The 55,259-nt window shown below is 64.2% G+C and carries 57 protein-coding genes, 1 tRNA gene, 1 other RNA gene and 1 pseudogene (1 of these 60 running past the window's edge); 18 read left to right on the top strand and 42 right to left on the bottom strand.

The window, feature by feature from the left end; all coding sequences use genetic code 11:
- Positions 1–627: the 5' end (the start) of an ABC transporter transmembrane domain-containing protein gene (locus EN853_RS00300; RefSeq protein ID WP_127857301.1), read on the bottom strand. The gene continues 1,176 nt to the left of window position 1, outside the view; only the first 627 of its 1,803 coding nucleotides appear in the window; its start codon is at positions 625–627; the stop codon falls past the left edge of the window.
- 206 nt (positions 628–833) lie between these two features.
- Between EN853_RS00300 and rpmE the strand changes: the two genes are divergently transcribed.
- A complete protein-coding gene (rpmE, locus tag EN853_RS00295) occupies positions 834–1,055 on the top strand; it encodes a 50S ribosomal protein L31 (protein WP_040974396.1) in 222 nt (73 codons plus the stop codon).
- 72 nt (positions 1,056–1,127) lie between these two features.
- Here rpmE and EN853_RS00290 read toward each other — a convergent pair whose 3' ends face one another.
- Positions 1,128–1,769 carry a TetR/AcrR family transcriptional regulator gene (locus EN853_RS00290; RefSeq protein WP_127857300.1) on the bottom strand — a complete coding sequence of 214 codons (642 nt, stop codon included), beginning with the start codon at positions 1,767–1,769 and terminating at the stop codon, positions 1,128–1,130.
- Between the two features lie 109 nt (positions 1,770–1,878).
- Between EN853_RS00290 and EN853_RS00285 the strand changes: the two genes are divergently transcribed.
- Positions 1,879–2,712, top strand: a complete 834-nt coding sequence (locus EN853_RS00285) for an NAD(P)H-binding protein (RefSeq protein ID WP_127857299.1) — start codon at positions 1,879–1,881, stop codon at positions 2,710–2,712.
- A gap of 1 nt (position 2,713) precedes the next feature.
- Positions 2,714–3,190 carry a DUF1772 domain-containing protein gene (locus EN853_RS00280; RefSeq protein ID WP_127857298.1) on the top strand — a complete coding sequence of 159 codons (477 nt, stop codon included), beginning with the start codon at positions 2,714–2,716 and terminating at the stop codon, positions 3,188–3,190.
- 32 nt (positions 3,191–3,222) lie between these two features.
- Here EN853_RS00280 and EN853_RS00275 read toward each other — a convergent pair whose 3' ends face one another.
- The 3 genes from EN853_RS00275 to EN853_RS00265 all read right to left on the bottom strand — a co-directional run bounded on the left by EN853_RS00275 (position 3,223) and on the right by EN853_RS00265 (position 4,848).
- Positions 3,223–3,534, bottom strand: coding sequence for a SelT/SelW/SelH family protein (locus EN853_RS00275; RefSeq protein ID WP_127857297.1), 312 nt, complete (start codon positions 3,532–3,534; stop codon positions 3,223–3,225).
- 17 nt (positions 3,535–3,551) lie between these two features.
- On the bottom strand, positions 3,552–4,301 hold the full coding sequence (locus EN853_RS00270) for a YebC/PmpR family DNA-binding transcriptional regulator (protein WP_127857296.1): 750 nt from the start codon (positions 4,299–4,301) through the stop codon (positions 3,552–3,554).
- Positions 4,302–4,524: 223 nt separating this feature from the next.
- Entirely contained in the window at positions 4,525–4,848 is a 324-nt protein-coding gene (locus tag EN853_RS00265) for a helix-turn-helix domain-containing protein (protein ID WP_127857295.1), read from the bottom strand.
- A 51-nt stretch (positions 4,849–4,899) separates the two neighbouring features.
- Here EN853_RS00265 and EN853_RS00260 point away from each other — a divergent pair, with 51 nt between their 5' ends.
- From EN853_RS00260 to EN853_RS00250, 3 genes are read left to right on the top strand one after another with little or no spacing between them, the layout of a single operon-like run.
- On the top strand, positions 4,900–5,382 hold the full coding sequence (locus EN853_RS00260) for an SRPBCC domain-containing protein (RefSeq protein ID WP_127857294.1): 483 nt from the start codon (positions 4,900–4,902) through the stop codon (positions 5,380–5,382).
- A gap of 44 nt (positions 5,383–5,426) precedes the next feature.
- Positions 5,427–5,816 (top strand): VOC family protein, encoded by a 390-nt coding sequence (locus EN853_RS00255; RefSeq protein WP_281061474.1) that lies wholly within the window; start codon positions 5,427–5,429, stop codon positions 5,814–5,816.
- Between the two features lie 19 nt (positions 5,817–5,835).
- Positions 5,836–6,297, top strand: a complete 462-nt coding sequence (locus tag EN853_RS00250) for an SRPBCC family protein (RefSeq protein ID WP_127857293.1) — start codon at positions 5,836–5,838, stop codon at positions 6,295–6,297.
- Between the two features lie 6 nt (positions 6,298–6,303).
- Here the strand turns inward: EN853_RS00250 and EN853_RS00245 are convergent, their stop codons facing one another.
- The 4 genes from EN853_RS00245 to ssrS all read right to left on the bottom strand — a co-directional run bounded on the left by EN853_RS00245 (position 6,304) and on the right by ssrS (position 8,859).
- Positions 6,304–7,068, bottom strand: a complete 765-nt coding sequence (locus tag EN853_RS00245; RefSeq protein ID WP_127428631.1) for a TerC family protein — start codon at positions 7,066–7,068, stop codon at positions 6,304–6,306.
- A 70-nt stretch (positions 7,069–7,138) separates the two neighbouring features.
- Positions 7,139–7,963, bottom strand: coding sequence for a YmdB family metallophosphoesterase (locus EN853_RS00240; protein WP_127857292.1), 825 nt, complete (start codon positions 7,961–7,963; stop codon positions 7,139–7,141).
- Between the two features lie 72 nt (positions 7,964–8,035).
- Positions 8,036–8,623: a 5-formyltetrahydrofolate cyclo-ligase gene (locus tag EN853_RS00235; RefSeq protein WP_127857291.1), complete on the bottom strand. Its 588-nt coding sequence runs from the start codon at positions 8,621–8,623 to the stop codon at positions 8,036–8,038.
- Positions 8,624–8,703: 80 nt separating this feature from the next.
- Positions 8,704–8,859: non-coding RNA, 6S RNA (gene ssrS, locus EN853_RS00230), on the bottom strand.
- Positions 8,860–9,024: 165 nt separating this feature from the next.
- Here ssrS and EN853_RS00225 point away from each other — a divergent pair.
- The 4 genes from EN853_RS00225 (at position 9,025) to msrB (ending at position 12,097) form a co-directional block, all read left to right on the top strand.
- A complete protein-coding gene (locus tag EN853_RS00225) occupies positions 9,025–9,864 on the top strand; it encodes a MoxR family ATPase (RefSeq protein ID WP_127857290.1) in 840 nt (279 codons plus the stop codon).
- Between the two features lie 89 nt (positions 9,865–9,953).
- Positions 9,954–10,400: a GNAT family N-acetyltransferase gene (locus EN853_RS00220; RefSeq protein WP_127857289.1), complete on the top strand. Its 447-nt coding sequence runs from the start codon at positions 9,954–9,956 to the stop codon at positions 10,398–10,400.
- Positions 10,401–10,406: 6 nt separating this feature from the next.
- Positions 10,407–11,597, top strand: a complete 1,191-nt coding sequence (locus EN853_RS00215; protein WP_127857288.1) for a VWA domain-containing protein — start codon at positions 10,407–10,409, stop codon at positions 11,595–11,597.
- 95 nt (positions 11,598–11,692) lie between these two features.
- Positions 11,693–12,097, top strand: a complete 405-nt coding sequence (gene msrB / locus EN853_RS00210; protein WP_127857287.1) for a peptide-methionine (R)-S-oxide reductase MsrB — start codon at positions 11,693–11,695, stop codon at positions 12,095–12,097.
- A 58-nt stretch (positions 12,098–12,155) separates the two neighbouring features.
- Here msrB and EN853_RS00205 read toward each other — a convergent pair whose 3' ends face one another.
- The 13 genes and pseudogenes from EN853_RS00205 to EN853_RS00145 form a co-directional block, all read right to left on the bottom strand.
- Positions 12,156–12,455, bottom strand: a complete 300-nt coding sequence (locus EN853_RS00205) for a hypothetical protein (RefSeq protein ID WP_127857286.1) — start codon at positions 12,453–12,455, stop codon at positions 12,156–12,158.
- A gap of 7 nt (positions 12,456–12,462) precedes the next feature.
- Entirely contained in the window at positions 12,463–12,903 is a 441-nt protein-coding gene (locus EN853_RS00200; RefSeq protein WP_127857285.1) for a hypothetical protein, read from the bottom strand.
- Between the two features lie 21 nt (positions 12,904–12,924).
- Entirely contained in the window at positions 12,925–13,185 is a 261-nt protein-coding gene (locus EN853_RS00195; RefSeq protein ID WP_040974416.1) for a DUF2312 domain-containing protein, read from the bottom strand.
- 152 nt (positions 13,186–13,337) lie between these two features.
- Positions 13,338–16,796: a pyruvate carboxylase gene (gene pyc / locus EN853_RS00190; RefSeq protein ID WP_127857284.1), complete on the bottom strand. Its 3,459-nt coding sequence runs from the start codon at positions 16,794–16,796 to the stop codon at positions 13,338–13,340.
- Between the two features lie 273 nt (positions 16,797–17,069).
- Positions 17,070–18,188, bottom strand: a complete 1,119-nt coding sequence (locus tag EN853_RS00185) for a branched-chain amino acid ABC transporter substrate-binding protein (RefSeq protein WP_127857283.1) — start codon at positions 18,186–18,188, stop codon at positions 17,070–17,072.
- A 137-nt stretch (positions 18,189–18,325) separates the two neighbouring features.
- Positions 18,326–18,673: a DUF6867 family protein gene (locus tag EN853_RS00180; protein WP_127857282.1), complete on the bottom strand. Its 348-nt coding sequence runs from the start codon at positions 18,671–18,673 to the stop codon at positions 18,326–18,328.
- An 18-nt stretch (positions 18,674–18,691) separates the two neighbouring features.
- Positions 18,692–19,420 (bottom strand): ABC transporter ATP-binding protein, encoded by a 729-nt coding sequence (locus EN853_RS00175; RefSeq protein WP_127857611.1) that lies wholly within the window; start codon positions 19,418–19,420, stop codon positions 18,692–18,694.
- Between the two features lie 68 nt (positions 19,421–19,488).
- Positions 19,489–20,598, bottom strand: a pseudogene (locus tag EN853_RS00170) (ABC transporter ATP-binding protein); the annotation flags it as partial.
- Positions 20,598–21,989 carry a high-affinity branched-chain amino acid ABC transporter permease LivM gene (livM, locus tag EN853_RS00165; protein ID WP_127857281.1) on the bottom strand — a complete coding sequence of 464 codons (1,392 nt, stop codon included), beginning with the start codon at positions 21,987–21,989 and terminating at the stop codon, positions 20,598–20,600. The gene livM and the pseudogene EN853_RS00170, both read right to left, overlap by 1 nt.
- Positions 21,990–21,994: 5 nt before the next feature.
- Entirely contained in the window at positions 21,995–22,897 is a 903-nt protein-coding gene (locus EN853_RS00160) for a branched-chain amino acid ABC transporter permease LivH (protein WP_127857280.1), read from the bottom strand.
- 339 nt (positions 22,898–23,236) lie between these two features.
- Positions 23,237–24,238: a 4-hydroxyproline epimerase gene (locus tag EN853_RS00155; RefSeq protein WP_127857279.1), complete on the bottom strand. Its 1,002-nt coding sequence runs from the start codon at positions 24,236–24,238 to the stop codon at positions 23,237–23,239.
- A gap of 15 nt (positions 24,239–24,253) precedes the next feature.
- Positions 24,254–25,564 carry an FAD-dependent oxidoreductase gene (locus EN853_RS00150; protein ID WP_167524335.1) on the bottom strand — a complete coding sequence of 437 codons (1,311 nt, stop codon included), beginning with the start codon at positions 25,562–25,564 and terminating at the stop codon, positions 24,254–24,256.
- A 14-nt stretch (positions 25,565–25,578) separates the two neighbouring features.
- Positions 25,579–26,514 (bottom strand): dihydrodipicolinate synthase family protein, encoded by a 936-nt coding sequence (locus EN853_RS00145; RefSeq protein ID WP_127857278.1) that lies wholly within the window; start codon positions 26,512–26,514, stop codon positions 25,579–25,581.
- 69 nt (positions 26,515–26,583) lie between these two features.
- Between EN853_RS00145 and EN853_RS00140 the strand changes: the two genes are divergently transcribed.
- Positions 26,584–27,288, top strand: a complete 705-nt coding sequence (locus EN853_RS00140; protein WP_245516783.1) for a GntR family transcriptional regulator — start codon at positions 26,584–26,586, stop codon at positions 27,286–27,288.
- 24 nt (positions 27,289–27,312) lie between these two features.
- Here the strand turns inward: EN853_RS00140 and EN853_RS00135 are convergent, their stop codons facing one another.
- The 3 genes from EN853_RS00135 to EN853_RS00125 all read right to left on the bottom strand — a co-directional run bounded on the left by EN853_RS00135 (position 27,313) and on the right by EN853_RS00125 (position 30,028).
- A complete protein-coding gene (locus tag EN853_RS00135; protein ID WP_167524334.1) occupies positions 27,313–27,630 on the bottom strand; it encodes a hypothetical protein in 318 nt (105 codons plus the stop codon).
- A 245-nt stretch (positions 27,631–27,875) separates the two neighbouring features.
- On the bottom strand, positions 27,876–28,178 hold the full coding sequence (locus EN853_RS00130; protein ID WP_127857277.1) for a hypothetical protein: 303 nt from the start codon (positions 28,176–28,178) through the stop codon (positions 27,876–27,878).
- Between the two features lie 353 nt (positions 28,179–28,531).
- A complete protein-coding gene (locus tag EN853_RS00125) occupies positions 28,532–30,028 on the bottom strand; it encodes a CoA-acylating methylmalonate-semialdehyde dehydrogenase (protein ID WP_127857276.1) in 1,497 nt (498 codons plus the stop codon).
- Between the two features lie 161 nt (positions 30,029–30,189).
- Here EN853_RS00125 and EN853_RS00120 point away from each other — a divergent pair, with 161 nt between their 5' ends.
- Complete coding sequence (locus tag EN853_RS00120) at positions 30,190–31,071, top strand: LysR family transcriptional regulator (RefSeq protein ID WP_127857275.1); 882 nt, start codon at positions 30,190–30,192, stop codon at positions 31,069–31,071.
- Positions 31,072–31,079: 8 nt separating this feature from the next.
- Here the strand turns inward: EN853_RS00120 and EN853_RS00115 are convergent, their stop codons facing one another.
- Positions 31,080–31,652, bottom strand: a complete 573-nt coding sequence (locus EN853_RS00115; protein ID WP_127857274.1) for a hypothetical protein — start codon at positions 31,650–31,652, stop codon at positions 31,080–31,082.
- Positions 31,653–31,794: 142 nt separating this feature from the next.
- Here EN853_RS00115 and EN853_RS00110 point away from each other — a divergent pair, with 142 nt between their 5' ends.
- Together EN853_RS00110 and EN853_RS00105 are read left to right on the top strand one after the other, a co-directional pair.
- Entirely contained in the window at positions 31,795–32,235 is a 441-nt protein-coding gene (locus EN853_RS00110; RefSeq protein ID WP_127857273.1) for a hypothetical protein, read from the top strand.
- A 68-nt stretch (positions 32,236–32,303) separates the two neighbouring features.
- A complete protein-coding gene (locus EN853_RS00105) occupies positions 32,304–34,394 on the top strand; it encodes a phosphatidylserine/phosphatidylglycerophosphate/cardiolipin synthase family protein (protein ID WP_127857607.1) in 2,091 nt (696 codons plus the stop codon).
- A 2-nt stretch (positions 34,395–34,396) separates the two neighbouring features.
- Here the strand turns inward: EN853_RS00105 and EN853_RS00100 are convergent, their stop codons facing one another.
- The 8 genes from EN853_RS00100 to rsfS form a co-directional block, all read right to left on the bottom strand.
- Positions 34,397–35,656, bottom strand: coding sequence for a D-amino acid dehydrogenase (locus tag EN853_RS00100; RefSeq protein ID WP_127857272.1), 1,260 nt, complete (start codon positions 35,654–35,656; stop codon positions 34,397–34,399).
- A gap of 93 nt (positions 35,657–35,749) precedes the next feature.
- Complete coding sequence (alr, locus tag EN853_RS00095) at positions 35,750–36,895, bottom strand: alanine racemase (RefSeq protein WP_127857271.1); 1,146 nt, start codon at positions 36,893–36,895, stop codon at positions 35,750–35,752.
- Between the two features lie 176 nt (positions 36,896–37,071).
- Positions 37,072–37,590, bottom strand: a complete 519-nt coding sequence (locus EN853_RS00090) for an RNA pyrophosphohydrolase (protein ID WP_127857270.1) — start codon at positions 37,588–37,590, stop codon at positions 37,072–37,074.
- A gap of 34 nt (positions 37,591–37,624) precedes the next feature.
- On the bottom strand, positions 37,625–38,818 hold the full coding sequence (locus EN853_RS00085) for a divergent polysaccharide deacetylase family protein (protein ID WP_127857269.1): 1,194 nt from the start codon (positions 38,816–38,818) through the stop codon (positions 37,625–37,627).
- Positions 38,819–39,009: 191 nt separating this feature from the next.
- Positions 39,010–40,341 (bottom strand): S41 family peptidase, encoded by a 1,332-nt coding sequence (locus EN853_RS00080; RefSeq protein ID WP_167524333.1) that lies wholly within the window; start codon positions 40,339–40,341, stop codon positions 39,010–39,012.
- A gap of 1 nt (position 40,342) precedes the next feature.
- Complete coding sequence (locus EN853_RS00075; RefSeq protein WP_127857268.1) at positions 40,343–41,677, bottom strand: murein hydrolase activator EnvC; 1,335 nt, start codon at positions 41,675–41,677, stop codon at positions 40,343–40,345.
- A gap of 243 nt (positions 41,678–41,920) precedes the next feature.
- The gene (gene rlmH, locus EN853_RS00070; RefSeq protein WP_127857267.1) at positions 41,921–42,403 is read right to left on the bottom strand and encodes a 23S rRNA (pseudouridine(1915)-N(3))-methyltransferase RlmH; all 483 of its coding nucleotides are present in this window, start codon (positions 42,401–42,403) and stop codon (positions 41,921–41,923) included.
- A 61-nt stretch (positions 42,404–42,464) separates the two neighbouring features.
- Positions 42,465–42,842, bottom strand: coding sequence for a ribosome silencing factor (gene rsfS, locus EN853_RS00065; protein ID WP_126087056.1), 378 nt, complete (start codon positions 42,840–42,842; stop codon positions 42,465–42,467).
- A gap of 240 nt (positions 42,843–43,082) precedes the next feature.
- Here rsfS and EN853_RS00060 point away from each other — a divergent pair, with 240 nt between their 5' ends.
- Positions 43,083–43,934, top strand: coding sequence for a mechanosensitive ion channel domain-containing protein (locus tag EN853_RS00060; protein ID WP_127857266.1), 852 nt, complete (start codon positions 43,083–43,085; stop codon positions 43,932–43,934).
- Between the two features lie 55 nt (positions 43,935–43,989).
- Here the strand turns inward: EN853_RS00060 and EN853_RS00055 are convergent, their stop codons facing one another.
- The 5 genes from EN853_RS00055 to obgE all read right to left on the bottom strand — a co-directional run bounded on the left by EN853_RS00055 (position 43,990) and on the right by obgE (position 49,553).
- Positions 43,990–45,285, bottom strand: coding sequence for an MFS transporter (locus EN853_RS00055; RefSeq protein ID WP_167524332.1), 1,296 nt, complete (start codon positions 45,283–45,285; stop codon positions 43,990–43,992).
- A 121-nt stretch (positions 45,286–45,406) separates the two neighbouring features.
- Positions 45,407–45,994, bottom strand: coding sequence for a nicotinate-nucleotide adenylyltransferase (locus EN853_RS00050; RefSeq protein ID WP_127857604.1), 588 nt, complete (start codon positions 45,992–45,994; stop codon positions 45,407–45,409).
- A gap of 81 nt (positions 45,995–46,075) precedes the next feature.
- Positions 46,076–47,362: a glutamate-5-semialdehyde dehydrogenase gene (locus EN853_RS00045; protein ID WP_127857265.1), complete on the bottom strand. Its 1,287-nt coding sequence runs from the start codon at positions 47,360–47,362 to the stop codon at positions 46,076–46,078.
- A 17-nt stretch (positions 47,363–47,379) separates the two neighbouring features.
- Complete coding sequence (proB, locus tag EN853_RS00040; protein WP_127857264.1) at positions 47,380–48,519, bottom strand: glutamate 5-kinase; 1,140 nt, start codon at positions 48,517–48,519, stop codon at positions 47,380–47,382.
- 5 nt (positions 48,520–48,524) lie between these two features.
- Positions 48,525–49,553 (bottom strand): GTPase ObgE, encoded by a 1,029-nt coding sequence (gene obgE / locus EN853_RS00035; RefSeq protein WP_127857263.1) that lies wholly within the window; start codon positions 49,551–49,553, stop codon positions 48,525–48,527.
- 149 nt (positions 49,554–49,702) lie between these two features.
- Between obgE and EN853_RS00030 the strand changes: the two genes are divergently transcribed.
- A complete protein-coding gene (locus EN853_RS00030) occupies positions 49,703–50,566 on the top strand; it encodes an endonuclease/exonuclease/phosphatase family protein (RefSeq protein ID WP_127857262.1) in 864 nt (287 codons plus the stop codon).
- On the opposite strand, the gene EN853_RS00025 is transcribed toward EN853_RS00030, so the two are convergent.
- From EN853_RS00025 to rplU, 3 genes are all read right to left on the bottom strand, one after another.
- Positions 50,563–51,150 carry a GNAT family protein gene (locus EN853_RS00025; RefSeq protein WP_126087049.1) on the bottom strand — a complete coding sequence of 196 codons (588 nt, stop codon included), beginning with the start codon at positions 51,148–51,150 and terminating at the stop codon, positions 50,563–50,565. The two genes, EN853_RS00030 and EN853_RS00025, sit on opposite strands and share 4 nt — an antisense overlap.
- Positions 51,151–51,275: 125 nt before the next feature.
- Positions 51,276–51,545 (bottom strand): 50S ribosomal protein L27, encoded by a 270-nt coding sequence (gene rpmA, locus EN853_RS00020; protein ID WP_059189273.1) that lies wholly within the window; start codon positions 51,543–51,545, stop codon positions 51,276–51,278.
- A 97-nt stretch (positions 51,546–51,642) separates the two neighbouring features.
- Positions 51,643–52,356, bottom strand: coding sequence for a 50S ribosomal protein L21 (gene rplU, locus EN853_RS00015; protein ID WP_127857261.1), 714 nt, complete (start codon positions 52,354–52,356; stop codon positions 51,643–51,645).
- 326 nt (positions 52,357–52,682) lie between these two features.
- Between rplU and EN853_RS00010 the strand changes: the two genes are divergently transcribed.
- Positions 52,683–52,772 (top strand) — tRNA-Ser (locus EN853_RS00010).
- A 114-nt stretch (positions 52,773–52,886) separates the two neighbouring features.
- Positions 52,887–54,209: an integrase gene (locus EN853_RS00005; RefSeq protein ID WP_126057794.1), complete on the top strand. Its 1,323-nt coding sequence runs from the start codon at positions 52,887–52,889 to the stop codon at positions 54,207–54,209.
- The last annotated feature ends 1,050 nt before the right edge of the window (positions 54,210–55,259 follow it).

The following is a 55,259-nucleotide window of genomic DNA, read 5'->3' as shown; positions in this document are numbered from 1 at the left end:
GGTGGCTTCGGCGAGCGTATCCTGCGCCAGCCGCGACTTGCGCCGCACCGAACGGCCGAAGGCGACCAGCGGCAGCACGATCAGCGGGATGGCGGCGATGACCAGGCCGGAGAGTTTCGGGCTGGTGAAGACCATCATCGCCACCGCGCCGAGGCCGAGGATAAGGTTGCGCAGCGCGACCGACGCCGTGGCGCCGACCGCCGATTTCACCTGCGTCGTGTCGGCGGCGAGCCGCGACACGATCTCTCCTGAATGCGCCTTGTCGAAAAAGGCCGGCGACAGGGTCGTGACATGGGCGAACACGTCGCGGCGGATATCGGCGACAATCCGCTCGCCGAGCGTGATGACGAAATAGTAGCGGCTGGCCGAGGCGGCGGCCAGCAGGGCCGCCATCGCCACGAGCGCCGCGAAATATTCCGCTATGAAGGTCGAGCCCGACGCCTGGAAGCCGTGATCGATCATGCGCCGCACGGCCATCGGCAGGGCCAGCGTCGTCGCCGCCGCCACTGTCAGCGAGATGATGGCGCCGACCGCCAGCTTCCGGTAGCGGGCGATATAAGGGAAAAGGCGCCTGAGTGGCCGGATCGAGCGCTTGCGCGCGTCTCCACTGACACCGATATCCGCCATGAGCGTTTCCTCTGGCCGCTTGCCGATCACGCGCTTCAATATGCGCTTGTCGCGGCCTTGTGATTCAATTCCGGCTGATGTATAGGCTCGCCGACCGTTTTTGAGGCCGTGGCTTTTCATTAGCTGCGGCTTCGAGTTTTAAAAAGGGGCGCATCGACGCAGGCCATAGGCCCGTCACCGGCGCCGGCAAGCCAGGAAATAAGACAATGAAGGCTGATATCCATCCCGACTACCACACCATTAAGGTCGTCATGACCGACGGCACCGAGTACCTGACCCGCTCCACCTGGGGCAAGGAAGGCGACACGATGAACCTCGACATCGACCCGACCACGCACCCGGCCTGGACCGGCGGCCAGCAGACCCTGCTCGACCGCGGCGGCCGCCTCTCCAAGTTCAAGAAGCGCTTCGAAGGTTTCGGCCTCTAAGCTCCTATCTTCTTTGTCTGAGATCAAAAACCCGCCTTCGAGGCGGGTTTTTTGTTGCCGGTATCAGACCGCTTATTCCGCCAACAGCTCCCTCAGCGCCATACGCTTGTAGGCCGCGACCAGCCTGTCGCCTTCCTCCCGGTCGACCGAGATCGCCAGCCGCACGGCGGCCTCGCCCATCTGCCAGACCAGAAACGCCGTCGTCTCCAGCGCAATCGGATCGGCGCCGGGGCGCAGGCGCTTCAACACCGCGACGAGGAATTCGGCATTGGCCCGGCTGTCGGCGAGTTCCAGTTCGCGCAGCGCCTTGTCGGCCTGCGTGCCCGACCAGATGTCGCGCATCACCGGCTCGGCCAGGAACAGCCGGTAATAGATGTCGACCAGCTCCGAAAACGCTTGCTTCAGAGCTTCGGCGTCGCTGACATCTTTCAGCGCTGAGGCGATGCAGGCCTGGCTTTCGGCGGTGTAGCGCTCGGCCAGCGCCCAGACGATCGCCCGCTTGTCCGGAAAGAACTGGTAGAGCGAGCCGATCGAAACCCCCGCCCTTTCCGCCACCTCTCCCATGCGCATGGCGTCGCTGCCCTGCTCGGCAATCAGTGACGAGGCGGCGGCAAGCATGCGCTCGACCCGCTCGCGGCTGCGCTGCTGCGTTGGCGCCCGGCGCGGCGAAGCGATGGCGGCCTGATCCGGCTTGGCGGCGACTTTTTCATCCATGGCTCTCTCCGGGCGATTTCTCGAAAACTAGCTTGACTCACAAAATACGAGGGTTTATCACGTTTTGCAAATGTGAGGATTTATCATGTTTGTAAACGAGGAGGTCGAGATGACTGACACGACACAGAAACCGATTTTGATCCTGGGCGGCACCGGCAAGACCGGGCGCCGGCTGGCCGAGCGGCTGACCGCAAAGAGCATTCCCGTACGGATCGGCTCCCGCGCAGGCACGCCGTCCTTCGACTGGCTGGACAAGGGAAGTTGGGACGCGGCGCTCGAAGGCGTCGGCGCCGTCTACATCAGCTACTATCCCGACATCGCCGTGCCGGGCGCCGCCGAAACCGTCGAGGCGCTAGCCCGGCTTGCCGTCGAGCGCGGCATCAAGCGGCTGGTGCTGCTTTCGGGCCGCGGTGAAACCGAGGCCCAACGCGCCGAGGAAATGCTGAAAGCCTCAGGCGCCGACTGGACGATCCTGCGCTGCTCCTGGTTCTCGCAGAACTTCAGCGAGGGCTTCCTCGTCGAAAACATTATCGAAGGCGAGGTCGGCTTGCCGGTCGGCGCTGTCGGCGAGCCCTTCGTCGATGCCGACGACATCGCCGATGTCGCCGAAACCGTGCTGACGGAGCCCGGCCATGTAGGCCAGCTCTATGAGCTCACCGGCCCGAGGCTGCTGAGCTTCGCTGAGGCCGTCGCCGAGATCGGCAAGGCCGCCGGCCGCGACATCCGCTTCCGGCAGATCTCACGTGCCGAATTCACCGAAGCGGTGGCAGCGCACAACTTGCCTCCGCAATTCGCTTGGCTGCTCGACGAGCTCTTTACGAAGGTGCTCGACGGCCGCAACGAGACGCTGACCGATGGCGTGCAGCGCGCGCTCGGCCGTCAGCCGAAAGACTTCTTCGCCTACGCAACCGAAACCGCCGCTAGCGGCATCTGGAGCAACTGAGATGATGAAACTTCTTCCCACCCTCACCTTCATCGCCGCGATCGGCGCGGGCGTCGTCGGCGGCGTGTTCTTCGCCTTTTCCAATTTCGTCATGGCAGCCCTTGCCCGGCTGCCCGTCCCAAGCGGTATCGTGGCGATGAATTCGATCAACATCACGGTGATCACCCCGACCTTCATGACGGCGCTGTTCGGCACAGGCCTCATCTGCCTCGTGCTCATTGCCGCCGTTCTCTTCGGCTGGAGCCAGTCTGGCTCATACTGGCTGCTTGCCGGCGCCGTGATCTATTTCATCGGCAATCCGATCGTGACCATGGTCTTCAACGTGCCGCTCAACGATACGCTCGCCGCCGTCGATCCGGACAGCGCCAACGGCGCCGCCGTGTGGGCGAACCATCTGAACCAGTGGGTGATGTGGAACCATGTCCGCACCGTCACCGCCATCGTGGCAATGGCCTGCTTCATCATGGCATTGATCTGAAGACCGCACTCCACAATGCAAAAGACCCCGCGTCAGGCGGGGTCTGTCTTCTTGTGCGTCGTGCGATCGACATGGCCAAGGTCGCGATCCGGGTCGATGACATCGCGGACCAATTGCTTGAGCTTCGCCGCATCCGGAAAGCCGCCGTCGCGCTTGCGCTCCCAGATAAGCTGGTCGTTGCAGGTGATGGTGAAAATGCCGCCGGTGCCCGGCACCAATGTCACCTCGCCGAGATCGGTGGCGAAGGTCGAGAGCAGCTCCTGCGCCATCCAGCCTGCACGCAAGAGCCAGTGGCATTGCGTGCAATAGGTGATGCGAACAGTCGGGAGCAGCTTGTCACTCATGCGGTTCGTCTCACTGATCAGGCCGCGCTGAGCTTGGCCATCGTCTCGTCGTCGACCTCGAAATTGGCGTAGACGCTCTGCACGTCGTCATCGTCCTCAAGGGTGGCGACCAGCTTCATCAGCGACTGCGCCCGCTCTTCGTCGACCGGGACATTGTTCTGCGGCCGCCAGATCGGCTTGACCGATTCCGCCTCGCCGAGCGCGGCTTCCAGCGACTTCGACACTTCGCCGAGATTTTCGAAGCCGCAATAGATGGTGTGGCCTTCCTCGTCCGACTCCACGTCGTCGGCGCCGGCCTCGATCGCGGCTTCCATCACCTTGTCGGCGCTGCCGGCAGAAGCCGGGTAGTAGATCTCGCCGATGCGGTCCCACATGAAGGACACCGAGCCGGTTTCGCCGAGCGCCCCGCCGGCCTTGGTGAAGGCGGCGCGCACATTGGAGGCCGAGCGGTTGCGGTTGTCAGTCAGCACCTCGACGATCAGCGCGACGCCGCCCGGGCCGTAGCCCTCATAGCGCACCGCCTCGTAGTTTTCGGCGTCACCGGCGGACGCCTTGTTGATGGCGCGCTGGATGTTGTCCTTCGGCATCGACACCGCCTTGGCGTTCTGCACCGCAAGGCGCAGGCGCGGGTTCATCGCCGGGTCCGGCGTGCCGGTCTTGGCGGCGACGGTGATTTCGCGCGCCAGCTTGGAAAACATTTTCGACCGCACTGCGTCCTGGCGGCCCTTGCGGTGCATGATGTTCTTAAATTGCGAATGGCCAGCCATGGCACCCCTGTCGTGTTCGGCTAGAGCATTTTTCGGCCGGAGCGATCGCCCGGCATCGGTTAAAATGCTCGAATTCAAAATTTCAGAACGCTGCAAGCATGCCTGCGAAGGCACACGGCGCTCTCTGTCGGAATGGCCGGCTTATAGATAAATCGGCTCAATTCGTCCAGACGCGCCGTCGAGCCGGCGCTGCGGCGCCGAGCACGGCCCGCATGGCAGGGCATCATCCCTCCAGGTCCGACTTGAGCCGATCGAGGATGCTGATGGCATGCCCCGCATACTGGCTGATCCAGCGGTCGTGGATCTGCCTGATCGGCAGCGCGTTGAGATGGTTCCAGCGCTCGCGCCCCTCGCGCCGCGCCACGACGAGGTCGGCTTCTTCGAGCACCTTGAGATGCATCATCACCGTGCAGCGGTCCATGTCCGGGAAAGCCACACAGAGCGCGCCGGTGGTCTGCGGCCGATCCTTCAGCCGGTCCAGCAACTCGCGTCGGCGCGGATGCGCCAAGGCTTTGAAAACATGGTCGTCCGCGGTTTGACTTGACATGTTATATTTCTATAACATATCGTTTGAAGCGGCAAGGAAGGAGCTGTGGATATGTCTCTTGGATTCAGGATTTCCGGACGCATCGGCAAACCGGTCGCCGAGGTCTTCGACGCCGTCGTCAATCCGACGAAGCTCAGCTCCTATTTCACCACCATTGGCGGCGCTTCCGCTCCGCTGGTCGCCGGCACCACCGTGACCTGGTGGAAGACCGTGCCTGTGGAGGTCGATGAAGTGACGAAGGACAGGCGCATCGTGCTGCGCTGGGACGCGACCGACGCCGAGCGCAGGCCGGCCTACAAGACCCGCATCGAGATGAATTTCGAGCCGCTTGACGACGGCGGCACCTTCGTCACCATCGCCGAGGAAGGATGGCTTGAAGGCGAGGCAGGCTTGAAGAAGTCCTATCTCAACTGCGAGGGCTGGTCGCAGATGCTGGCCTGCATGAAGGCCTATCTCGAATACGGCATCAATTTGCGCGACGGCTACTACCGCGCCGAGATGAAGGGCGAGCCCGCCAACGAAACCAACATCTGAGTCCCAACAACTGAGCCCCCAGCATCTGAGCCAAAGGCCCGGTCGTGAAGGTAACGCCGTTCCTGATGTTCGAAGGCCAGGCCGAAGAGGCCATGACCCTCTATTGCGAGACCATTCCGGAGAGCCGTGTCCTCGACGTCACGCGCTACGGTCCGGACGAGGACGGGCCCGAAGGGACGATCAAGCTCGCCCGCGCCTCCATCGGCGGCACGGAGATCATGATCTTCAACAGCCCGGTGCATCATGCTTTCACCTTCACGCCGGCGGCTTCGCTCTTCGTCGACTGTTCGTCCGACCAGGAACAGGAGCACATCATCAGCGTTCTTTCCAAGGACGGCGCGTTTCTGATGCCGGCCGGCAATTACGGCTTCAGCCGCCGCTTCGCCTGGTTCAACGACCGGTTCGGCGTCTCCTGGCAGATCAACCTGCCCTGAGCAATTCGAGGAGGATGTCGTGGAACTCAACCAAGCCCCGGTCGCCGAAGCCGGCATGCTGATCCGCCGGCCCGTCGCCGAAGTCTTCGAGGCGATCGTCGATCCGGCAATCACGACGAAGTTCTGGTTCACGCATTCCAGTGGCCGGCTCGACGAGGGCAAGCCGGTTCAATGGGAATGGCGCATGTACGGTGTCTCGACAAAGGTCGAGGTCAGCGAGATTGTTCCCAACGAAAAGATCGCCATGCGGTGGAGCGATCCGCCGACCACCGTCGTCTGGACTTTCACCCGGATGCCAGGCAACACGACCTTCCTCGAAGCCCGCAATTTCGGCTTCGCCGGCTCCGGCGACGAGCAGGTGAGCCAGGCAATCGGCTCGACCGGCGGCTTCACGCTGGTGCTCGCCGGCGCCAAGGCCTGGTTGGAGCAGGGCCTGACGCTCGGCCTGATCGGCGACCGTCATCCGAAGGGGCTATCGTGACGGGCTTCAATGCCCGTCGCCGGGCCTTTGCTCCTTCCGCCGCCGCGCCAGCATGTTGAGCCCCTCGACCAGGGCGGAAAAACCCATGGCGACGTAGATGTAGCCCTTGGGCACATGGTAGCCCATGCCGTCGGCGATCAGCGTCATGCCGATCATCAGTAGGAAGCCCAGCGCCAGCATGACGATGGTCGGGTTCTTGGCGATGAAATTGGCGAGCGGGGTCGCCGCCAGCATCATCACGCTCACCGCCACGATCACCGCGATGTACATGATGGCGATCTCGTCGGTCATGCCGACGGCGGTGATGATGGAATCGATCGAGAAGACGAGGTCGAGCAGCAGGATCTGGAAGATCGCGCCGGCCAGGCTCAACTGCAGCGTGCCCACCATCGTATCCTGATGGTCCTGCGGGTCGACCGTGTGGTGTATCTCCTTGGTCGCCTTCCAGACCAGGAACAGGCCGCCAGCGATCAGGATCAGGTCGCGCCAGGAAAAGCCGTGCCCGAGCGCCGTGAACACCGGCGTCGTCAGCTGAACGATGATCGAGATGGTGGCGAGCAGGATGAGGCGCATGACCAGCGCCGCCGAGATGCCAAGCCGGCGCGCGCGTGCACGCTGCGCTTCCGGCAGCTTGTTGGTGAGGATCGAGATGAAGATCAGGTTGTCGATGCCGAGCACCACCTCAAGCACCACCAGCGTCAGCAGGGCGATCCATGCGGTCGGATCGGAAACGAAGGCAAAGTGCGGCGCCAGGAATTCGACAAGCTGCATGAAGGTCGTCCCCTCTACGATCTGGAGCAGTTTCGTCGCCAGTTAGGTACTGGCCTCGCCCATATCAATGTCACGACCAGAAGGACGGTGCCGTTTCCTCAAGTCGCGGCCCGCGACGAAACGGCGCGATCTTTTCGGCAAGCCCGGTGCGATCGGAAATCTCGACGCCGATGCCGCACAGCGTCGCTGGTCCGTTCGCCGCCTCGAAACGGCCCTTCGGCACTTTCGACAGGAAGCGGTTGAGCGGTTCCTCCTTGTCCATGCCGAGCGAGGAATCATAGTCGCCGCACATGCCCGCGTCCGAAATATAGGCGGTGCCGCCGTTGAGGATCTGATGATCGGCCGTCGGCTGGTGCGTGTGCGTGCCGACCACCAGGCTGGCGCGGCCGTCGACAAAATGCGCGAAGCACATCTTTTCCGAGGTCGCCTCGGCGTGGAAATCGATGACGGCCGCATCGGCCTGCTCGCCGAGCGGGCAGGCCGCAAGCTCGCGCTCGCCGGCCTGGAACGGGTCGTCGAGCTCGGGATGCATGAAGACGCGGCCCATGATGTTGGCGACCAGCACCCGCGCGCCGTTCCTGGCGATGTAGACGCCCGAACCGCGCCCGGGCGTGCCCTTCGGGAAATTGGACGGGCGCAAGAAGCGCTCCTCGCGCGGCGCGAAGATCAGCGCGTCGCGCTGGTCCCAGACATGGTTGCCGGTGGTCACGACATCGGCGCCCGCAGCGATGGTTTCGCGAAAAATCTCCTCGGTGATGCCGAAGCCGCCGGCGGCGTTCTCGCCATTGACGATGACGAAGTCGAGCTTGAAATCGGAAATCAGCCCGGGCAGCTGCCCCCACACCGCCGTGCGCCCAGTTTTTCCAACCATGTCGCCGAGGAAGAGAAGTCTCATACGATCCTGCGCCGAAAGCCCGCCAAGCTGCATGACTTTCCGCAAAAGATCATGCGTTCCTCAAACGCTTTTCTACAATTCCGGCATGAACCGGCGCAACCCGCTCTCGGTGAGTATTTCCGGGATGATTACGTCGTGGTTCTCATCAGGCACCATCGCCACTTCCTGGCAGTCGAAGGCGATGCCGATCAGCCTCGGCGTCAGCCCCTTGTCGGCCAGCCTTGAGATCGCGCGGTCGTAGTAGCCGGCGCCGTAGCCGATGCGGTGGCCGCGCGCGTCGAAGGCGGCGAGCGGTATCAGCATCATCGACGGGTCCAGCACTTCCGCCTCTTCATGCGGCCCGACCGTGCCGAACCCCATATCGACCATCGGCGCGCCGCGCACCAGTTCGCGAAATTCGATCGTGGTCTTGTCGAGGATCGCCGGCAGGCAGAGCCTGGCGCCCTTTTCGCGCAGCGCGAACATCAGCGGCCGCACATCGACCTCGGAGCGCATCGGCCAGAAGCCGGAGACGATCTGGCCGGGCTCGACAGCGATCTCGTCGCGCGCCGTCTCAGCCATCTCGAGCGCGATTTCCACACGCCAGAATTCGTCGAGCGCATCACGGCGCGCCAACGCTTCCTTGCGGAGATGTCTTTTCAGGTCTCTGGAGGATGTCATGCGGTAACGCTAGAAAAGGCCGGATCGGGACGGAGCTGCAGGAGCGACGTTTTCTACCGCATATCCCAAAATCGGGACAGTGACGATCCACACAACCGGTGGAGAGGTCGATCCCGGGTGCCTACAAAGTAGGTGGGCGCCGTGTGAGAAAACCCACGGGTCTTCCCAGGGACAGCTCCCTAAGGATCGATAAGGCCCCGGGGATAAGTTTCTCCTGCCGGGAAGCGCAGACCGCCGACGCCAATATAGGCTGATGGCCGGCCAAGCGCCAGAGAAACGGACGCCGGGGGCGACGTTATTCGAACCGCCAAGCTCGTCCGTACAGACCCCACTCGACATCCCGCCCTTGCGTGCTCCGAGCCACCTCCTTACGGTCGCCGCAAAACGGCCAGGGAGAAGAAATGCGTTTCGAAGGCACCGCGGCTTACGTCGCCGACAAGGATCTGATGGTGGCGGTCAACGCCGCGATCGCGCTGGAGCGGCCCTTGCTGGTCAAGGGCGAGCCCGGCACCGGCAAGACGGAGCTCGCCCGCCAGGTGGCGGCGGCGCTCGGGCTGGACTTCATCGAGTGGAACGTCAAGTCGACCACCAAGGCGCAGCAGGGCCTCTACGAATATGACGCCGTCTCGCGGCTGCGCGACAGCCAGCTCGGCGACGACCGTTTCAGCGATATCAGGAACTACATCAAGCGCGGCAAGCTGTGGGACGCCTTCGCGGCACAGAAAAAGGTCGTGCTTTTGATCGACGAGATCGACAAGGCCGACATCGAATTCCCCAACGACCTCCTGCAGGAGCTCGATCGGATGGAGTTCTTCGTCTACGAGACCGGCGAGACGATCCGCGCCGAGTTCCGGCCGATCGTCATCATCACCTCGAACAACGAAAAGGAACTGCCGGACGCCTTCCTGCGCCGCTGCTTCTTCCACTATATCCGCTTTCCCGACATCGACACGCTGCACCGGATCGTCGATGTGCATTATCCCGGCATCAAGCAGAACTTGGTGCGCGCGGCACTCACCCAGTTCTACGAGATCCGCGATGTGCCGGGACTGAAGAAGAAGCCGTCGACCTCCGAGGCGCTCGACTGGATCCGCCTGCTGGTCGCCGACGACATCGCGCCGGAAGACCTGCGCGCCGACCCGAAGAACGCGCTGCCGAAACTGCATGGCGCGCTGTTGAAGAACGAGCAGGACGTGCACCTGTTCGAACGCCTGGCCTTCATGGCGAGACGCCAGCAATAGGTCGGCAGCAATAGCGCTTTCCCTCGCTGTGGACCGTTGCGGTCAAGCAGCCTCTCCCGCAGCTTCGGGCCAAAGCATTGGAGGAGAAAATGTCCGAGATCGCCATTCGCCCGCTTGCCCAGTCCGACCACGCCGACTGGCGCCGGCTGTGGGCCGCTTACCTCACCTTCTACGAGACCAAGCTGCCGGACGAGGTCTACGACGCCACCTGGAAGCGCCTGTTCACAGCGGGTGAATTCGAGCCGAAGGGTTTTATCGCCACGTTTCAAGGCAAGGCCGTCGGCCTCACCCACTTCCTCTACCACCGTTCGTGCTGGTCGCTGGTGAACAATTGCTATCTGCAGGACCTGTTCGCCGACCCGGAGGTGCGCGGCAAGGGCGTTGGCGCGGCGCTGATCAAGGCGGTGCAGGACGAGGCCGGCAAGATCGGTGTCAAGAACGTCTACTGGATGACGCACGAGACCAACACCACCGCGCGGCGGCTCTACGATCATGTGGCGAGGCGGACAGGCTTCATCGAGTACGATCTGCTATAAGGGGCCATGTTCATCCCCTTCTTCCTCGAACTGAAGGCCGCGCGGGTCCCCGTTTCGCTCCGGGAATATCTGTCGCTGCTGGAGGGGCTGGAAGCCGGACTGGTCGACTACGACGTCGAGGGCTTTTACTACCTCGCCCGCTCGGCCCTGGTGAAGGACGAGCGCCATATCGACCGTTTCGACCAGGTGTTCGCGCATGTCTTCAAGGGCGTCGAGGCGCTTGCCGGCCCGGACGCCGTCGATGTCGCCAACATCTCGGAGGAATGGCTGCGCCGGCTGGCCGAAAAGCACCTGACCGACGAGGAGAAGAAGCTGGTCGAGGCGCTGGGTGGGTTCGACAAGCTGATGGAGACCCTGAAGCAGCGGCTGGAAGAGCAGAAGGGCCGCCACCAGGGCGGCTCCAAATGGATCGGCACCGGCGGCACCTCGCCCTTCGGCGCCTATGGCTACAACCCGGAAGGCGTGCGCATCGGGCAAGCTGAGAGCCGCCATCGCCGGGCCGTGAAAGTCTGGGACAAGCGCGAGTTCAAGAATTTCGACGATGCGGTCGAGCTCGGCACCCGCAACATCAAGGTGGCGCTGAAGCGGCTGCGGCGCTGGGTGCGCGAGGGCGCCGAGGAGGAGTTCGACCTGGCCGGCACGATCCATGCCACCGCCGAGCATGGCTATCTCGACGTCAAGACGCGGCCCGAGCGGCGCAACGCGGTGAAGCTCTTGATGTTCTTCGATGTCGGCGGCTCGATGGACGATCATATCCGCAGCGTCGAGGAACTGTTTTCCGCCGCCCGCGCCGAGTTCCGCCAGCTCGAGTATTTCTACTTCCACAACTGCCTCTACGAGCGCGTCTGGAAGGACAATCGACGCCGGCTCGCCGAGACGATCCCGACCTTCGATCTGCTCCACAAATACGGACCGGACTATAAGGTCATCGTCGTCGGCGACGCTTCGATGAGCCCCTACGAGATCGCGCATCCCGGCGGCTCGGTCGAGCATTGGAACGCGGAAGCCGGGAGCGTCTGGCTCGCAAGGCTGCTGCAGCAATGGCCGAATGCGGTGTGGCTGAACCCAGAAAGCGAGAAGAACTGGCGCTACACCCACTCGATCCAGTTGATCAGCGACATCTTCGGTGGCCGCATGTTCCCGCTGACGCTGGCCGGTCTCGAAGCGGCCACGAAGCAGCTTTCGAGGAAGCACTGACTTCCTTCTGGGGTGGGCAGGTCTGTAACAAACGCCTATCTTCGTGCGAATATAGCTTGCAACCAACAACGAGCCGCCAAGGCCGAGGAGATTTCATGGACACCCACGCCTACCCCGTCACCCGCACCGATGCGGAGTGGCGCGCCCGGCTGACGCCGGAGCAGTACGCCGTCATGCGCAACCACGGCACCGAGCGCCCCGGAAGCTGCGCCCTGCTTTACGAAAAGCGCGCCGGCACCTTCTTTTGCGTCGGCTGCGACCAGCCGCTGTTCGAATCCAAGCTGAAGTTCGAGAGCGGCACCGGCTGGCCGAGCTTCAACGATCCGGTCCCGGGCTCGATCGAGACCACCGTCGATCGCAGCTACGGCATGGTCCGCACCGAATGCCATTGCGCGCGCTGCGGCAGCCATCTCGGCCATGTCTTCGAGGACGGCCCGCCGCCGACCGGCCTGCGCTACTGCATCAACGGCGTGGCGCTGCGGTTCGAGCCGTCGGTCTGAACGATCACAACGCAACTCAAGGGCGGCTTCGGCCGCCCTTTTTATTTGCGGACGGTCCTCAGGCGACAACCGTCGCGATCAGCCAGAGCGCCGAGCCAAGCATCATCAGCGATGCCTTGGCGCCGCCGGCTTTCTCTGCCGTCCGCCAGACAGCGAGGGCGAGGAAGATGTTGTAGGGCACGGGGAGAAAATGCACCGCCAGCACCAGCCAGAGCGGCAGCTTCAGCCCAAGGAGCACAAGCGCCAGCGCGGACGAGGCGATGTTGATCACTGTCCCGGCGAGCAGCATGTCGCGCCAGAACAGCCGGTCGAGCGGAACTCTGCCTTGCCAGCGCGAGCGGAAGAAGCCGGCAAGCATCTGTCGCCTACTCCTGCTTCAGCACTTCGGTCACGGCGCGCTCGAAGCGCGAGCATTCCGTCACCAGCCAGTCGGTCATGGCTGGCCAGTTGTCCTCGGCAAAGCAGTTGACCCGCCACTGCGAATTGATGCCGAGGTTTTGCGCGCTCTGCTCCGGCCTGAGCTTCAGCCGCGATTCGATCGCCGGCTGGAACGGCTTCAGCCGGGTCCAGACCTCGGTGGCGCCGAGCTTCTCGTTGCGGCCGAAGAAGACGCCGACCACGTTCTCGCTGGGCGCGACATACATGGAAAGCACCAGGGCGAACTCCGGCATTCCGCGCTGCCAGAACCAGGGACCGCGCCGCGCCAGCCGGGCCCTTTCTTCCGGATGCCGCTCTGCGAACAGCGCCCAGAAGCCGCGATGGCGGAACTCCGAAGCGCGATGGCCGCCGAAGTCGAACTCGCTCATGGCCGCCTCCGGCCGCGAGCCTTACACCATGCCGAGCGCGGCCTTGTACAGATCGAGGATCGACTCCTCCTCCTGGCGCTCGGCCTGGTCCTTCTTGCGCAGCCGGACGATGGTGCGGATCGCCTTGGTGTCGAAGCCGGTGCCCTTGGCCTCGGCATAGACGTCTTTGATGTCGTCGGAGATCGTCTTCTTCTCTTCCTCGAGCCGCTCGATGCGCTCGATGATGGCGCGCAGCTGGCCGGCGGCTACAGTCTGGCTGGTCTCGGTGATCTCGTCGGCCATTTTTCTCTCCGCGTTTTTCACGCCGCGGCGATTCCCGCCCCGGCAAAATGGAGCGGGTTCGATGCCCGAGCAGGCGCGGCGGGTCAAGACATTATCGATGCGGCATGAAGGGATGCTGCCAGCGGTCTTTTCACAGCATCGACCTTTGTCCGTCAGGTGAAAGCGACCAGCAGATCCTTGGCGTCGATCTGGTCGCCCGCCTTGACCAGCACTTCGGCCACCACGCCGTCGCGCTCGGCGTGCAGCGCCGTCTCCATCTTCATCGCCTCGATCGAGAGCAGCACATCGCCCGCCTTGACGGCCTGCCCGGCGGCAACCGCAAGCGCTGACACCACGCCCGGCATCGGCGCGCCAATATGCGCCTCGTTGCCGGGCTCCGCCTTGCGCCGCGCCTTGGCGGCCGATGCGCCATGCGCACGGTCCGGCACCTTGACGCGGCGCGGCTGGCCGTTGAGCTCGAAGAAGACGGTGACCATGCCCTTTTCGTCGACATCGCCGAATGCCTGGCAGCGCACCACCAGCGTCTTGCCCTTCTCGATGTCGACGAAGATCTCGTCTTCCGACTTCATGCCGTAGAAATAGGTCGGCGTCGGCAGCACGCTGACTGGACCGTAGGTTTCCTGCGCAGCGGCGAAATCAGTGAAGACCTTCGGATACATCAGCCAGGAGGCGAACTCGAACTCGCTGAGCTTGCGCTCGAGCTTGTCTTCGATCTCCTTGCGGCTGGTTTTGAGATTCGCCGGTTTCAGCAGCGAACCGGGCCGCGCGGTGATCGGCTTCTCGCCCTTCAGCGCCTTCTTCTGCAACGCTTGCGGCCAACCGCCGGGCGACTGGCCGAGGTCGCCACGCAGCATCGAGACGACCGAATCCGGGAAGGCGATGTCCTTGGCCGGGTTCTCGACATCGGCGACGGTAAGATCCTGGCTCACCATCATCAGCGCCATGTCGCCGACCACCTTCGACGACGGCGTCACCTTGACGATGTCGCCGAACATAAGATTGACGTCGTGATAGGCCTGCGCCACCTCATGCCAGCGGGTTTCCAGGCCGAGCGAGCGCGCCTGCTCCTTGAGATTGGTGAACTGGCCGCCCGGCATTTCGTGCAGATAGACTTCCGAGGCCGGCCCTTTCAGATCGCTCTCGAAAGCGGCGTACTGGTTGCGCACGGCCTCCCAGTAGAAGGAGATGTGGCGGATCCACTGCGGGTCGAGCCCAGGATCGCGCCCGGTTCCCCTCAGCGCCTCGACGATCGAGCCGAGGCAGGGTTGCGAGGTGTTGCCGGAGAAGGAATCCATCGCCGCGTCGATGGCGTCGACGCCGGTTTCGACCGCCGCCAGCACCGTCGCCGCCGACAGGCCGGATGTGTCGTGCGTGTGGAAATGGATCGGCAGGTCGGTCTCTTCGCGCAGCGCCTTGAACAGCACCCGCGCCGCCGATGGCTTCAAAAGCCCGGCCATGTCCTTGACGGCGATGATGTGCGCGCCGGCCGCTTCCAGTTCCTTCGCCAGGCCGACATAATATCTGAGGTCGTATTTGGCGCGCGCCGGGTCGAGGATGTCGCCGGTGTAGCACATCGCCGCCTCGATCAGCTTGCCCTCGGCGCCCACCGCGTCCATGGCGACGCGCATGTTCTCCACCCAGTTCAGGCAGTCGAAGACGCGGAACAGGTCGACACCGCCGGCAGCCGCTTGGCGGACGAAATGCTGCACGACATTGTCGGGATAGTTGGTGTAGCCGACGCCGTTGGCGCCGCGCAGAAGCATCTGCAGCAGAAGGTTGGGGGCTGCCTCGCGCACTCTGCCCAGCCGCTCCCACGGGTCCTCGGTGAGGAAGCGCATGGCGACGTCGAAGGTCGCGCCGCCCCAGCACTCCAGCGACAAGAGTTGCGGCAGCGCCCGCGCATAGGTGCCGGCAATGCCGGCGATGTCATAGGTGCGCATGCGCGTGGCGAGCAGCGATTGGTGCCCGTCGCGCATCGTCGTGTCGGTGACCAGGACCTGGCTTTGCGCTCTCATCCAGGCCGCGAACTTCTCCGGCCCGAGCGCGTCGAGCTTCTGCTTGCTGCCGTCCGGCACCTTGCCGTTGAGATAGGGCACGACAGGTGCCGCCGCGTCGGCCTTCGGCATCGGCCGGCCGCGCGTCTCGGGATGGCCGTTGACGCTGACATCGGCCAGGTAGTTGAGCAGCTTGGTGGCGCGGTCCTGCCGCTTCACCTGCTGGAACAGCTCCGGCGTCGTGTCGATGAACTTGGTCGTGTAGGAATTGTCGGCGAAGCTCGGGTGGTTGATGATCGCTTCGAGGAAGGTGAGGTTGGTCGCCACGCCGCGGATGCGGAATTCGCGCAGCGCCCGGTTCATGCGCGCGATCGTCTCGGCCGGCGTCGGCGCCCATGCCGTCACCTTTTCGAGCAGCGGATCATAGAAGCGCGTGATGACCGCGCCCGAATAGGCGGTGCCGCCGTCGAGGCGGATGCCGAAGCCGGTCGCGCCGCGATAGGCGGTGATGCGGCCATAGTCCGGGATGAAATTGTGCTCCGGATCCTCGGTGGTGATGCGGCACTGCAGCGCGTGGCCGTTGAGCTTGATGTCCTTCTGCGCCGGGACGCCCGATTCCGGCGTGCCGATGGCGAAGCCGTCGAGGATATGGATCTGCGCCTTCACGATGTCGATGCCGGTCACCATCTCGGTGACGGTGTGCTCGACCTGGATGCGCGGATTGACCTCGATGAAGTAGAACCTGCCGGTGTCGGCGTCCTGCAGGAACTCGACGGTGCCGGCGCCGATATAGCTGGTCTCGCGCGCGATCTTCAGCGCATAGCCGCAGAGCTCCTCGCGCAGAGCCTCGCTGAGATAGGGCGCCGGCGCGCGCTCGACGACCTTCTGGTTGCGGCGCTGGATCGAGCAGTCGCGCTCGAACAGATGCACGGCGTTGCCATGGGTGTCGCCCAGCACCTGCACCTCGACATGGCGGGCGCGCTCGATCAGCTTTTCGAGATAGACCTCGTCCTTGCCGAAGGCGGCCTTCGCCTCCCGCTTGCCTTCCATCACTTCGCGGGCGAGGTCGGCCTCCGAGCGGATGGCGCGCATGCCGCGGCCGCCGCCGCCCCAGGAGGCCTTGAGCATCACCGGATAGCCGATCTTGGTGGCGAGCTTCTTCACCGCTTCCATGTCGTCCGGCAGCGGGTCGGTGGCGGGCACCACCGGCACGCCGACCTCGATTGCCAGATTGCGCGCCGCGACCTTGTTGCCGAGCCGGCGCATCGTCTCCGGCTTCGGCCCGATGAAGGTGATGCCGGCCGCCGCGCAGGCCTCGGCGAATTCCGGACTTTCCGACAACAGGCCGTAGCCCGGATGGATCGCGTCTGCCCCGGACAGTCTGGCAACGCGGATCACCTCGTCGATCGAAAGATAGCTTTCGATCGGCCCCATATCTTTGTTGAGATGCGGCCCGCGCCCGACCTGGTAGCTTTCGTCGGCCTTGAAGCGATGCAGCGAATATTTGTCCTCTTCCGCCCAGATCGCCACGGTTTTGAGGCCCAATTCATTGGCCGCGCGAAAGACGCGGATGGCGATTTCGGACCGGTTGGCGACGAGGATCTTCGTGATTGCCAAGGACTGGGCTCCAGCAGCGGAAGGTGAGATGGACGGGCAATGATTAGCGTGAAAATGCTGCAGCGCAAACAAAATACCGCGACACCTAAAACGATTTAAATCCTCTGTTTGCGCCAGGGCTGCCGCTGCCGTTCCCCACAAAGCGGTTCAGGGACGATTTGCGGGTTGTCCTCGATGCGAGACGCCGCCGCCGACGGGACGACGGTACCCGTCAAGAAAAAATGCCCGGCGCTGAGCGCCGGGCATCCGAAAAGTCGGCTTCTGTTTGCCGGCTTATTTCTCGAAGTAGTTGTACTTGCCGTCCTCGCCCTTCTTCCACTCGTAGATGACATAGTCCGGACGGGTGATGTCACCCTTGGAGTCGTAGCCGATCTCGCCGATGGCGGTCTTCCACGGGCCGCCGGACTTGATCACCTCGGCGACCTTCTGCGCGTCGTCGGCCGAACCGACCTTGGCAATGGCCTGGGAGATGATCTGGATCACGGCATAGGAGTAGAGCGTGTAGGCTTCCGGTTCGAAGCCGGCAGCGCGGAACTTCTCGACCACTTCCTTGGCGGCCGGATTCTTGCGCGGATCCGGAGCGAAGGTGTTGAGCGTGCCGGCAACGGCGTCGCCGGCGATCGAGGCCAGCTCGTTGGAAACGATGCCGTCGCCCGAGAACAGCGGCGCCTTCAGGCCCTGGTCGGCCGACTGACGGATGATCAGGCCGGCTTCCGTGTGCAGGCCGCCCCAGTAGATCAGGGTGACGCCGTTTTCCTTCATCTTGGCGATGAGGGCGGAGAAGTCCTTGTCGCCGACATTCACGCCTTCATACATCACTTCCGTGATGCCGCCGGCATTCAGGTTCTTCTTGGTCTCGTCGGCGAGGCCCTGGCCGTAAGGCGTCTTGTCGTGGATGATGGCGATCTTGGCGTCCTTGAAGTTCTTGGCGATGTAGTCGCCCGCCACCTTGCCCTGCTGGTCGTCGCGACCGCAGGTGCGGAAGGTGTTCCACAGGCCGCGCTCGGTGAGCTTCGGATTGGTCGCGGCGGGCGTCATGACGAGGATGCCGTTTTCCGCGTAGACTTCCGACGCAGGAATGGTCACGCCCGAATTGAAGTGGCCGTCGACGAACTTGACGCCGTCAGCGACGAACTTGTTGGCGACCGAAATGCCCTGCTTGGGGTCGGAGACGTCGTCGCCGATCTCGAGCTTGAGCTGCTGTCCATTGACGCCGCCGGCCGCGTTGATGTCGGCGACCGCCTGTTCCGCGCCCTTCTGCAGCTGCGCGCCGAAGGCGGCGTTCGGGCCGGTGATCGGACCGGCGACGCCGATCAGGATGTCAGCCCACGCGTTGCCGCTGAACGCGATGAACGCGGTCAGCGCCACGGCGGACAAAAGTGATTTTTTCATTGAAACGCTCCCATTTACGGAGTGGGCGTGGATGATACTTTCATGCGATGCCCACCCTTATCGCAGAAAGCATAGAATGCCGATTTTCAGGCACTTGTCACGCCCATTCATCCCTGAAACGGCGTTAAACATGAACTTCAGCCCTTCGGCTTCCAGCTCAATAAGGAAGCTCTTTCGTAGAGCCAATTATACTGTGTGACCATCTGGTTGGTGCGTGTGTATTGATAGCCGAGGAAGCCCAGTATCATCAGCACGATGGTGTCGACGATATAGTAGTGCAGCGAGAACATCGTGCCCCAGAACAAGGCATGATGGATGAACCTGATGCCGATTCCGAGCCCCAGCATGTAGAGGAACAGCCGGAAATGGCTGCTCCAGGTCTGCGCCGCCGCCTTGCCGGTCATCCATGCCGCCCAGCCGCCGAGCAGGCAGGTGACGAACAGGAATTGCCAGATCGACGCTTCTTCGTAGAGAACGCCTTGCATGATTGATGTCTCCCGATCTTAGTGGTGGCCGCCTTCGAGATAGGCGGCGCGCACTTCCGGATTGGCGAGCAACTCCTTGCCGGTGCCGCTCATCGTCACGTTGCCGTTGACCATGACGTAACCGCGGTTGGCGAGCTTGAGCGCGCCAAAGGCGTTTTGCTCGACCAGGAACACGGTCAGCCCTTGCGACCTGTTGAGTTCGCGGATGGCGTCGAAGATCTGCTTGACGATCAGCGGCGCCAGACCAAGCGACGGCTCGTCGAGCAGGAGCAGCTTCGGCCGGGCCATCAGCGCGCGCCCGATCGACAGCATCTGCTGCTCGCCGCCGGACAGCGTGCCGCCGCGCTGGTTGATGCGCTCCTTCAGCCGCGGGAACAGTGCGAACACCTTCTCGGCGTCCTCGTCATAATGCTTGAGGTTGTCGAGGCTGGCGCCCATCTGCAGGTTTTCCATCACCGTCATGCGCGGGAAGATGCGGCGTCCTTCCGGCGACTGGGCGATGCGCATGCGCGCGATCTCATGCGTCGGCAAGTGAGTGATGTCGGTGCCGGCGAAGGTGATGCTGCCGGCCCGGGCGCGCGGCGCGCCGAAGATGGTCATCATCAGCGTCGACTTGCCGGCGCCGTTGGCGCCGATCAGCGCCACGATCTCACCCTGGTTGACGCTGACGTCGACGCCGTTCAGCGCCCGGATGTTGCCATAGTAGGTCTGCACGCCCTTGACATCGAGCAGCGTTGTGCCGGCCATCACTTACGCCCTCCACGCTTGCCCGATGCGGGCTTGACCGCTGCTTCCTTGCCCTTCGAAGCGCTGGCGGCCTTCGCGGCCGGAGCCTTGGCGACCGTTTTCTTCGGCGCTGCTTTCGCAGCGCTCCGCTTCGCGGCCGGCTTGCTGGCGATCGCGGCGGCGCGCGCATCGACCTGCGCCGCCTTCGAGGCGCCCTTCGACACCGTGACGCGCTCGCCTTCGTCCGCGTGCTCGACAGTATCGGAAACCGGGCCGGCCATCATCGAAGCGGAATTGCCCGGGCCATGCGCGGAGTCGGGGCCAGTATCGAGCTGTTCGATGACGTCCTCGTCGCCGACTTCGGTGAGCACTTCTTCGACCTGTTCGTCGTCGACGCCGAGATAGGCAGCGATGACGCGCGGGTCGGTGCGGACCGACTGCGGATTGCCGTCGGAGATCTTGCGGCCGTATTCGAGCACGACGACATGGTCGGAGATCTGCATGACCACCGACATGTCGTGCTCGATGAGCAGGATCGACGTGCCGGTGTTGTCCTTGATGTCGATCAGCAGCTCGTTGAGCGAGGCCGATTCCTTCGGGTTGAGGCCGGCGGCCGGCTCGTCGAGGCAAAGCAGCTCGGGGCCGGTGCACATGGCGCGCGCGATCTCCAGCCGGCGCTGCGCGCCATAGGGCAGGTCGCCGGCGGGATCGTCGGCGCGGTCGACGAGATCGGCCTTCTCCAGCCAATGCCTGGCAAGCTCGATCGATTCGGCCGAGGCCTGACGATAGCTCGGGAAGCCGAACAGGCCGAGGAAGGTGTAGCCCGAGGCCCTCATCAGCTTGTTGTGCTGCGCGACCAGAAGGTTCTCGAGCAGCGTCATGCCCGAGAACAGGCGGATGTTCTGGAAGGTGCGCGCCACGTTGGCGCGCGCCGGGATCTCATGGTTGGGCAGGCGCTCGAGCAGATGGGTCGAGCCGTCACGTTTGTTGAGCGTGATCATGCCCTCGGTGGGCTTGTAGAAGCCGGTGATGCAGTTGAACACCGTCGTCTTGCCGGCGCCGTTGGGCCCGATCAGCGCGGTGATCTCGCCGCGCCTGGCCTGGAAGGACAGGTCGCCGATGGCGACCAGGCCGCCGAACTTCATCGACAGGTGCTCGACCTGCAGGATGAAGTCGTTCATGGAAGCTTGCACGTCCATCAGCCGTGGCCCTCCTTTGTGAAGGAGCCCGAGACCGCTTTTCGTTCCCTCAGGAAGGCCGTCGGCTCGCGGCTGCCGACGAAGCCTCGCGGCTTCCACAGCATGACGATGACCATGGCCATGCCGAACAGCAGCATGCGGTAGAGTTCCGGGGTGAAGTCGGGGCCGAAGACGGCCTTGAGGAAATCGAGCTCGCGCAGGATCTCGGTGCCGCCGATCATCACCAGCGCCGCCACGGCAATCCCGCCGAGCGAGCCCATGCCGCCGAGCACCACGATGGCGAGGATGATTGCCGATTCCAGGAAGACGAAGGATTCGGGGCTGACGAAACCTTGCCGGGCGGCAAAGAAGGAGCCGGCGAAGCCGCCGAACATGGCGCCGGTGGCGAACGCCGTCAGCTTGGTGGTGGTGGTGTTGATGCCGAGCGAGCGGCAGGCGATCTCGTCCTCGCGCAGCGCTTCCCAGGCCCGGCCCACCGGCAGGCGGCGAAGCCTGATGGTGACGAAGGCGGTGAGGAAGCAGAGTCCCAGGATCAGGTAGTAGAGGAAAATCTTGTAGTAAGCGCCTGACTGAGCGATGTGCAGCACCTTGGCGATGTAGTTGGGGTCCGACACATTGAACGACACCAGCCCGAAGAACGACACTTTCGGAATACCCGAAACGCCGGCCGAGCCGTTGGTCACCTCGCGCCAGTTGATCAGGACCAGACGGATGATCTCGCCGAAGGCGAGGGTGACGATTGCCAGATAGTCGCCTCGCAATCTCAGCACCGGAAAGCCGAGCATGACGCCCCAGAAGGCGGCCATGCAGCCGGCGGCCGGCAGCAGGATCCAGAACGACAGGCCGAAATGCGTGCCGAGCAGCGCGTAGGCATAGGCCCCGACGGCATAGAAGGCGACATAGCCGAGATCGAGCAGGCCGGCGAGGCCGACGACGATGTTGAGGCCCCAGGCCAGCATCACATAGATCAGGATCTGGATGCCGAAATTGTCGACCCATTTCAGCGAGCCCTGGAAGCCGAAAGCGAGCACCATGGCGACCGGATAGAGCAGCAACACGGCGACGCCGATCTTGTTGAAGTTCTGCCGGACAAAGCCCGGCTCCGCCACGGCGGCGGGCGCTTTGGCCTTTTCGGCATTGGCCCGCTCCATCGCCGGCTGCGCGTAGCCGACATAGAGGAAGCGGCCGACGGCGGTGGCGATGACCACGAACCCCAGCAGGGCCCAGCGCTGCACCAGGATCAGCTCGTTGTTGATGTTCTGGTCGGTCCTGAGACCGATGAACAACACAAACAGGCCAAGCGCGATGGCGCCGGCATAGAGCGCTTCACGGAAAGCGCGTTGGATGGGAGTAGCGACGACGTCGCGCTCCGGAGACACGGTAACGGCCATGAGGATCAGACCTTTTCGACTTCAGGCCGGCCCAGTATGCCGGAGGGCAGGAAGATGAGCACGATCGCCAGGATCGAGAAGGCTGCGACGTCCTTGTAGTCGATCGAGAAATAGGCCGACCACATGCTCTCGATGAAGCCGATCAGCAGCCCGCCGAGCACCGCGCCCGGCAGCGAGCCGATGCCGCCGAGTACCGCCGCGGTAAACGCCTTCACACCCGGCACGAAGCCGTCCGAAAACACCACCACACCATAATACATCAGGAACAGCGTGCCCGCGACAGCGGCAAGTGCTGCGCCCATGATGAAGGTGATCGATATGGTGCGGTCGACGTCAACGCCAAGCAGCGCCGCCATCTTGCGGTCCTGCTCGCAGGCGCGCTGCGCCCGCCCCAGCGCCGTCCGGTTGACGAGATACCAGAAGATCGCCAACAGCGCGATGGTCACGATCACGATGATGATCTGCTTCAGCGAGACGCTGATGCCGTCGACGGTGTAGACCTGGCTGACCAGCGGCGGGATCGGCTTGTTGCGCGGACCTTGCGTGACCTGCACGAAGTTGGACAGCGCGATCGACATGCCGATGGCGGTGATCAGCGGCGCCAGCCGGAACGAGCCGCGCAGCGGCCGGTAGGCCACCTTCTCGATCGTCCAATTGTAGAGGCTGGTGAGCAGCATGCCCACGATCATCATGATCAGAAGCGCCACCACCACAGGCACCGAATAGAACATCGCGCCGAGGATCAGGAAGACGATGAGGGCCGTGAAGGCGCCGACCATGAAAATGTCGCCATGGGCGAAATTGATCATGCCGATGATGCCGTAGACCATCGTGTAGCCGATCGCGATCAGCCCATAGATAGATCCCAGCGTCAGCCCATTGATAAGCTGCTGGACGAAGTACTGCATATTTATGCGGCTCCCCTGGAATGTCGCCCGTGTCCCGGTCGCACCCCTTTTCGTATTTCCCCTAGTCGTAAAGTTTCGAGCCCGGATTGCAACGTGATTTTTCAATCGCCGAGCGTGGTTTGGAAGCACGCCACCCGATTGCCCGTTTTTTCGCACCCGGCCTCTGGACTATCGCGGACCCTATCATTGGCACAACGCAATGTCTTTGACGATTCAGCCGTATCATGCGCGCCATTTCGAAGAAATCGCCGTCAAGATAATTTGATGAGAAGATTCCTTGCGTCAAGGAAGGCGCTCGATTTTGCGCGGCATGCCTTCCGTTGGGTGAGGCCATGACGGTTATGTGACGATGAACCCATGCGCGAACGGATCGCGATCGTCGATGAAGATGGTGTTGAGCCCGGTCATGCGCGCCCAGCCGCCGATCGAGGGGATGATCGCCGGCTTGCCGGCCACGCTGACCTCTTTTTCGACCCTGCCCTTGAACAGCGAACCGATGATCGATTCATGGACAAAACTGTCGCCAACCTTGAGCCTGCCCTTGGCGTGGAGCTGCGCCATGCGCGCCGAGGTGCCGGTGCCGCAAGGGCTGCGGTCGATCGCCTTGTCGCCATAGAAGACGGCGTTGCGAGCATCGGCCTCGGCATCTCTCGGCTTGCCGGTCCACAGCATGTGCGACAGCCGGTTGATGCCGGGGTTTTCCGGGTGGACGAATGAGTATTTCTCGTTGAGGCGCTGGCGCACCACCGGGCTCCAGGCGATGAGGTCGCCGGCCGAATGGTCGGCCATGTCGCGATAGTTCGCCTGCGGCTCGACGATGGCGTAGAAATTGCCGCCGTAGGCGACGTCGACGCTGATCTCGCCAAGCACCGGGCACTCCACCGTCAGCCCTTCGGCATAGAGGAAGGACGGCACGTTGGTGATGCGCACTTCCTCGACACATTCGCCGACCTGCTTGTATTCGGCGACGACCAGGCCGGCCGGCGTGTCGAGTCTCAGCACGCCCGGCGTCTTCGGCTTCACCAGCCCGTGCTCGATCGCCATAGTCACCGTGCCGATCGTGCCGTGGCCGCACATCGGCAGGCAGCCCGAGGTCTCGATGAACAGGATGGCGATATCGCAGTCCTCACGCGTCGGCGGATAGAGGATCGAGCCCGACATCACGTCATGGCCGCGCGGCTCGAACATCAGCCCGGTACGGATCCAGTCGTACTCGGCAAGGAAATGCGCGCGCCGCTCCATCATCGTCGCGCCCTCGAGCAGCGGCCCGCCGCCGGCGACCAGCCGCACCGGATTGCCGCAGGTGTGGCCGTCGATGCAGAAGAAGGATTTTTTGGCCATGATGCTCTCTTGATGTCAGAACCGTTGCGGACGGAATGGGTTGAGATCGAGCGGCGGAGTCTGCCCGAGAACAAGATCGCGGATCAAGCGGCCGGTCGCCGCCGCCTGGGTCAGGCCGAGATGGCCGTGGCCGAAGGCATAGAAGACATTCGGCACCCGCGCTTGGCCAATGACCGGCAGCGAATCGGGCAATGACGGTCGAAAACCCATCCACTCGCGGCCGCCCGACGGATCGAGCCCCGGCAGGAAGCGTTTTGCCTTTTCCAGCATCGCCTTCGAGCGCTGGAAATTCGGTGGCCGCTCGATGCCGCCGAGCTCGACGGCACCGCCGACCCGCAACCCCGTTGCCAGCGGCGTGATGACGAAGCCATGCCCGGAAAAGATCAACTGCCGCTTTACGTCGAAAGCCGAGACGGGCAGCGTCGTGTTGTAGCCGCGCTCGGTCTCGAGCGGGATGCGGTCGCCGAAATTTCTGGCCAGGAGATGCGACCATGCGCCGGCCGCAATGACGACCTGCTTCGCCTTGCGCGTCGTGCCGTCGGCAAGCGCGATCACAGCACCGTCGGCGTCGGTCCCGACGTGCTCGGCCCGCGCGTGCTCGAAACGAGCGCCGAGCTTCTGCGCATGGGCCCACACCGCCTTGCCGAGCAGCTTCGGATCGGCGACCGTCTTCCAACTCGGCACGAAGGTGCCCTTGACGAAGCGCGGCGCGAGACCCGGCTGCAAGCCGGCCATCTCCTCGCCCTCGACATGGCGGAAGCCGATGCCGAAGCGCTCGCGTGCCGCCCAGCCCGGCAATGAAGCCCGGAACTCGGCCTCGCTTTCGTAGAGTTCCAGCGAGCCGTCCTCGCGCAGCATCGGCCTCGTGCCGGAACGATCGAGCAGCCCCATCCATTCGGCTTCGGCGAGCTTCATCATGCCGACCTGCGCCGCGAGCCCCGCTTCATAGTGCCTGGCGGCGCCCGCGCGCCAGAAGCGGATCAGCCAGGGCAGGAGCTTGGGCAGATAGGCTGGGGGAATGGCCAAAGGCCCGAGCGGATCGGCAAGCCATTTCGGCAACTGCCTGATCATCCCCTTGTGCGCCAGCGGCAGCACGTCGGAGAAGGCGAAGGCGGCGGCGTTGCCGGAGCTCGTCTCCTCGCAGATGCCGGTGCGGTCGAAGATGGTAACGCCGCGCCCGGCCTCTGCGAGCAAGGCCGCCGCGCAGATGCCTATGATGCCGCCGCCGATGATGGCGACGTCTTCCCCCTCTCCCCGCTCATGGGGAGACGAAGCCCCGGCGGCGGGACGTCGCCCCTTTCCCAGGGATTTGGAATTTCCTTGCACGTCAGCGCTGCCCTTTATTCGGCCGCCACCATCTTCCCCGCCGGTCGTGGAGTATTCTGGAACGCCGGCAGCTTCGGCCGCACCGCCAGCGCATCCCGGACGATCTTCTCCACCGCCGTGCGGCGTTCGCCCGACAGCGGCTGGCGCGGCATGCGAACGCGGTCATTGGTATCGATCGCCAGCACTTCGGCAAGCTTGATGTTTTGGACCAGATAGGTCGAGACATCGAGATCGAGCAGCGGCCGGAACCAGCGGTAGATTGCCAACGCCTCCTCGCGGCGGGCTTGCTTCATTAGCTGGTAGATGGCGACCGTCTCGCGCGGGAAAGCGGTGACCAGGCCGGCCACCCAACCGATGGCGCCGACCGAGAGCGCCTCGAAGGCGAGGTTGTCGACGCCGGTGAAGAGATCGTAGCGGTCGCCCAGACGATTGATGATCTCGGTCGAGCGGCGGATGTCGTCGGACGATTCCTTGATGGCGACGAAGCGCTTGTCCGACGCCAGTTCCTCCATCAGGTCGACGGTGACATCGACGCGATAGGCGAGGCGGTTGGAGTAGATCATGATCGGCAGGTCGCCGGCTTCGGCGACGGCGCGAAGGGCTGCGACCGTCTCTTGCCGGTCGGTGTGGTAGATCGGGCTCGGCACCACCATGAGGCCGCTGGCTCCTTCCCTGGCGGCGCGGCGCGCGATGCTCGCCGCTTCGCGGGTGCCGGGCTCGTTGACGGTCAGCAGCACCGGCTTGCCCGCGGCGACCTTCTGCGCCGTCTTCAGCACCTCGATCTTCTCGTCAGGCGACAGCATCGGCCCCTCGCCGAGCGAGCCGCAGACGATGATGCCGTCGCAGCCGGCCTCCATCTGCAAGCCGTAGCAGCGCTCCATCTCGGCATGGTCGAGGCGGTCGGCGGCGGTGAATTTGGTCGTGACTGCTGGGAAAACTCCGGCCCACATGGCTATCTCTCCGGCTGATATATCAGTCATATATCTATTAAGAGTTGGCCTGTCAACGCTGAATCCGTTATGATATATGAAAAATATATCAGGAGCCTGTCATTGATATCCCCTCTGATATCCGTTGAGACGAACGCGACCTTCGAGCCGGCGGCGACCAAGGCCTACCGCGCGCTGGAGCACATGATCGTCACGCTCGAGCTGGCGCCTTCGAGTTTCGTCACCGAAGGCGCGCTGATCGAGCGGCTGGGTCTCGGGCGCACTCCCGTGCGCGAGGCGATCCAGAGGCTCGCCTGGGAAGGGCTTCTCGACATAAGACCCCGCGCGGGCATCGCGGTGGCGCCGCTCCACGCCGGCGACTGGCTGCGCGTCATCGACGCCAGGCGTGGCGTCGAGGTCGTGCTTGCCCGCTCCGCCGCCCGCTTCGTCACCCGCGAGGCCGCCGACCTGTTCCACGAGGCGGCGCTCGCCATGCAGAAGGCGGTGATCTCCGGCAACGTGCTTGCCTTCATCCAGGCCGACAAGCAGCTCGACGAGGCGCTGGCGAACGCCGCCGACAATCCGTTCGCGGCGCGGGTGGCGGCGCCCTTGCAGACGCACAGCCGCCGCTTCTGGTTCCGCTACAAGTCGGATACGGGCCTGGCCGAATCCGCCGAGCACCACGTCGCGCTGATCCGCTCGATCCTCGACGGCGACGAAGAAGCCGCCGCCAAGGACGCCAAGAAGCTGATGGCGTTGCTGCGCGGCCACGCCGAGGTGGCGGCGACGCGCTGACCGGATCGGTTCAGCCTCGCTGCTTCAGCCGCCCGGCTGCCGGACCGCGGTGGCCAGCGTATCTTCCCATCCGTCGCCGGCCGCCAGGATGCAGGCCTGGCCCTTGACGTCGGTCATCAGGATGGTCCAGGTCCCTTTTGCCGATACGAACACCTCGAAGATGGCGACTTCTCCGGCGACACCGTAGCCGAGCCGCTTCTCCTCGAACGCCTCTGCCAGTCTCGCGACCAGATAGTCATGGCCGCCGCAGATGACTTGCGCCCGCGCAGGCAGCGCCGGCAGCGCCATCATGGCGCCGACGACCGCCAGCTTGATCAAGCGAAACGAAAATATGCGTGCCATAGGGCACCTCCTTCGCCTTCGCATTCCGGCAATGGAGGCACATTCGGCCGCCTCAGTGCGCCGGAACGTTCCAGGCCGGATTCGACGTCTTCATCACGTCACTCCTTCTGGTTTCCGGTCTGTCGCAGGGAGACTATGACTCCCTGGATTCGATATGGTGAGCCCCCGCCCCGTAAACAAGCAGGCGCAGTGGAGAGCGCCTGGCCGCCCGCAACCCGACCGTGCGGGCGCCCGAGAGCGAGCATTCAGGCACCTGGCATGGCTGCCGCGATCGTAGGGCTGTCCCAGCCCTCGCCCACGGAAAGGATGCAGCTTTGCCCCTTGGTGTCGGAGGCAAGGACGGTCCAGCTGCCCTGGTCGGAGACGAAGATCTCGAGCACGACATTGGGATTGATCAGCCCGCGCCCGGCTACGCTTTCGTGGAACTTGTCGCCGAGCGCCTTGACGACGTCGGCGCGCGGAGCGCATTGCGCGGCCGCATTTGCCTGAGCGGCGCCGTAAACCGCAGCCGTCGCAAGGACCATCGCCGCCATAAGAAATCGTGTCATCCGACACCTCCTCGCGCCAGACGAGAACCCCGGCTGCTACCGGCGCTGCTTGATTGGCCTGCACATGATGGCAGGAATACAGCCTAAGGCGCGTGGTGGTCTGTTGGTTCCATCACAGAGCAGTGGAATTATTAGAAGATGCGGATGCTCTCCCAACGCGCCGCGTCGAAAATCATGCACCTAAAGTTGCGCCGCGAACAAAAAAGAAAGCGCGGCCTGCACCCGCGCTTTCTCAGTGACGTTCTCAGAGGACCGGTCAGTTCATCGTCGGAATGACGAATTCCGCGCCATCCTTGATGCCAGCCGCGCGCCCGCAGCCGAAGGCGAGGACGCGCAAACTGGGAACCGTCCAGTCAGTTCATCGTCGGGATGACGAATTCGGCGCCATCCTTGATGCCGGACGGCCAGCGCGAGGTGACCGTCTTGGTCTTGGTGTAGAAGCGGAACGCGTCCGGCCCGTGCTGGTTGAGGTCGCCGAAGGACGACGCCTTCCAGCCGCCGAAGGTGTAGTAGGCGATCGGCACCGGGATCGGCACGTTGACGCCGACCATGCCGACCTGGACGCGTGAAGCAAAGTCGCGCGCGGCGTCGCCGTCGCGTGTGAAGATGGCGACGCCATTGCCCATCTCATGGTCGTTGGCGAGCTTGATCGCATCCTCGTAACGCGGCGCGCGCACCACCGAGAGCACCGGTCCGAAGATTTCTTCCTTGTAGATGCGCATGTCGGCCGTCACGTTGTCGAACAGGCAGCCGCCCATATAGTAGCCGTTCTCGTAGCCCTGCATCTTGAAGCCGCGGCCGTCGACGACCAGCTTGGCGCCTTCCTTGACGCCGATGTCGACATAGCCCTTTACGCGCTCCAGCGCCTGCGCTGTCACCAGCGGGCCGAAATCGGCCGAGGAGTCGGTCGAGGGACCGACCTTCAGGCTCTCGACGCGCGGCACCAGCTTTTCCATCAGCCGGTTGGCGGTGTCGTTGCCGACCGGCACCGCCACCGAGATCGCCATGCAGCGCTCGCCGGCCGAGCCGTAGCCGGCGCCGATCAGCGCATCGACCGTCTGGTCCATGTCGGCGTCGGGCATGATGATCATGTGGTTCTTGGCGCCGCCGAAGCACTGAACGCGCTTACCGGAGGCGGTGCCGCGCGAGTAGATGTAGTGCGCGATCGGCGTCGAGCCGACGAAGCCGATGGCCTTGATGTCCGGATCGTCGAGGATGGCGTCGACCACTTCCTTGTCGCCATTGACGACATTGAGGATGCCGGCCGGCAGACCGGCCTCGATGAACAGCTCCGCGATGCGGATCGGCACGCCCGGGTCGCGCTCCGACGGCTTCAGGATGAAGGCATTGCCGCAGGCGATCGCGGGCGCGATCTTCCACAGCGGGATCATGGCCGGAAAGTTGAACGGCGTGATGCCGGCGACGACGCCGAGCGGCTGGCGCATCGAATAGACGTCGATGCCGGGGCCGGCGCCGTCGGTGAACTCGCCCTTCATCATGTGCGGCGCGCCTATGCAGACCTCGACCACTTCGAGGCCGCGCTGGATGTCGCCCTTGGCGTCGGCGATGGTCTTGCCATGCTCGCGCGCCAGGATGTCGGCCAGCTCGTCATAGTCGCGCTGGACCAGTTCGAGAAACTTCATCAGCACGCGCACGCGGCGCTGCGGGTTGGTGGCCGCCCACTTGGGCTGCGCCGCCTTGGCATTCTCGACCGCGGCGCGCAATTCCGCCTGCGAGGCCAGAGCTACCGTGCCGCGCACGGAGCCGTCCATCGGCTGCATCACGTCCTGCTTGCGCCCGCTGGTGCCGGCGACACGCTGGCCGCCGATGAAATGACCGTATTCGATCATGGTTTCTCTCCCTGTTTTGGTGATGGGGTATTGTCCGCCTTTGCGGCGGCGAAGGCAACGCGAGCCAAAACGGAACCGTTGTGCGAGAAATAGACAGCGGCAGTTTGGCGTGCATTAATTGCCGCAAATGGCCAACGTGCAACTACCTTCAGGACTGCCCCATGAACTGGGATGATGTCCGCATCTTTCTCGCCGTGGCGCGCGCCGGGCAGATCCTTGGCGCCGCAAAACGCCTGGAGCTCAACCACGCGACCGTGTCGCGCCGCGTCGCGGCGCTCGAGGAGGCGCTGCGCACGAAGCTTTTCCGCCGCCTGACCACCGGCAGCGAGCTGACGCCGGCCGGCGAGCGTTTCCTCGACATAGCCGAGCGCATGGAAAGCGACATGATCGCCGCGCGCGCGACCATCGCTGGCGAGGGCGACGACGTGTCGGGCACGGTGCGCATCGGCGCGCCCGACGGTTTTGGCGTCGCTTTCCTCGCGAAACGCCTGGGCGAATTGACCGCGCTTCACCGCGAGCTCACCATCCAGCTGGTGCCGGTGCCGCGCTCCTTCTCGCTGTCGCGGCGCGAGGCCGACATCGCCATCACCGTCGAGCGGCCGACCGAGGGCCGGCTGGTGGCTGGAAAGCTGGTCGACTACACGCTCGGCCTGTTCGCCTCGCGCGCCTACGTGGATGCCAACGGCTTACCGAAGACGGCGGCCGAGCTCGGCCGGCATACGCTGATCGGCTATGTGCCGGACCTCATAGTCAGCCCCTCGCTCGACTATGCCGCCGAGTTCAGCCCGGACTGGCGCTCGAGCTTCGCCATCTCCTCGGCGCTCGGCCAGGCGGAAGCGGTGCGCTCCGGAGCCGGCATCGGCATCCTGCACACCTTTGTCGCCCGCTCGATGCCGGAACTGGTGCCGGTCGACATCGTCAGGCCGATCCGCCGCGCCTACTGGCTGGTCTATCACGAATCGGTGAGGCCGCTGCGCCGCGTCCAGCTCGTCGCCAATTTCATCACCAAGGCGGTGGAGCGGGAAAAGGGGCTGTTCGTGTAGATCCGCCTTCAAGGCGCATCGAGCACGAATGAGTTCACCACCTTCTCGGCCTCATCGGCAAGCGGCGCCCACATCCGGGCGGCTTCGTCAGCGCTGTTGCCCATGAGCCCGCATGTGACAAAGCCATAGCGGTCGCGGCGGATCGAAATCGCGATCTTGGCGTGGCCATAGAAGCCGGCGTTGCCGTCGCCGAGCCGGAAATCCATGTCGGCTATCCGCACCGGATAGCCGTCCGGGAATTTCGCCACCCTGTCGTTGCTGAAACTGGCCGAACCGAAGGCAGCGCCGATCAGTGTCTGCCAACTCTCCAGTGACCAATCCTTCTCGATAAACGCCCTTGGATCGGACGGATTGTCCGGAGCGGTCGGATCGTAGAGATTTTCCGACACCCGGCAGGTCAGGCCATTTTCGCCGGATTTGACCTTGAGCCGTATGGCATCGCCGGACGTGGTCTCGCTCGTCCATTGCTCCGGATAGGTCAGCGAGAAACCGTGATCCTTGTCGTGAACCGTCTTGTCCGCCGTAAGCGCCGGGGTGCAGATCAGACATCCGGTCGTCACAGCCAAGACAAAAGCGCGCATCGCACCACCCTTCCCACCGCGCCGACGATAGCACAACCGGCGTGCAATGCCGCCTTGCGCTTGCCACAAAGTCGGCGAGTGTGGCACCAGCGCTTCGCCGTGCCATGGCAGGCGAGGGAAATCTCGGAAAGCCGGCGCAGACATGCGAGCCATTCTTGCCATCCTGCCGCTGCTTTACCTGTCCGGCTGCGCCAATCCCTGGACCAAGGTTCCCGAAGCGAAACTGCCGAAGCCGATCCGTTATGCCATGGCCCGCCCCTCGCCCTTTGTTTTCGGAAATTATTGCGGGCCCGGAACCCATACCGGCGATCTCTCGGCCAGACCGGTCGACCGTCTCGACGCCGCCTGCCAGATCCACGACGCCTGTTACATCGCCCGCGACAACCACTGCGACTGCGATGGCGCGCTGATCGCCTCGGCAAGGGCCATTCGCGACGATAAGACAGCGCCGAGGAAGATGCGCGTCAACGCGGAGCTCTTGATCGCCACCTTCGCGCTTCCCGTCTGCAAGGTCTTCCCGCAGGGCTTCATGCCGCCGCGCGATCCCGCCCAGCTCAAGGCCATGAATGGGGCGGCTGGGTGAGCTTGAGTTCCGTCGTAACAAGGCTGCTGCTTGGCCTGGCGCTGACCGCGCTCGCCGGTTGTGCGGCCATGCCGGGCCGTTCCGCCTGCGCCTTCTTTCCGGGCGACGACGCCTGCGCACGTCCGCCCGTTTCGGCGGACGGCAGCGACGCCGGTATCGCCACCGCCCGCTACATCGCGGACGACGGCAATTCTGCCTATGAGAAACGGTTCGAGGCGCTGCTCGCCCAGAGCCGGATCGACGCGCTCGACCGCGCCAACGGCACCGGCCGCTTCGGTCGCGACTGGCGCGAGGTGCACAACGATCGCTTCCAGGCGACCTATCGGGCGCTGCGGCAGCTGGCAAAGCCGCTCGACACTACGGTGCTGCCACCGGCGCCGGGCAAGCCGGGCGAAGGCCACTTCGCCGGTCGCTGGCGCATGTCGCGGCAGACACTTTATCTCGACGCCGCCGCCAGGCCTTCGGCGCCAAAGATCTTCACCTTCTCCGGGCTCGAGGCGCGCTCCGTCGAGATCGTGCTCCGCCAGGCCGGCCGGCAGCCGCTCGGGATCGGCGGCTCTTGCGACGGGGCGCTGGCGATCAGCGCCTCGGGGCGATCGCGCACGATTGCCAAGGGCGCTGCCTTTCATCTCAGCCTGCCGGCGGCCGAGGCATCCGTCAGCCTGTTTCCGAGCGAGGCGCTCAGCCGCTGCGATCTCACCGTCAGCTCCAGCCTGGCGCCGGCCGGCGCGCGGCTCACCATCCTGCGCGAGGAGGCCGCCGACCCCTGGATTGCGGCGCTCGACAGCCGCTACGATCGCTGCCCGGTACCCAATCCGGCCGGGCTCGAAGAGCTCGACCGCGCCTTCTATGCCGGGCGCTGGCTGTCGCAGACCTGCGCGCTGCCGCTCGAGCATCCGACCCTGCTGCGCAAATCCCGCGACGGCTTCAACGCCAAGGTCGAGGCGCTGCTCGGCAGGACGCTGCCCGACAGCGCCTTCGACAAGGCCGACCCCGAACTGCCGCTCGATTTCTCCAGCGCGCCGAAGCTCAAGCTGATCTACCTGTCGTCGCTGGAGTTCAAGGCGGACTTCTCCGGCCGCATCATGGAGCGGCTGATCCGCCATCACGCGGCGCTCGGCACCAAGGTGCGCATCCTGGTGACCGACGTGCTGGAGCGCGAGAAGGACGACGCGCTCCTGCACCGGCTGGCGGCCGAGTTCCCCAATATCCAGTTGCAGGAATATCGCTGGCGGGCCGACCACGGCGCGCCGATCGACGAACAGCTATCACAACTGCACAAGACCCATCACATCAAGATGCTGGCGACGCTGGCCGAGGAGCCCGGGCGCTCGCGTGTCATCGTCGGCGGCCGCAACATCCATGACGGCTTCCTGTTCCACAGCCCGGTCGACCTGTCGCGCTATCCCGAGCTACAGCAATACGGCAAGACCGACGGCTTCTCGCTCAACTACTATTCCAACTGGAGCGACTTCGACATCGAGATCGCCGACCAGGCGACGGTCGCAACACTCGCCGCGCATCTCTCGACCATCTGGCTGCGCGATGCCGACACCAATATTTCCCGGCCGTTTTCCACTCCCGTTCGCTCCGGCGGCCGTCCGCAAGGCGTGGCCCGGCATTTCATTTCCGTGCCTTACGAGGATGGCCATGCGCTCGAAAACTACTTCGTCGAGCTCATCGACACGGCCGAGCACCGGGTCGAGATCGTCAATCCCTATCTCAACCTGACGCCCGGCCTCGCCAGGGCGTTCGACCGGGCGCTGGCCCGCGGCGTCAGGATCGACGTCGTCGGCCGCATCGACCTCAAGGGCGACATCGGCGGCCGCTTCCTCACCGCGCTCAACAAGCTGTTCGTCGAGAAATATGGCGACCGCATCAACATCCGCGAATTCAAGGCACCCGACGTGGTGCTGCATTCGAAGATCATGATGATCGATCAGCGCCTGGTGACCATCTCGTCGGTCAACCTCAACAACCGCAGCTTCTTCCACGACTCGGAGAACGGCATGGTGGTGCTCGATCCGGCGTTCTACCACCGTATGAAGCCCATCTATGACGACTACCTCGCCCATTCGCAGCCGGTCGCCACCAATGTGACGATCGGCTGGGCTTACCGGCTGCTGTTCAGCGATGCGTGGGTCAGGCAGGCGTTCTGAGATCAAGCCTTGACGTAGCGGTCCGGGCTGAGGTCGAGGGCGTTGATCTCCGGCACCCGGTTGGACATGATGTCGGCAAGCACCTTGGCCGAGCCGCAGGCCATGGTCCAGCCCAGCGTGCCGTGGCCGGTGTTGAGATAGAGGTTGGACAGCTCGCTTTGCCCGACCAGCGGCGGACCGTCCGGCGTCATCGGCCTGAGGCCGCACCAGAAAGTCGCTGCCTTGAGGTCGCCGCCGCCCGGAAACAGGTCGCCGACCGAATGCTCGAGCGTGCGGCGGCGCGATTCATGCAGGCGAAGGTCGAAGCCCGAAATCTCCGCGGTGCCGCCAACGCGGATGCGGTCGCCAAGCCTGGTGATCGCCACCTTGTAGGTCTCGTCCATGATCGTCGACACCGGCGCTGCCGCCGCATCCGTGATCGGCACGGTGATCGAATAACCCTTGACCGGATAGACCGGGATCGGCCGCTTCATCTTGCGCATGAAGGGCGCCGAATAGCTGCCCAGCGCCATCACATAGGCGTCCGCCGTCCGCCAGCCCTTGTCGGTGCCGACCTGGACGACGCGGTTGCGGTTCCTGACGACGCGCCGGACGGTCGTGCCGTATTCGAACGCGACGCCGCGCGCCACGCAAAGCTCGGCGAGCTTTTCGGTGAACATCTTGCAGTCGCCGGTCTCGTCGCCCGGCAATCTGAGCCCGCCGACGAATTTTTCCCGCACCCCGGCCAGCGCCGGTTCGGCCGCGATGCAGCCGTCCCGGTCGAGGACCTCATAGGGAACGCCGTATTTCTTCAGCACCTCGACATCGCCGCCGATGCCGTCGAGCTGCTTCTGCTTGCGGAAGAGCTGCAGCGTGCCCTTTGACCGCTCGTCATAGGTGATGCCGTTCGCGGCGCGCAACGCCTTCAGCGTGTCGCGGCTGTATTCGGCGACCGGCACCATGCGCGACTTGTTGAGCGCGTAGCGCTCGGCCGTGCAGTTGCGCAGCATCTTCAAGAGCCACGTCCACATGTGCGGATCGAAGGCGGGCCGCACCACCAGCGGGCCGTATTTCATCAAGAGCCATTTGACGGCTTTCACCGGGATGCCGGGTCCGGCCCATGGCGAGGCGTAGCCCGGCGACACTTCGCCGGCATTGGCGAAGCTGGTCTCCAGCGCGGGCCCCTGCTGCCGGTCGATCACCGTGACTTCATGACCGGCCTCGGCAAGAAAATAGGCGGTGGTGACTCCGATCACGCCGCCGCCCAGCACCAGGACTTTCATTCAATGCTCCCTCAAAGCCGATCGTGACGCAGCCGCGCCCCCGTCGCTCGATCTGTCTGCCGGATTTTACGGCGCCCGCCAAGGGGTTGCCGGCTATCCGCCGATGTAGCGGCGGTGAAAACGCGCGCCCAGGCTGGTCAGCACCTCGTAGCCGATGGTGCCGGCATGCGCGGCCGCGTCGTCGACGCTCTGCGACGGGCCGATGAGCTCGACGAGGTCGCCCTCGCCCGGCCTGCCGGCCGGAAGCGCCGAGATGTCGAGGATGATCGAATCCATCGAAACCCGCCCGACGAAGGGCAGCCGCACCCCCTCGAACCAGGCGTCCGAAGCGGCGCGCCGGTGCCAGCCGTCGGCATAGCCGAGCGAGATCGTCGCCAGTCTGAGCGGGCCGCTCGCATGATAGGTGTGGCCGTAGCCGATGCCGGTGCCGTCTTCCACGCTGCGCGTCTGCGCCACCTTCACCTGCAGCCGCACCACCGGCAACATCGGGTTCGGTTCGCCCGGCGTCGGGTTGATGCCGTAGAGCGCCGCGCCGGGCCGGACGAGATCGTAGTGATACAACGGCCCCAGGAAGATCCCGGACGAGTTGGCGAGCGAGGCAGGGGCCGCGGGCAACACCTTCCGCAGCCGTTCGAACGCCAGCCACTGTTGTTCGTTCGCCGGATTGCTCGGCTCGTCGGCACAGGCCAGATGGCTCATCACGAAGCGGATGTCGACGCCGTCGAACGCATCCACGGCGAGCGCCTCGACGTCGGCCGGCGGCATGCCGAGCCGCGACATGCCGCTGTCGACCTGGATCGCGGCCGGCAGCCTTCGATCGGCGGCTCGCGCCGCTTCGCGCCATGCCTTCAACTGAGCGGCACTGTTGACGACGGGATGAAGCCCCGCCGCGACCGCCTCCGGTTCGGAGCCCGGCGGCAGGCCGTTGAGGACAAAGATGTCGGGTCCTGATCCAAGCGCCTTGCGCAGCGCGATCCCCTCGCCGAGCAGCGCGACGAAGAAGGTGTCGCAACCGTCCTTCATCAGCGCCGAGGCCACCTGCGTGGCGCCAAGGCCATAGCCGTCGGCCTTGAGCACGCCGGCACAGCGCGCGCCCGCCAGCCGCGCCTTCAGCCGCCGGTAGTTCTCGCGGATGGCGTCGAGGTCGATGGTCAGGATGGCGCCGGCCGCCACCTCGCTGACCGTCGAACGGCCGGCGGCATCTGTCTCCGAAAACAAGCGTCCGGTGTCGTCATTCATGGCGACGCCCTCATTGCATCAAGGCAAATCATTAATGCATGTCGCGCAAAAGTGTGCAGCGGTTTTGCGAAAACGACATGCATAAGAACAAAGACCTAAAGCGCGTCGCCTGAATCCATTTCAGCGCGATGCGCTTTAGGACGCCGGCGCCGACGCGGCAACCATGGCCTCGGCTTCTAGCGGACCAGATGCTGGAACGCCGCCACCACCTGCTCGTAGACCTGACGCTTGAACGGCACGATCAGGCCGGGCAGTTCCTGCATCGGCCGCCATGCCCATTGATCGAATTCGGCCGTGTGGCCGCCCGGCGGCGGATTGATCTCAATCTCGCTCTCGTCGCCCTCGAAGCGGTAGGCGAACCATTTCTGCGTCTGGCCGCGATAGCGCCCCTTGAAGGCGACGCCGACCAGATGCGGCGGCAGGTCGTAGTTGATCCAGTGCGGCGCTTCGGCAAGCAACGACACGCTGCGCATGCCGGTTTCCTCGTAAAGCTCCCGCCCGGCTGCTGTCAGCGGCTCCTCGCCCTTGTCGATGCCGCCCTGCGGCATCTGCCAGAGTTTCGTGGTGCCGGAAAACTCGCTGTCCGGTTCGGCGATACGATGCCCGACCCAGACCAGCCCGGCGCGGTTGAGGATCATCAGCCCGACGCAGGGACGATAAGGCAGCGTCTCGGGATCGATCATTTTCTTGGGCATTTTTGGGATTCCAGTATCGGCGGGAAGCCGATGACTAGCCTTTCTGGGGGTCTATGGCCACCGCCGAGATCGGCACGATCTCGATGCCGCGCTTCTTCGCCTCGGCGACCCAGGACGCGACCGTGTCGACGGTGATATCGAAAGCCGAGCCAATGCCGACGGCGCTGCCCTTGGCCCGCGCGGTAGCTTCCAGACTGTCCAGCTTCTTGAGGATCTCGCCGCGGTCCTGCACCGCGTCGATTGCCATGTCGCCGACCACGAACGGCACGCCGTCCTTCAGCGCTAGGTCGGGTGCCAGGCTTCGCGCGGACGAGCCGTCGTCGACATAGGCAAGCCCTCGCTTGCCGAGTTCGGCCATGAACGACCCCATGGCGTTCGCATCGGCCGAAAAGCGCGCCCCCATATAGTTCATGACGCCGGTGTAGTTGGTCGTGCGCGACAGCGCCCAATGCAGGCTCTTCAGGTTCTCGTCTGGGCTCGCCGAGACCGTCAGCGTGTTGCGCCCTGGATTGACGTTCGGATAGTCGAACGGCTCGAGCGGTATCTGCATGACGATCTCGTGTCCGCCCTGACGGGCTGCCTTCATCCAGCGGTCGATGCTGTTGCCTTGCGGCGCGAAAGCCAGCGTCACCTCGGCCGGCAATTTGGCGATCGCCGCCTGCGTACCGGTCTGCGAGACGGCGAGTCCGCCGATGACGATCGCGACGCGCGCGCCGCGCGCGCCAGACCACGGCCGCGCATAGACGTCGAACGGCCGCCTGCCGTCCGCGGAGCGGATCGGCAGCGGACCGCTGTCGCTGGCCTCGATCAGCGCCCTGTCGGGAAGATGCGCGACCTTCAGGTTCTGCCCGAGCGCCGAAGGATCGCGGATGACGATTCCCGCCTTCGGCGGACCGTCGCCCTCTTCGGTCTGGACATGGATGATCTGCGGGCCGCCGCTCTTCATCGGCGTGCTCGCATTGGGGCTCGCCGCCGCCGTTTCAGCCGGTGATGGCGCGGGCGCCGGCGCCGGGGTTGGCGCCGCGGGTACCTTCGGTGTTGAAACGGCGATCTCTTGCGGCTTGCGGAAGGGCTTCTCACGCAGCGCGATCGCCCCGGAAATGCCGACCACGGCGAGGACGGCAAGCATGGCGAGGAGCGTTCTGGCGCTGATGCCGCGCGCGGCGGGGCGCTGAGGCCGAATCGTCTGGCCGAGCGGGCGTTCGATGTCCTTGCCGATGTCAGCCAAGCCGCATCCCCAAGCCCGTGACGCGGCTGATCGGATCGTCAGCGCTCACGTGCGAATTCAAACCCTCGGCGCCCGGCGCGCCCATCCACGAAACAACCTGCCCCGAATCAAACTGCCGGAACCTCGCGGTCCCGGCAGCATCGCATCGCTTCCATCGGTCGGCCAGAGCGATGTGCTCCGGCCAGCCACCATTACTGATTCAACACGGCCTTGTCCGGGTTCGGCGGGAACGACGGATCGGTCTTCTCGCCGCGCAGCAGCTGCTCGGCATAGATCAGCTGCAGGTCGTCCTTGGGCTCCGGCGGCACATAGGCGGCCGAGCCCGAACCGGTTGCGCTCTCGTCGGCACCCTTGATGTGGCCCTTGAGGTCGGATTCGCCACGCGTCAGGTCGCGGCCCTGCAGGTCCGGCGGCAGCGGCTGGTCGACCTTGATGTCGGGCGTAATGCCCTTGCCCTGGATCGACTTGCCCGACGGCGTGTAATAGAGCGCCGTGGTGAGCCTGAGCGCACCATTCTCGCCGAGCGGGATGATGGTCTGCACTGAGCCCTTGCCGAAGGACTGCGTGCCGACAACGGTGGCGCGGCGCAGATCCTGCAGCGCGCCGGCGACGATTTCGGAGGCGCTCGCCGAGCCGCCATTTACCAGCACCACCAGCGGCTTGCCGCCGATGTCGTCGTTCTGCTTCGGCTTGGCGTCGAAGCGGGTGACGTCCTTCGGATCGCGACCGCGGGTCGAGACGATCTCGCCGCGCTTCAGGAAGGCGTCCGACACGCTCACTGCCTGGTCGAGCAGGCCGCCCGGATTGAGGCGCAGGTCAAGCACATAGCCCTTCAGCTTGTCGTTCGGCACCTGCTTCTTGATGTTCTCGATAGCGTTCTCGAGATCGTCATAGGTCTTTTCGGTGAAGGAGGTGATCTTCATGTAGCCGACGTCGTTCTCGACCCGGTACTTGACCGCCTTCACCTTGATGATGTCGCGCACGACCGTCAGCTCGATCGGCTTGTCGGCGCCCTGGCGCAGGATGGTGAGCTTGATCGGCGTGTTGACCGGCCCGCGCATCTTCTCGACCGCGTCGTTGAGGGTGAGGCCGCGCACTTCCTCGCCGTCGATCTTGGCGATGTAGTCGCCCGCAAGCACGCCAGCCTTGGCGGCCGGCGTGTCGTCGATCGGCGTGATCACCTTGACGAGGTCGTTTTCCATGGTGACTTCGATGCCGAGACCGCCGAACTCGCCCTTGGTCTGCACGCGCATGTCCTGCGCCTGCTCGGCGTTCATGTAGGAGGAGTGCGGATCGAGCGAGGAGAGCATGCCGTTGATGGCGTTCTCGACCAGCGACTTGTCGTCCGGCGGCGTCACATATTGCGCGCGCACCCGTTCGAAGATGTCGCCGAAGATCGCCAGTTGCTTGTAGGTCTCGGAACCCGCAGCGTTCGCCGCCGAGCCGGGTGCGCCGTAGACCAGGCTCATTGCCGATGCGCCCATCAGCGCGCCGGCAAACAGAAGCGACAGTTTCCGCATCATTTCACGTCCTTCCAGAAAATCGGTCCGCCCACCAGGGGTTCGGATCGACGGGTTTTCCATCCTTGCGGAACTCGACATAGAGCTCCGGCGTGGCATTTCCATTCTGCGAGGCCGAGGTGCTTGCCACCCGGGCCTCTCCCATCGCGCCGACCGGTTCTCCTGCGAGCACCGACTGGCCAGTCGCGACGCTGATTCTGCTCATCCCCGCAAGGACGACATGATACCCGTCGCCGGCATTGAGGATCAAGAGTTGACCATAGGAACGAAACGGCCCCGCATAAAGCACATTTCCATCCGCCGGCGCGGTGACGATGGCCCCCGATTGTGTCGCAACCATGTCGCCTTGCATCATTGCGCCATTGCCGTCATCGGCTCCGAAGCGCCGTTTTATCTTGCCGATGACCGGCAGCGCGATCTGGCCCTGCAGTGCCGCAAACGGCGTGGAAGCAGCCAAACGGTTGCCCTCCGGCACCGGCAGCGCGGCGGGCTCGGTTGTGGACGCCGTTGTGTCGCCATCGGCCGATTTCCGGTCGGCCGCCTTGGCCTGGTCGGCCGCCTTGCGCGCCTTGTCGGCCTCGAGCGAGGCGATGAGGTCCTTGAGGCTGCTGGCCTTGGCCGCAAGCTGCTGCGAGTGCTGCTGCTCGGCGGTCAGCGCCGCCTCGGTATCGGCCTGCAGCCTCTTCTTGGCCTCGAGCAGCATGGTGAGCCGCTTCTTTTCCGCCGTCTGCTCGGTGACGGCGGTGGTGAGCCGCCCCCGCTCGGCCTCGATCGAGGCCGTCACCCGGGTCTGTTCCTTGAGATCGGCAAACAGCCTGTCGGTCTGCTGGCGCAATTCCGGCACCACGGCGCCGAGCAGGATGGCGCTGCGCACCGATGACAGCGCATCCTCCGGCTTGACCAGGATTGCCGGCGGCGGGTTGAGCCCCATGCGCTGCAAGGCGCCGAGCACTTCGGCGAGCACGTCGCGGCGCGCAACGAGCGAGGCGTGCAGCTTCTCTTCCTCCGCCTTCAGCCCTTCCAGCTTGGCGCCGATGTCCTCGATGTCCTGGCCGAGCTTCTGCTCGGTCATGGCCGATTGGATCAGCGCCGCGCTGATCGAGGCGTGGTCCTTCTTGACCGTCGCGACATCGGCGGCGAGCTTGGCCAGCCGCTCGGACGACAAGGTGATTTCCTTCGAGACCTGCTCGTACTCGGCCCTGCTCTGGTCCGGATCGGGCGCGACATCGAGCGTGTTTTCCGCCGCCAGAGCCGGCCCAAGCGCGATCAGCGCGGCGACAAAGGTCAAGCCGCAGCGGTTGCGCCAGGCGCGCGTTCTCGAATTCCAGCCTTCAGACATCAAGCCTCGACTCTATCCGCCGCTTCGTTAACGAACCATCAACCATGTTGGAACATCCACAGCAGGGCAATTCCAGGAAATGTGTTCGGCGGTTTGCATCCGGAATTGCTCGGAAACAAATGAAGCAGTTCGGCGATTCTATGAGCGCTGAACCGCTCCAACTGTGATGTCGGGCCATTGAGGCGGAAATCCGGGCAGGCCGACGTGATCCCCAGCTTTCGGGGTCATGTCGCGAACCACGACTCAAGAGCGGTGATACGGGTGCCCGGACAGGATGGTGGCGACGCGATAGAGCTGTTCGCCGAGCATGACGCGCACCAATTGGTGCGGCCAGGTGAGCGCCCCGAAGGACAGCACCAGGTCGGCCTGCTCGCGCAGGGATTTGTCGTGGCCATCGGCGCCGCCGATCGCGACGATCAACGCCTTGCGGCCGCTATCGCGCAACTGGCCGATGCGCGCGGCTAGATCCTCAGAGGACAGCGACTTGCCGCGTTCGTCGAGCAGGATGAGCACGGTGCCCTGCTGCAGTTGGGCCTGCAGCTTCTGGCCTTCCTCGCGGCGGCGCTCGTCGGCGCTCTGGCCGCGGCTCTCGGGCGTCTCGACGATGCCGGCAAATTCCAGCCCGACCGCGGGCCCGCTCTTGGCGAAGCGCTCGAAATAGCGGTCGGCGAGTTCTCTCTCGGGGCCGGTCTTCATCCGGCCCACGGCATGAACGGTAATCTTCATCCTCGCCTCGGCGAGCCCTCGATCGATGCCCGACCCTAATGGTCACGGCATGCGATGCGGCTCAGTGCAAGGTCTCTTCCTCGAGGTCCGGCGCCTGCCACATCTTTTCGAGATTGTAGAATTCGCGGACTTCGGGACGGAAGACATGGACGATGATGTCGCCGGAATCGATCAGGACCCAGTCGGCGCTGGCCAGCCCCTCGACGCGCGCCATGCCGAGACCGGCATCCTTGAGCGCCTTGAGGAGATGATCGGCGACAGCCGAGACATGACGGTGCGATCTGCCCGAGGCGATGACCATGTAGTCGCCGAGGCTCGATTTTCCCTGGATGTCGATTGAGACGATGTTTTCGGCCTTGGAGTCTTCCAGACTGGCAAGGACTGTCGTGATGGCGAGGGACGCAGCATCGTTTCCGCTGATCCCGGCCGGCGAAGGCACGATATCGGCCTTCTTCCGCAGTGCTGTTCTCAGTGTGTTTCCTTTCCCAACAAGAACAACCAAATCACCCGCCAAATCAGGTGACACCACTTAAATAGGCAGAGTTCCATTGCAGTTTCAAGACGGGGGGCCCTGCCGGGGCCAACGCAGGCCCTCTTCGGCGGGTTCCGCGCGCCCGAAAAAATCGGAACCCTTTGCGCGTGGCACGGTTATCGGCTCAACGACCAAAGGGGACTTATCATGCCGACCGATCCGCAAGAAGCACTTCTCGTCGTCCAGGCCGGGTTGGCGCAGCTCTCCACGCTCATCGTCTCCTATTCCTTCTCGGCGATCGGCGCCGTCATCCTTCTGGTTGTCGGCTATTTCGTTGCCGGCCTTGCCGAGCGCTCGATCTTCGCCGGCCTCGGCCACATCCACGGCTTCGACGCCACCTTGCGGCATTTCTTCTCCAAGATCGTCCGCTACGCCATCCTGATCCTTGTCGTCATCATGGTGCTCGGCCAGTTCGGCGTCCAGACGGCCTCCATCATTGCCGCTATCGGCGCCGTCGGGCTGGCCATCGGGCTGGCATTGCAGGGCACGCTGCAGAACATTGCCGCAGGCATCATGCTGTTGGCGCTGCGGCCATTCCGTATCGGCGAATCCATCGAGGTCGGCTCGATTGCCGGCACGGTCGAGGAGATCGGCCTGTTCGCGACCAAGCTGCGCACCGTCGAAGGCGTCTACATCCTGGCGCCCAACTCGACGCTGTGGAACCACCCCGTGCGCAACTTCACCCGCAACGGCGTCAGGCGCACCGACATTACACTCAGCATCGGTTCATGGAACGACATCGACCGCGGGCAGAAGACGCTGCTCGGCATCGCCGGCACCGAGAAACGCATCCGGCGCGAGCCCGCGCCGATCGCCTTCGTGGCCGGTCTTGGCGAAACCACGGTTTCGCTCACCTTGCGCTACTGGACGTCGGCGGCCGATTACTTCGCCACCCAGATCGAGATGACGAAACGCGCCAAGCAGGCCTTCGACAGCGAGGGCATTTCGATCCCCTTGCCGCCGCCCGAGGTGCCGTCCCCGGAAGCTCGTAAGCAGTAGAGCAAATCCAGAATGACGGTCTTCCACCGAAATTGCGCAAGCCCGATCTGAGGTGTCAGTCCTTGGCCGGGCCCGGCTCGTCCGGCGCAAAGGCGAGTTCCACCGGCAAAGGCGTCTGCGCCGACATCGGCGAGAAGCTGCCGGTGGCGGCGGCAGGCGTTGGCCGCGCGGCAAACACCCGCCACAGCACGAACAGGCAGAACGCCGAAGCGATGAAGATGCCGACAAAGATGAAGGTCCCGGTGCCGAAGACGGCCGAAAGCGCCGTCACGATGCCGGGCACAATGAAGCCGGACAGCGACCAGGCAAAGAGCAGCGAACTCGAGAGCGCCAGCAGCTCTTCCTTCCTGGCGCGGTCGGCGGCATGAGCGCTGGACAGCGAATAGATCGATTCCGATGCGCCGTCCCAGATCAGATAGATCACCACCAGCGCCATCAGCGCGCCGCCGTCGAAGGCAATCGCGAGCAGGCTCGCCGCCACCGCGAGTGCCGCCGCGCCCGCCAGCACGTAGCGGCGGTCGGTGCGGTCCGACAGCCATCCGAGCGGTATCTGCAGGATCAGCGTGCCCACCGGCATCGCCGACAAAAGCAGCGCCACATCCGCCTGGCTGTAGCCCTTGGCGGTGGCGTGGATCGGCGCGAAACCGGAAATGATCATCGACAGGCCGCCGACCGCCAGCATGCCGACGACGCCAACCGGCGAAATTCGCCAGGCCTGGCCAAGCGCCACCGAAGCCGCCTGCGGCGCCGGTGGCTGGGCAAGCCGCGTCATGCCCACCGGCAGGATGGACAAAGCGGTGAAGGTGATGCCGATCAGCGGCGCCGCCGCCGTATGGATGTCGATCATGGCGAGCGTGGCATAGCCAACGCCCAAACCGGCGATATAGGCGACGTAGAACACCGCCATGACCCGGCCGCGTATGGCATTCGGCAAGGCATCGTTGAGCCAGCTCTGCGCGACGATGAAGAGGCCGCAGATGGCAAAACCATAGAGCGCCCGCGCCGCGATCCACAAAAGCGGGATCGGCCCGGCGCCGATCGCGACGTTGGAGAGCGCAATCAGCGCCGAGAGCACCATGAACGCGCGGGCATGGCCAACGCGCCTGACGAGCGGCCCGGTCAGGATGCAGCCGGCGAGCCCGCCGGCCGAAAGGCCGGTGACGATCAGCCCGGCCCAGGTCGGATCGAAGCCGTCGGCGCCGAGCCGCACGGGGATATAAGCGAACATCAGCCCGTTGCCGATCGCGATCAGCGCCATCGACACGATGACGCTGGCGATGGCGATCAGCGGCGCCGATTGCGCGCCCGGATCGGTGGTGGTGCGGCTCTTTTCCAGCATGGCTTGCAGCATCGCCTACCCGATAATGAACGGCCGCCGTAAAAGCGACATGGCCGGACTTCCCTTCCCCCCTTGTGGGTTTCTTGTGGGGGAAGGTGGATCGGCGCGCAGCGCCGAGACGGGTAGGGGGTGTTCAGCCCTTCGCCGCGTTGCGGATCGCGGTGGAGGAGAGCGAAGAGCGCGGGCCGTGGATGAAGGTCCAGGCCGGCGCCCGCATGCGGGCAAGCCGCGGCGCGTCGCCTTCGTCGACACGAGCATAGTCGAAGGTCTTGGCGACCACCGACGACAGGAAGGAAAGCGTCGCGCCAGGGCGGTCGATGACCGCGATCGGGAAGGTCAACACAATCTCGCGCCAGCGCTGCCAGCGATGGAAATCGCGCAAGCTGTCGGCGCCCATGATCCAGACGAAGTCGACGCCCGGGTTGCGCGCCTTGACCAGGGCCAGCGTGTCGGCGGTATAGCGGACATGATGCGTCGCCTCGAAGGCGGTGACCTTTATCTTCGGGTTCCTGGCGACCTTTTCGGACTGCACGATGCGTTCGGCAAGCGGCGCCAGCTCGCGCGCGCTTTTCAGGGGATTGCCAGGCGTTACGATCCACCAGAGCTGGTCGAGCGCGAGCCGTCTCAGCGCGATCTCGGCGACCAGCGCATGACCGGCATGCGGCGGGTTGAACGAGCCGCCGAACAGGCCGACGGCAAGACCTTTGCCGGCATGCGGCATGCGAAGGTAGTGAGCGGGAACGGGCTGCTCGGGCTGAGAAAGCATGCGCCAGGCACTCTCAGGCGGAGGTGGCGAAAAAGTTCAAGGCCTCACCTGTCCCGACCCGCGCACGCGGTATTTGAACGAGGTCAGCTGCTCGACGCCGACGGGCCCGCGCGCATGCATCTTGCCGGTGGCGATGCCGATCTCGGCGCCCATGCCGAACTCGCCGCCATCGGCGAACTGCGTCGAGGCGTTGTGCAGGAGGATCGCCGAGTCGATCTCGTTGAAGAATTTTTCGACGGCTCGTGCATCCTCGGCGACAATCGCCTCGGTGTGATGCGAGGAGAAGGTTTCGATATGCTCGATCGCCCCGGAGACGCCGTCGACCAGCTTCACCGCGATGATGGCGTCGAGATATTCCGTCACCCAGTCGGCATCGGTTGCCGGGCTGGCGTCGGAGAAGGCCTGCAGTACGTCCTGGTCGGCATGGATTTCGCAGCCGGCGGCGCGCAGCGCTTCGAGGATCGGCACCAGATGCGTGGAAGCAACCGCGCGGTCGACCAGCAAGGTCTCGGCCGCGCCGCAGACGCCGGTGCGCCGCATCTTGGCATTGACGGCGATCTTCACCGCCATGTCGAGCTTCGCCGAACGGTCGACATAGAGGTGGCAGATGCCTTCGAGATGCGCGAAGACCGGCACCCGCGCCTCGTTCTGGACGCGCCCGACCAGGCTTTTGCCGCCGCGCGGGATGATGACGTCGAGATTGCCGCTCAACCCTTTCAGCATCTCGCCGACGGCGGCGCGGTCGGTGGTCGGCACCAGCTGGATGGAATCTTGCGGCAGGTTGGCCGCCTTCAGCCCCTCGACCATGCAGGCATGGATCGCCGAGGACGAATTGATCGAATCCGAGCCGCCGCGCAGGATCACCGGATTCCCGGCCTTCAGGCAAAGCGCGCCGGCGTCGGCCGTCACGTTCGGCCGGCTTTCATAGATGACGCCGATGACGCCGAGCGGCGTGCGCACGCGCTCGATGTGCAGCCCGTTCGGCCGGTCCCACTCGGCGATGACGTCGGCGACCGGATCCTTGAGCGCGGCGATCTCGCGGATGCCGTCGGCCATCGCCTTGATGCGCGACGGCGTCAGCTTCAGCCGGTCCATGAAGGACGCGGAAAGCCCGGCTTCCTCGCCATTCGACATGTCGATCGCGTTAGCCTCGAGGATCGCCTGCTCGTTGCGCAGGATGGCATCGGCCATGGCGGCGAGCGCGGTGTTCTTAGCCGCGGTCGTGGCGACGGCCAGCGGTCGGGCAGCGGCGCGGCCGCGGCGGCCGATTTCGGCCATCAGCGCCACGGTGTCTTCCCCGGATCTTTCATGCAGCTTCAGCATGGTCATTCTCCGCTGGGTCATTCGCTGGCCAATACTTGGTCGCCCGCGACACTTACCACAAGGTCGTCGCGATGGATCATCGCCGAGCGCGCCTCGTAGCCGAGTACATTTTCGATCTCGGCCGTCTTCAAACCCGCGATCCTTACGGCATCGGCGGCATCATAGGCAACCAGCCCGCGCGCGATCTCGCGGCCCTCGGGCGACAGGATCGCCACCGTGTCGCCGCGCGAGAAATTGCCGCTGACCAGCTTGACGCCGGCCGGCAGCAGCGACTTGCCCGATTTCAGCGCGCCGACGGCGCCGGCATCGACGGTCAGCCGTCCGGCCGGCTCGAGTTGCCCCGCTATCCAGGTCTTGTAGCCCTTCACCGGATTGGCGCTGGGCCGGAAGAAGGTGGCGCGCTCGCCGCGCTCGATCGCCATCAGCGGCGACAGCCGCGTGCCGGACGTGATGATCATCGCCGTGCCGGCGGCGTTGGCGATCTTGCCGGCATCGAGCTTCGTGCGCATGCCGCCGCGCGACAGTTCCGAGGCGGCCGCGCCCGCCATCGCTTCGATGTCAGGCGTGATTCGGTCGACCACAGGGATGAATTTTGCTCCTGGATCCTTGGCCGGCGGCGCCGTGTAAAGGCCATCGATGTCGGAGAGCAGCACCAGCAGGTCAGCCCCCATCATCGTCGCCACGCGCGCAGCGAGCCGGTCATTGTCACCGTAGCGGATTTCCGAGGTCGCCACCGTGTCGTTCTCGTTGATGACCGGCACCGCCTTCATCTTGAGCAAGGTCGAGATGGTGGCGCGCGCATTGAGGTAGCGTCGGCGCTCCTCGGTATCGCCGAGGGTCAACAGGATCTGGCCCGATTTCAGCCCGTCCCTGTCGAGCGCGTCCGACCAGGCGCCGGCGAGCGCGATCTGGCCAACGGCGGCCGCGGCCTGGCTCTCCTCGAGCTTCAGCGCGCGCTTGCCGAGGCCCAGGATAGTGCGGCCGAGCGCGATGGCGCCCGACGACACGACCAGTATTTCCGCGCCGGCATTGGCGAGCACCGCGATGTCGTCGGCCAACGAGGTCAGCCAGTCGCGCTTCAGCCCACTCGCGCGGTCGACGAGCAGCGCCGAGCCGATCTTGACGGTGATGCGCCGGTATTTTGTCAGCGATTTCATGGATCTCACCGCCAGCGCATGTCGACGGGAGCGGGAACGGCGTCGGGCGCCTCGGCGACCACTGCCATCAGCGCGCGCAGAACCGCCTCCACACCTTCGCCGGTGACGGCCGACAACAACATCGGCGCGCGGCCGGCGGCGCGCTTCAGCGAAGCCGCCTTCTTCTTGCGCGCGTCCGCGTCGAGGATGTCAACTTGGCTGAGCGCCACGATCTCGGCCTTCTCGGCCAACCCATGGCCATAGGCTTCGAGCTCGGCGCGCACGGTCTTGTAGGCCTTGCCGGGATTTTCCTCCTGCGCCGAGATCAGGTGGAGCAGCACGCGCGTGCGCTCGACATGGCCGAGGAAACGGTCGCCGATGCCGACCCCCTCATGCGCGCCCTCGATGAGGCCGGGAATGTCGGCCAGCACGAATTCGCGGCCGTCGATGCGGGCGACGCCGAGGCCGGGATAGAGCGTCGTGAACGGATAGTCGGCGATCTTCGGCTTCGCCGCGGTGACGGCCGCGAGGAAAGTCGACTTGCCGGCGTTGGGCATGCCGACAAGGCCGGCGTCGGCGATCAGCTTGAGCCTGAGCCAGATGCTCAGCTCCTCGCCCGGCAGTCCGGGATTGGCGCGGCGCGGCGCCTGATTGGTCGAGGTCTTGAAATGCTGATTGCCGAAGCCGCCATTGCCGCCCTTGGCGAGCAGGAAGCGCTGGCCGACAACGGTCAGGTCGCAGATCAGCGTCTCATTGTCCTCGGCAAAGACCTGGGTGCCGGCCGGCACTTTCAGCGTCACGTCGGCGCCCTTGGCGCCGGTCATGTTGCGGCCCATGCCGTGCATGCCGGTCTTGGCCTTGAAATGCTGCTGGTAGCGATAGTCGATCAGCGTGTTCAGGCCGTCGACCGCTTCCACCCAGACATCGCCGCCGCGGCCGCCGTCGCCGCCGTCCGGGCCGCCGAACTCGATGAACTTCTCGCGGCGGAACGACATCGATCCGGCGCCACCGTCGCCGGATCGGATGTAAACTCGGGCTTGATCGAGGAATTTCATCGGATTTTCAAGTTTCTGCTATTGCGCTTGCGGGATTGCTCTAAACCAAGGTGGAGCCAAGGGCGAGGCCCGTTTGCAACTAAAGCGCCGGATGTCCTTTGGCCGAGGACGCGGTAGCACTGTTTGCGGGGCGAGGCTGGGAGGCGGCAATGAAGCTTGTCACCTACAACATCCAATACGGCATCGGCCTCGACGGCAAATACGATGTCGGCCGCATCGCCGACGCCGTGCGCGACGCCGATGTCATTGCCCTTCAGGAAGTGACCCGCAACAACCCGCGCAACGGCGACCACGACATGGTGGCCGAGATCGGCGAGGCGCTGCCGGATTATTTCGTCGCCTTTGGCAGCAATTTCGAGGTCAATGTCGGCTCGCGCCTGGATGCCGGCCGTGCCGTCACTAGGACCTTCCAGCTCGGCAACATGGTGCTGTCGAAGACGCCCATCCATCTGTCGCGCAATCTCCTTCTGCCGCGCAGCCGCAGTCTGGAGCGGATGAATTTTCAGCGCGGCGCGCTCGAGGCGCTGATCGAGACGCCGCTTGGTTTCATCCGCTTCTACTCCACCCATCTCGACCACCGCAGCCCCGTCGAGCGCCAGAGCCAGATCCGTTTCCTGCGCCAGCGCCTGCTGAATTACGCGCTGGAAGGCGGCGGCCTTTCCGGCATTCCCGAGATCGGCCTGCCGGATCTGCCCTATCCGGAGGCCTTCATCGTCATGGGCGACTTCAACATGCTGCCGGGGTCGCCCGAATATGTCGAACTCGCCGGACGCCCGGACCATGAGTTCGGCATGCCGCTGACCGCCGACCTCGCCGTCGACGTCGCCCAGCGCCTCGACGTTGCCGACCTGGTCACCTGGGTCGATCCCGAGCGCCCGGAAGAAGAAAGCCGCCACAAATGCATCGACTACGTCTTCACCAGCGCGTCGCTCGCTGGCTCGCTGAAACGGCTGTGGACCGACCGGCAGGCTCGGGGGTCGGATCACCTGCCGGTCTGGGTCGAGCTGAGCTAGAAATGCACCCAGTTGCGCAGGCTCGTCCAGGTCTTGCGATCCAGCCGGTAGCGCTCGACCGGCACCTGGCCGGCGACGATCGAGTTCAGCATGCCCTGGCCGGCATACTGGAAGCCGCACTTGTGGATGACGCGGCGCGAGGCCGGATTGATGACCCTGGTCGAGGCATGCAGCACCTGGATCGAGGTCTTCTGGAAGGCAAGGTCGACCAGCGCGTGCGCCGCTTCCGTTGCGTAGCCACGCTTCCAGTAAGGTTCGCCGATCCAGTAGCCGAGTTCCAGCCCGCGATCGGTGGTGTTGAGCCCCGCGCAGCCGACAAAGGTGCCGGTTCCGGCAAGCGTCAGCGCATAGACGATGCCGGCGCGGCGCGACGAGGCCATGGCGAGGAAGGCGCGGGCCTCGGCTTCGCCGTAGGGATGCGGCATGCGGGCCAGCATTTCGGCCACATGGCGGTTGTCGGCCAAGGCAACGAGTTGCTCGAGATCGCTCTCGCGCGGGGCGCGCATGACCAGACGCTCGGTGGCGAGCACTGGGCAGTCGATCGCGTAACTTTCGTCTTCGGTGTCTTCCGCTTCGGCAACCATTTTAGTCCTCCAGGGCATAGGAAAATGAAAAAGGAGAGATGGAAGCCCATCTCTCCTGATCCTTTTCCTGGCCTGGCCAGACACCGGTTCCCGAGATGGGCGCCGGTGTTATGGTGCGGAACCGGCTACTCCGCTGCTTTGGTGATCGGGTTTACCGAGACGTAGGTTCGGCCGTTGGCTTTCTTGTTGAAGGCGACTGCGCCGGCTTCGAGCGCAAAAAGGGTATGGTCCGTGCCCATGCCAACGTTGGTGCCCGGATGCCATTGCGTGCCGCGCTGGCGAATGATGATGTTGCCGGCGACGACGGCTTCGCCGCCGAACTTCTTCACGCCGAGACGCTTGGAGTGCGAGTCGCGACCGTTGCGCGACGAACCGCCAGCTTTCTTGTGTGCCATCTAACTAACTCCGATGCGCCCGAGGGCGCTTGAATTGTCTTATGAACGCGTTCGCGTTCCGTTTCAAGTCCGTACCGGCTGCGATCGCCGGTCCGCCTTACTTCTTCTTCGCCAGTTCCTTGGCCTGCTCGCGCCAGTCCTTGATCTGGTCGGCGCTGAACGGCATGTGCTCGTCGATCTTGGCGACATCCTTGTCGGTCAGCTTGGCGAGCTGCGCGAAAGTGATGATACCCTGCTCGGCGAGGTCCTTCGCCGCGACCGGGCCGATGCCCTTGATCACGGTCAGGTCATCCGGCTCGCCCTTCGGCGCCTTGAACAGCGGCGCGGCAGCGGTCTCGGCCTTGGCCTCTTCCTTCGCCGGAGCTTCCGCCTTGGCTTCCTTCTTGGCCTTGGGCTCCTTCGGAGCAGCGTCTGCCTTTGCCTCGGCGGCGACTTCTGCCTTGGCTTCCTGCGCCTTGGCTTCCGGCTTGGCAGCGGCCTTCTTCGACGGCTTGGCGCCACCCAGCAGAATCTCGGAGATCCTGACGGTGGTCAGAAGCTGGCGGTGGCCGATCTTGCGGCGCGAATTCTGGCGGCGGCGCTTCTTGAAAGCGATGACGGTGCGGTTCTTGCCCTGCTCGACGACTTCCGCCGTGACCATGGCGCCATCGACGAACGGCGCGCCGAAGGTGACATTCTCGCCCTCGCCATGCGCGAGCACCTGGCCAATCTCGACGATCTCGCCGACCTTGGCTTCGAGTTTCTCGATCTTCAAGAGATCGTTGGCGGCGACGCGGTACTGCTTGCCGCCCGTTTTGATGACTGCGAACATTTTTTGCCTTTCGCTGTTCGGTCGGCCTTGATGAACCGCCTCGAGCGGTCCGGCCGTCTTTTTGTCAGTCTGCGGGTTCAAAAAACAAGCGGCGCGGAGAACCCCCACGCCGAATGCGGGCTGTCCCTAACCGAAGGTTGCGCGGAAGTCAAGGCGAACGCGCCCTGCCCTTGGACGATACCCGAGGCGCGTTGCCGGCAAAGGCACAGGATCGCTTGGCCGACGCTTTTGCAAGAAGCGGGAAATCGGTCGAATAGGGCCTTGTAACTGCGGCAGTCAGCCGTTATCTAGTGCGCCGCGCCGGCAACGGCCGACCATGACCTCGCGGAGAGGTGGCAGAGTGGTCGAATGCACCGCACTCGAAATGCGGCATACTCGCAAGGGTATCGGGGGTTCGAATCCCTCCCTCTCCGCCATTTAGCTTCCATAATAATCGTTTCCTTTCAAAAGCTTCCTTGTTGCGCTTGACCAGCGCGAAGCGAAACTTATCTTAGACTGTGTAACAAACTGTGTAACATTAGAGAAAGATAATGCGACGTTCCGCAGCGCCAAAGCCGCATAAACGTGAAGGCATCTGGTATCTCGTCCGCAGGGTGCCGAAGGAATTCGCGGCGTTTGATCGCCGCTGCCTAGTACGCATTTCCACGGGCGTCGCCGTGGCTGACGATCCCCGCGGTGTACGGGCGCGAGATGCAGTGCAAAGCCTCGGCGCGGGGCTGGAGGCGTATTGGCGTAGACTGCGGGAAGGCCAATCCGCCGAGGCGGGGCTGCGTTTCGAAGCCGCGAGGAAGCGCGCGCGGTCATTTGGATTGGCCTATCGCTCTAACGAGGAACTAGCAGCGGGGCCGCTCGACGAACTCATGGCCCGTATCAAGCTGCTCCTCGACAAAAAATCGATCGAGGACGCGCAGGACGTCTCGGCCGTCATGGGTGGGGAGAAGCGGCCAGCGGTCCGCCTGAGCGGTCTTATCAAGGAATTCGAGACGATCGAGCAACAGAACTTGCTGACCATGTCGCCTAACCAAATCAAGAAATGGCGTAACCCCAAAAAGCGCGCAGTTGCCAATCTGGTTGGAGTCATTGGCGACAAGGAGATCGCAAGCCTCACTCGGGACGACGCAATCGCGTTCCGCGAGTGGTGGCAAAAGCGGATCGTTGAGGATGGACTTGATATCGGTACGGCCAACAAGGACATCGGCCATGTTTCGAAAATGCTGCGCGTCGTCGATCTGACTCACCAGCTCAAGCTGGAGCCGGTTTTTCGAAACCTGCGTCTTTCCGGCGCCGTCCCCGGGCAACGCGCTGCGTTCACAGCGGAGTTCATTCAGGAGAAGATACTCGCTGAAGGCGCGCTCGACGGACTCAATGACGAAGCCCGCCATCTAATCTATGTGATTGCCGATACCGGACTCAGGCTTTCTGAAGCGGCAAACCTCACCACCGAAACAATCCACCTCGATCAAGAAATCCCGCATGTGCGGGTGCGCCCCAATGGCCGTCGCTTGAAGACCGGTCATTCAGCCCGTGACATTCCCTTGGTTGGCGGCGCACTTGCAGCCATCAAGCTCCATCCGGACGGCTTTCCTCGTTATCGCGACAAGGCCGCGTCACTTTCAGCGCTCGTCAACAAGGTGCTCGCCAGCAAGGAACTTCTGCCGACTTCCGAGCATAGTCTTTATAGCCTGCGACACACTTTCGAGGACCGGCTGACGGCAGTTGAGGCGCCGGAGAAGGTAATTGCTTCTCTGATGGGCCACAAATGGATCCGGCCCAAATACGGCGCGGGACCTTCGTTAGCGCAAAAGCGCGAGTGGCTTCAAAAAATCGCTTTTACCCCGCCCGGGCGAATGTGATTGCGGCGCCATCCAGGCCTTGAGAACCAACCTCACGGCTCCAGCTGTCCGAGCCATTTAGGTTGAGCGTGGCCAGCACGCGCTGCGCTCGCTCGCGATTTCCGAGCTTCCGCCGCATTTGTTCGACCTCGTATTCCAGCCTTTCGAAGGTCGGTATATAGGCATCTCCATGCCGGATGACCAAGTAGGCGGCAACAGCTAGACAGCATTCTAGCTCCGTGGCCGATGGATCGGAAAAAGGGGCGACGCCATACCAAGACGAGCAACGCCTCTCGAGGGCTTCCGAACTAGGCAAACGGCCAGCATGTGGCATGGGATACAAACCTATGCCTGATCGACGAACCTAAAGTGCTCACGAAGCTTGACCGGTACGCGGGCCATCGGAGGGTTCTGCCTAAAACCGCCAAAAATTTTGAAACACCCATTCATCCGGCTCGAATTCAAAGGGATCGGCGATTTTTGGGTTATGGCTTGCAAGCATAGTTCAGCCCAGACAAGAACGCCTGATATCTTGTCGTTCACTGTCACCCTGCCAAATATGGTGCCGGTGACAACGGCAGTTTGGCGAGCAGAAGAATTCCCGAGACTGAGACGTTCTACGGCTTGGCCCATGTTCGCGCTCCTCCTCGATTGGAGACAGGATGGGCCATATGGAAGCGAATAAAAGGAGGTTGGTGACGAGTCTCGGTAGTGGAGTAGAAACGGGTGGAAAAGCTTGCGCTATTCGCCGTCGGCGCCGCTAAGCGCATTTGAGAGAAGGGGCAACGATCGCCAAGAGATGACGTCCGATCGCAAGCCGGCTAGAAATGCGACAGTGACGCGCCTTTTTTGGCACGACCTTAGCACCCGATCGGGCCTCAGCTGGTCGTCGTTGCGCAGCCGATCGGGTGCGATTTTTATAAAGCTCTCTTGGCTTTAGCTTTGATCGTGCCCACTGGAGTGGTGTAGCTGACGGCATTGGTCGCCGTGCTCTCCGGCATGGGCCGGAATTGATCAGCGCGCCACTGCCGGCAGGCTGATGAGCGGATCATCGCTCATTTGGCTGATGGT

It is taken from the genome of Mesorhizobium sp. M1C.F.Ca.ET.210.01.1.1 (assembly GCF_004791585.1).
Taxonomy (GTDB): Bacteria; Pseudomonadota; Alphaproteobacteria; order Rhizobiales; family Rhizobiaceae; genus Mesorhizobium.
This window is presented reverse-complemented; position numbering and strand designations above follow the sequence as displayed.

Excerpts from the sequence above, each read along its gene's own strand:
- rpmE (WP_040974396.1), top strand. The coding sequence starts at position 834 with ATGAAGGCTGATATCCATCCCGACTACCACACCATTAAGGTCGTCATG.
- EN853_RS00290 (WP_127857300.1), bottom strand. The coding sequence starts at position 1,769 with ATGGATGAAAAAGTCGCCGCCAAGCCGGATCAGGCCGCCATCGCTTCG.
- EN853_RS00285 (WP_127857299.1), top strand. The coding sequence starts at position 1,879 with ATGACTGACACGACACAGAAACCGATTTTGATCCTGGGCGGCACCGGC.
- EN853_RS00280 (WP_127857298.1), top strand. The coding sequence starts at position 2,714 with ATGATGAAACTTCTTCCCACCCTCACCTTCATCGCCGCGATCGGCGCG.
- EN853_RS00275 (WP_127857297.1), bottom strand. The coding sequence starts at position 3,534 with ATGAGTGACAAGCTGCTCCCGACTGTTCGCATCACCTATTGCACGCAA.
- EN853_RS00270 (WP_127857296.1), bottom strand. The coding sequence starts at position 4,301 with ATGGCTGGCCATTCGCAATTTAAGAACATCATGCACCGCAAGGGCCGC.
- EN853_RS00265 (WP_127857295.1), bottom strand. The coding sequence starts at position 4,848 with ATGTCAAGTCAAACCGCGGACGACCATGTTTTCAAAGCCTTGGCGCAT.
- EN853_RS00260 (WP_127857294.1), top strand. The coding sequence starts at position 4,900 with ATGTCTCTTGGATTCAGGATTTCCGGACGCATCGGCAAACCGGTCGCC.
- EN853_RS00245 (WP_127428631.1), bottom strand. The coding sequence starts at position 7,068 with ATGCAGCTTGTCGAATTCCTGGCGCCGCACTTTGCCTTCGTTTCCGAT.
- EN853_RS00240 (WP_127857292.1), bottom strand. The coding sequence starts at position 7,963 with ATGAGACTTCTCTTCCTCGGCGACATGGTTGGAAAAACTGGGCGCACG.
- EN853_RS00235 (WP_127857291.1), bottom strand. The coding sequence starts at position 8,623 with ATGACATCCTCCAGAGACCTGAAAAGACATCTCCGCAAGGAAGCGTTG.
- EN853_RS00225 (WP_127857290.1), top strand. The coding sequence starts at position 9,025 with ATGCGTTTCGAAGGCACCGCGGCTTACGTCGCCGACAAGGATCTGATG.
- EN853_RS00220 (WP_127857289.1), top strand. The coding sequence starts at position 9,954 with ATGTCCGAGATCGCCATTCGCCCGCTTGCCCAGTCCGACCACGCCGAC.
- EN853_RS00215 (WP_127857288.1), top strand. The coding sequence starts at position 10,407 with ATGTTCATCCCCTTCTTCCTCGAACTGAAGGCCGCGCGGGTCCCCGTT.
- msrB (WP_127857287.1), top strand. The coding sequence starts at position 11,693 with ATGGACACCCACGCCTACCCCGTCACCCGCACCGATGCGGAGTGGCGC.
- EN853_RS00205 (WP_127857286.1), bottom strand. The coding sequence starts at position 12,455 with ATGCTTGCCGGCTTCTTCCGCTCGCGCTGGCAAGGCAGAGTTCCGCTC.
- EN853_RS00200 (WP_127857285.1), bottom strand. The coding sequence starts at position 12,903 with ATGAGCGAGTTCGACTTCGGCGGCCATCGCGCTTCGGAGTTCCGCCAT.
- EN853_RS00195 (WP_040974416.1), bottom strand. The coding sequence starts at position 13,185 with ATGGCCGACGAGATCACCGAGACCAGCCAGACTGTAGCCGCCGGCCAG.
- EN853_RS00185 (WP_127857283.1), bottom strand. The coding sequence starts at position 18,188 with ATGAAAAAATCACTTTTGTCCGCCGTGGCGCTGACCGCGTTCATCGCG.
- EN853_RS00180 (WP_127857282.1), bottom strand. The coding sequence starts at position 18,673 with ATGCAAGGCGTTCTCTACGAAGAAGCGTCGATCTGGCAATTCCTGTTC.
- EN853_RS00175 (WP_127857611.1), bottom strand. The coding sequence starts at position 19,420 with ATGGCCGGCACAACGCTGCTCGATGTCAAGGGCGTGCAGACCTACTAT.
- livM (WP_127857281.1), bottom strand. The coding sequence starts at position 21,989 with ATGGCCGTTACCGTGTCTCCGGAGCGCGACGTCGTCGCTACTCCCATC.
- EN853_RS00160 (WP_127857280.1), bottom strand. The coding sequence starts at position 22,897 with ATGCAGTACTTCGTCCAGCAGCTTATCAATGGGCTGACGCTGGGATCT.
- EN853_RS00155 (WP_127857279.1), bottom strand. The coding sequence starts at position 24,238 with ATGGCCAAAAAATCCTTCTTCTGCATCGACGGCCACACCTGCGGCAAT.
- EN853_RS00145 (WP_127857278.1), bottom strand. The coding sequence starts at position 26,514 with ATGTGGGCCGGAGTTTTCCCAGCAGTCACGACCAAATTCACCGCCGCC.
- EN853_RS00140 (WP_245516783.1), top strand. The coding sequence starts at position 26,584 with ATGATATATGAAAAATATATCAGGAGCCTGTCATTGATATCCCCTCTG.
- EN853_RS00135 (WP_167524334.1), bottom strand. The coding sequence starts at position 27,630 with ATGGCACGCATATTTTCGTTTCGCTTGATCAAGCTGGCGGTCGTCGGC.
- EN853_RS00130 (WP_127857277.1), bottom strand. The coding sequence starts at position 28,178 with ATGACACGATTTCTTATGGCGGCGATGGTCCTTGCGACGGCTGCGGTT.
- EN853_RS00125 (WP_127857276.1), bottom strand. The coding sequence starts at position 30,028 with ATGATCGAATACGGTCATTTCATCGGCGGCCAGCGTGTCGCCGGCACC.
- EN853_RS00120 (WP_127857275.1), top strand. The coding sequence starts at position 30,190 with ATGAACTGGGATGATGTCCGCATCTTTCTCGCCGTGGCGCGCGCCGGG.
- EN853_RS00115 (WP_127857274.1), bottom strand. The coding sequence starts at position 31,652 with ATGCGCGCTTTTGTCTTGGCTGTGACGACCGGATGTCTGATCTGCACC.
- EN853_RS00110 (WP_127857273.1), top strand. The coding sequence starts at position 31,795 with ATGCGAGCCATTCTTGCCATCCTGCCGCTGCTTTACCTGTCCGGCTGC.
- EN853_RS00105 (WP_127857607.1), top strand. The coding sequence starts at position 32,304 with ATGCCGGGCCGTTCCGCCTGCGCCTTCTTTCCGGGCGACGACGCCTGC.
- EN853_RS00100 (WP_127857272.1), bottom strand. The coding sequence starts at position 35,656 with ATGAAAGTCCTGGTGCTGGGCGGCGGCGTGATCGGAGTCACCACCGCC.
- alr (WP_127857271.1), bottom strand. The coding sequence starts at position 36,895 with ATGAATGACGACACCGGACGCTTGTTTTCGGAGACAGATGCCGCCGGC.
- EN853_RS00090 (WP_127857270.1), bottom strand. The coding sequence starts at position 37,590 with ATGCCCAAGAAAATGATCGATCCCGAGACGCTGCCTTATCGTCCCTGC.
- EN853_RS00080 (WP_167524333.1), bottom strand. The coding sequence starts at position 40,341 with ATGATGCGGAAACTGTCGCTTCTGTTTGCCGGCGCGCTGATGGGCGCA.
- EN853_RS00075 (WP_127857268.1), bottom strand. The coding sequence starts at position 41,677 with ATGTCTGAAGGCTGGAATTCGAGAACGCGCGCCTGGCGCAACCGCTGC.
- rlmH (WP_127857267.1), bottom strand. The coding sequence starts at position 42,403 with ATGAAGATTACCGTTCATGCCGTGGGCCGGATGAAGACCGGCCCCGAG.
- EN853_RS00060 (WP_127857266.1), top strand. The coding sequence starts at position 43,083 with ATGCCGACCGATCCGCAAGAAGCACTTCTCGTCGTCCAGGCCGGGTTG.
- EN853_RS00055 (WP_167524332.1), bottom strand. The coding sequence starts at position 45,285 with ATGCTGCAAGCCATGCTGGAAAAGAGCCGCACCACCACCGATCCGGGC.
- EN853_RS00050 (WP_127857604.1), bottom strand. The coding sequence starts at position 45,994 with ATGCCGCATGCCGGCAAAGGTCTTGCCGTCGGCCTGTTCGGCGGCTCG.
- EN853_RS00045 (WP_127857265.1), bottom strand. The coding sequence starts at position 47,362 with ATGCTGAAGCTGCATGAAAGATCCGGGGAAGACACCGTGGCGCTGATG.
- proB (WP_127857264.1), bottom strand. The coding sequence starts at position 48,519 with ATGAAATCGCTGACAAAATACCGGCGCATCACCGTCAAGATCGGCTCG.
- obgE (WP_127857263.1), bottom strand. The coding sequence starts at position 49,553 with ATGAAATTCCTCGATCAAGCCCGAGTTTACATCCGATCCGGCGACGGT.
- EN853_RS00030 (WP_127857262.1), top strand. The coding sequence starts at position 49,703 with ATGAAGCTTGTCACCTACAACATCCAATACGGCATCGGCCTCGACGGC.
- EN853_RS00025 (WP_126087049.1), bottom strand. The coding sequence starts at position 51,150 with ATGGTTGCCGAAGCGGAAGACACCGAAGACGAAAGTTACGCGATCGAC.
- rpmA (WP_059189273.1), bottom strand. The coding sequence starts at position 51,545 with ATGGCACACAAGAAAGCTGGCGGTTCGTCGCGCAACGGTCGCGACTCG.
- rplU (WP_127857261.1), bottom strand. The coding sequence starts at position 52,356 with ATGTTCGCAGTCATCAAAACGGGCGGCAAGCAGTACCGCGTCGCCGCC.
- EN853_RS00005 (WP_126057794.1), top strand. The coding sequence starts at position 52,887 with ATGCGACGTTCCGCAGCGCCAAAGCCGCATAAACGTGAAGGCATCTGG.